Here is a 55363-nt window from a genome sequence, read left to right on the forward strand (position 1 = left end):
TCCGCTGCGGACGACGGGTTCGGGCAGGTCCAGCGCACCCATGGAGCTCTCCTTCGGTCGCCGACGCGGCAACGGCACGGGAGCGCCGGGTACCCAGGCGCGGGAGGGGCATCCGTGCCGCCGGTCACGCCGCTTCGGCGCCGCCGGTGAAGGCGCTTCGACGCCGTCGGCTACGGCGCTTCCGGCTCCTCGGCGAGCTCCGGCAGCAGACCGCACATCGCCGCGTGCTGGTCCGGGCCCATGACGCGGGACAGGGCACCGGTGACCGTCGTGGCGAGCGTGCCGGAGGCCTCCTCCAGGAGGCGGCGGGCCTTCTCGGTGAGCGCGACCTCGATGCCGCGCCGGTCGCCGCAGACCGACTTCCGGGTGACCAGGCCGGCGTGCTGGAGGCAGGCGATCTGATAGGTGAGCCGGGTCTTGGGGCGGCCGAGGAGCTCCGCGACCCGGGTCATGCGCAGCCCGTCCGGCTGCTCGGCGAGCAGGCACAGGATCAGGAACTCGTCGTGCGAGACGTCCAGCCGGTCCTTGACGACGGAGCGCAGCTCCTGCTCCACCGCGCCCATGGCCGCCAGCAGCACCATCCACGCCCGCAGCTCCTTGGGCAGCAGTCCGTCACCCTGCGCGGACGGGCATTCGGGCAGGTCGGTGGGGTGCTCCTCCGGGTCGGCCATGGGGTCGAGTGTAACTGTTGTCCATTTTTGGACCAGATGGTTGTCCAGATTTGGATAACCGGCTAGCGTGTGGTCATCCAAATTTGAACCACCCGCTCGCATCCCTGGAGAAGACCATGACCGTCGCCGTCGAAACCGGTGTGTGGCAGCTCGACACCACCGCCTCCACCGTGTCCCTGCGCCACAGGACGATGTGGGGCCTCGTCACCGTCAAGGGCAGCTTCGGAGCCGTCGGCGGACAGGGCGAGGTCGGGCCCGACGGCACCGCCACCGGCACGCTGACCCTGGACGCCGCCACGCTCGACACGAAAAACAAGAAGCGCGACGACCATTTGCGCTCCGCCGACTTCTTCGACGTCGAGAACCACCCCGAGATCACCTTCGCCGTGCGCAGCGCGAAGGCCGGGGCCGGCGACACCGTCGAGATCTCCGGTCAGCTGACCGTGCGCGGCATCAGCCGCCCGCAGACCCTCACCGCGCGCCTGACCGGCGCCGACGCCGACGCCCTCACCCTGGACACCGAATTCACCGTGGACCGCGCCGACTTCGGTCTCGGATGGAACCAGCTGGGCATGATCCGCGGCCTGACCACGGTCTCTGCCACACTCCGCTTCGTACGCGGGGGCGCGACGACCTGACGGCTTGTCAATCTCCCCCGTGTGTCGGTGAATCGGTCCGGCCCGTCAGTCGCACGTAGGCACTCGACAGCGTCTGCGGCGTGGCGGTGAAGGCCCGCAGGCGTACGCGGGTGCCCGGCCGGGTGGGCAGGGCGTACGTCCCCGAGGCCGGTCTGATCTCCATCCGTACGGTGCGGTGGGCGGGCACCGTGGCCGGCCCCCGCACCAGTGACCAGTACCTGCTGGAGCCCTGGTTCGTGGTGAGCATGAAGTGGGGCGTCAGAGGGGTGCCGTCCACGTTCGTGACCTGCACGGTCAGCCGGGAGACGGCGTCCGCGGACACCCGCCGCACCGCGGCGACGCGCAGCTGCAGCGGCGCCGTGCCGGTGACCGCGAGCGCGGCGCTCACCAGCGCCGGGGCGACCAGCAGCGCGGACGTCACGGCCAGTGCCGTACGGCGGTGCGGGCCGCTCAGTGCGCGCGGGCGCGGCTGCCAGGCGCGGGCGAACTCCGACGGGGGAGCGGTGACCGCCGCCGCCAGCCACAGCGGGGTCATCAACAGGTAGTAGCCGTCCTGGGAGCGGGTCGCCAGATAGAAGGCGCACCAGGGCAGGACCGTCGCCGCCGGTCCCAGGCGCCGCATGAACAGCACCAGCAGCGCGAGCAGGGCCGCCGCCAGCAGCACACTCGCATACGCGTAGCAGTCGAGCCGGTCGCTGCCGTCGGTGAAGTACAGGGAGACGTCCCCGAGCCCCTGCCCGTGCAGGGTGGCCCCCTGGGTCAGCGGCAGAGCGATGCCGGTGACCCAGGTGCCCGGTTCGCTGACGACGAAGTACGTGTTGATCAGCAGCCACACGGTGGCGGCGACACCGGTGATCCGCAGGACGACCGCCGTCGCCGCGCGCCCGCCCAGCTCGCCCCGGCGCACCGCGTAGATCCCGGCCAGCAGGAACGGCGCGAGGAACCACGGCAGTTGCTGCGCGGCGCAGGCGGCGCCCAGGCACATGGCCCGCGCCACTCCGCCCGGACCCAGCCGCCCGCCCCGGCCGATCCGCGGCCAGCGCACCACCACCGGGATCAGCAGGGCCAGCGCCGTGATCGCCGGATAGCCGAGCCGGCCGTACGTCGGGAGAAAACCGAAGCCCAGGCACGCCATGGTGGCTGCGGAACGCCACGAGGTGGGGAGCATCCGCCACAGCACGACCGTGCCGACGAGCAGTGCGCCGGTGCTCACCGCCGTCGCCGGGGCGCCGCCGTGGCCCAGCCACAGCAGCGGGGCGGTCAGGAGCGGGGCCAGGGGCGGATAGCCGTAGGTGAAGTCGTAGCCGCCGCTCACGGTCGGGGTGAGGGCGACGCCGTGCCCGAACAGCCAGGGCCGGGGCTGTCCGTAGACGGGGTGGCCCGCGACGAGCTCCCGGGCCGCCTGGGTGGTCAGGACCGCCTCGTCGGAGCCGCCGTGGTTCATGACCCATGTGCACACCGCCAGCGTCACGGCGGTGATCAGGACACACAGGTCCAGCCGCGCCAGCGACCGGGCTCGGCGCACCGCCAGGGCCAGGACCGCGCACGCCAGGATCGAGACGTAGCAGAGCGAGACCACCGCGGCCACCGGCAGCCGGTGGCTCGCCCCCTGCGTCCACACCGAGCGCGTGCCGATGAAGAGGCTCACGTCCGCCAGAAGCGTCAGAACGCGGTGCCACTGGGCGGGCGGTTCCGGAAGGGCGGACACCGCCGACTGTGTCCGCCGACCGGGTGCCACCAGCTGCGTTTCTGCCAAGTGCACGTCGCGGGAGGCTAGTCGGGCCCGGTGAGCGGGGCGTGGCGCGCGGTGAAGAGTCCGGTGTGAGGCCGGTAAGAAGCCTCGATCGAACAGGAAGCGGCTCATTTCGGACGGGTGTGACGCTGCGGTCCGGCGCTCGCCCGCCGACCGGGACGACTGGGCCGGCCCGGATGGCCGGGTCGACAGGGGCGGCCGGGGCGGTCGCGGAGCGTGTCGCAGTTGGGCCGAACGGGTGACGTGGCGTAAGAATGGCCGATGCAGGCATGAGTGATGCATGCGCGGAGTCACGAGTCAGTTCGGGGGGAGCCGGTGAACAGCCACGACGTCACCGATGAACAGTGGAGGGGCCTGGCCCAGGTCGTACCACTGCGTGGACGCGACGCCTGGCCGTCGGCGGTGGACCACCGCTCGCTCCCGGAGGCCGAGACGGAGCTGCGCCGTCGCTTCGTGGTCCTGCGGGTCAATGTGTTCGCCGACGCGCGCGAGGTCGCCGAGACCCTGATGGCCGGCGTTCCCGTCCTCCTCGACCTCACCGGCGCGGAGAACGAAGTCGCCAAGCGCGTCCTGGACTTCAGCACCGGAGTCGTCTTCGGCCTGGCGAGCGGCATGCACCGCGTCGACCGCAATGTCTTCCTGCTCACCCCGGCCGACACCGAGGTCACCGAGCTCATGGAGAGCGCCGGCCTGTCCGGCGGCTGACCCGGTCCCCCGATCGTAGGAAGCTCCCGAAGCCGTAACGGTTCGCCGCACGGACACGGTCCTACGGTCCGGATATGACCCTGTCACCTGCTGAAGCGCCGTCCGTGGACCGCATCGGGGCGGACCGCCCCCGCTCGGTCCGCCCCTGTCTCACCGAGCTGCGGCTGTCCGCCTTCGCCGGGCACCGGGGAGTGGGGTTCGGGCTGGGGGCGGTGACGTTGTTCACCGGCAGGAGCGGCTGCGGGAAGACGACCGCCCTGCGCGCCTACGAGGCGCTGGCCAGGCTCGGCGCGGGTGCCGAGGCGGGGGAGGTGTTCCCCGACGCGAGCGCCTGTGTGCCGGACCGGGCGCGGCCCGACGCACAGCGCCGGCGCGGGTTCCGCATCGGCTGCACCGCCGACGGACCCGAGGGGCCGGTGCGGCTCGACGTCGCCGTGCAGGCCGAGCCCGAACTGCGCATCGTGGGCGAGCGGTTGACGGCCGGGGGGCTGGTCCTCCTGGAGACCGCCCTGCGCGACCCCTCCCGCCGTACGGTGCAGGCCGTCTGGCACACCGCCGGATCGGCGTCCGTGACCCGCGGCCCGCTGCCCGACGACCGGCTCGGCACCGCGCTGCTGCCCCTGCGCGTGGCCGGCAAGACCGACGGGCAGCGCCGGGTGCTCGCCGCCGCCGAGCAGATGGTCGTCGCCCTGCGGTCCGTCTTCGCCTGCGACCCGCGACCCGGCCGGATGCGCGCACCTGTGCCGATGGGCTCTGGGCGGCTCCTCGGGGGCTGCGACAACCTCGCCGACGTCCTGTGGCGCACCCGGGCCGAGTGCGGGCGGCGGCACGCCCTGCTCGTCGACGCCGTGCGCGCGGGCTGTCCGGGGCCGGTGGCCGACGTGCTCGCCCGCCCGCTGGGCGACGGCACCGTCCAGGCACTGCTGGACCGCGGCGACGGCCACCACACGGCTCTACGGCGCCTGGGCGACGGGGAGTTGCGGTATCTGGCGCTCGCGCTGGTCCTGCTGACCGGGCCGGGTGTCCTGGAGGTGGACCCCGCGGGTGAGGTGCCTGCCGCGATGCAGACGCTCACCGTCCTCGCCGACGGCTTCGACCGCTCCCTCGACCCGCACCAGCGCAGGGAGCTGCTGCGACTGGCGGTGCGGATGGGTGAGCGGGGGCATATTCGGGTGGTGGGGGCGGTGAGTGACGGGTCGTGGATCACGGGAGGGGGCGGGGTGGACGGCTCGGGAGGCTCGGGCGGTGACGGGGTGAAGGTGGGTGAGGGGGTCACGGTGGTACACCTGGAACCGTGACCGATGATCCGCAAGACGGCCCCCCGCACGAGCAGCCTCTGCACGGGCAGCCCCCGCGCGAAGCCCTCGACGTGGCGAGACTGCAGCGCAGGCTCGCCGACTTCGCCGCCGCCCGCAACTGGCAGCCGTACCACACCCCGAAGAACCTCGTCGCCGCGCTCAGCGTGGAGGCGTCCGAACTGGTGGAGATCTTCCAGTGGTTGACGCCGGAGGAGTCGGCCGGGGTCATGGACGATCCGGACACGGCGCACCGGGTGACCGACGAAGTGGCGGACGTCCTCGCCTACTTGCTTCAGCTCTGCGAGGTCCTGGGCATCGATCCGCTCGCGGCGCTGGACGCGAAGATCGACCGCAATGAGGAGAGGTTCCCCGCGCCGTAGGTGGGTGCGGGGGCCGGCGGATGTAGGGACCGCGGATGTGGGGAGCTGTTCAGTCCGCTTTCACTCTCCGCAGTCGAAATCCCGCCTGAAATCGATTTGTTGTCCACAGATTTCGGTCTTCCTCTGGCTTTTCGTCCCACACACCCTCACTCTGGGTAGTGGACAACGGAGTTCGGAGGACGTGTGGGCAGCGCGTCCAGACAGACGGGGGCAGCGTATGGACGCTGTTCGGCTGATCGTGACGAGCAGACGTGCCCTGGCAGGGAGCGGTGGCACGCCGGAAATGCTGACGGAGGTGTGGCAGGCGCAGGCCCTGGCGCAGGCGATAGGCAGCCGCCTCGCGGTCGCCGGCCCACCCGAACTGCGGGGCGAGGCACTGGGGTTGACGGAGCTGGCGGGACGCGGGTGCGGCGTCCTGGACACGCCGCGCCTCGCCACCGAGGATCTGCGCGCGGCCCAGCTCACCGAACTGGGCGACGCACGCCAGGCCCTCGTCTGCCTCGGCGGCCTCCTCGGCGAGGTGGGCATGGCCCTGGTCGGCCTCGCCTGCGCCTCGGACGACGAGAGCACCTACTGGCAGTGCATGGAATCCATCGACGCCGCAGACGAATCCCGCGACCGAGTCCAACAAATGCTCCGCCGCCTCGCGGACCGTGAGGAGGAGTTACCCCGGGAGGGGACGCGGTTGCAGGGGGTGGCTCTGCCGGAGACGGCCCGGAAGGAAGAGGTGCTCCCGGAAGGGGTGCTGCCGGAGGCCGTGCCGGAGAGGGAGGCGGGCTAGCGTTCCGCGATGGTCTGGTGACGCGGTGGTGCGGGGGCCCGGGGCCCGGTAGCCCAGAGGTGCAGTCCCCGGTAGCGCGTGAGCGCGGAGCGCAGGGCCCGCGGGGGTGCCGCGGGGTGTCGGGCGCGCGCGGGGCAGGTCCGTCGCGGACCGCCTTAGTTCGGCTCCCCCTCCTCCGCGCCCCGTCCCGCCGACTGCAAGTCCGCGTCCAGGGCCGACAGGTCGGTGTTAAGTCCCAGGGCGTATTATTTGGTATGGCGACCAAGACCACGAACTCCCCGCTCAGGGCAGTGATTTACACCCGCATCAGCCACGACCCGACCGGCAAAGCCGAAGGGGTCACCCGCCAGGAAGAGGCATGCCGGAAGCTCGCCGCAGATCTCGGCTGGCGCGTCGTTGCGGTCAAGACGGACGACGACCTGACCGCGATCGGCAAGCGAGGCCAGCGGGCCAAGCGCCCCGCGTTCGCGGCGCTGCTCGACATGCTGTCCGCCCGCGAGGCCGACGCCGTCCTCGTCTGGCACACCGACCGCCTGTACCGGCAGGCCCGCGACCTCGAACCGCTCATCGAGATCGTGGACCGCACGCACGCTGTGATCCGGCCGGTCCAGCAAGGCGAACTTGACCTCGCTACGGCCTCCGGCCGGATGATCGCTCGTATCCTCGCCAGTGTGAGCACGCACGAGGTCGAGCACGCGATCGAGCGCATGAAGGCCAAGCACGAGGCGAACCGCCGCGCCGGGATCAACCACGGTGGCGGCCGTCCCTTCGGGTACAAGGCCGTGAAGCCGAAGGCGAAGGGCGAAACCCCCGACGTCCCTCAGGTCGACCCTCGTGAGGCGAAGCTGATCCGCGAGGCGGCGAACGCGGTACTCGCGTACGCCGCCGACCCGAAGACCGGCATGACGCTGACCGGCATCTGCAAGTCGTGGAACGCCCGGGGGATCAAGTCCCCGCGCGGTAAGGAGTGGTCGATCCAGTCGCTGAGGGGAGCGCTGCTGTCGCCCCGGATCGCCGGACGCGTCGCGCACAAGGGCGAAGACGTCGGCCCCGCTCAGTGGGACGCGATCATTGACCTCGACACGTGGCGGTCTGTGAAGCGAGTCCTGACCGACACGTCGCGGCGCTCCGGCAGTGAGGTCAGCCGCGAGCCGAAGTACCTGGGCTCCGGCCTGTACCGCTGCGGCCGTGACGGCTGCGGGGCCGTGGTCCGCCCCGGCGGTGCCCGTGCCGGTCAGCGTCAGCAGTACCGCTGCACGGCCAGCGCACATCTGATCAGGACCGCCGAGCCGATCGACGACGCTGTGGAGATCGCGATCGTCGCCAAGCTGGTGCACGATGCGCCGATCGTCGCACCGAAGCAGGCTCCGGCTGGACTCGACGTGAACGAGCTGAGCACTCAGCGCGCCGCACTCACGATGCAACTGGACTCGCTGGCCGAAGAGTTCGCGGACGCCGACGAGGTGGAGACCGCGCTCTACCGTGCCAGGGCCCGCAAGCTCAGGGAGAAGATCACGGCCGTCGAGCTGGAGATCACCGACGCACAGACCTGGGCTGCTGCTGCCAGCGAGCCGGGCCCGTTCGACGACATAGACCGCACGGCGCTGCTGTGGGCGTACACCGAACACCCGGACGTGGCGCTGACTCTCTGGCGTGAGACGTACTCGCTCGCGCGGCGCCGGAAGATGCTCGATGCACTCGCGGTCGTCACGCTGAAGCCCGGCCGTCGGGGTCGTCCGGCAGGCGTCGCAGCGGGCGGTCTCGACCCTCAGTCGATCGACATTGACTGGAAGGACTGGGTGAAGTGATGGCGCTTCGTCGGTACGTCGTCGTGAACGGCTACGAGACCCGGTGCTCTCGCGAGCACATCGAGAACTGGCTGCACCGGCCCTTCGAGATCGTCAGGTACAGCGGCAAGACGCATCACAGCGAGAGCGACGGCATCCCCGCCCGGGACAGGACGCTTCTGCTCCTCGATCTGCTGCCCTACTGGGTGCAGATCCCGGAGATCACTCAACTCCGGCTGTTCGCGCCTCCGAAGCCGGACGAAGAGGCCATGCTCCGCTGCGCCGACGGCATCGAGCAGTGCTACGCCTGCGCTCGGGGCAGCGAGCAGGCGAAGTACCTGCGGAACCGTGCTGCTCTGCTGGCCGATGGCCCTGCCTGTGTGTACTGCGTGGCTCCGGCCACGACCGCTGATCACGTGATCCCGCAAGCGCGGGGCGGCACACACGACCTGGACAACCTCGTCCCGGCGTGCGGGCCGTGCAACACCGCGAAGAACAACCGCACGCCCGACGAATGGCGAGCAGGCATAGCGACCCGCGCAGTTTCCCGGCGGGCGCGGGCCGCTCGTCTCGACTCGACGGGGGAGGTCGACACGACCATCGCCTGACGACCGCGCACACGACGAAGCCGCCCCGCATCGCTGCGCGCCGAAGGATCGGCAACGGGGCGGCTTCGTGCTGGGGTGGGCGCTATCTGGCAGCCGCCTGCGCGACCCAGATGCGGGTCATGATCCTCAGAAGATCAGGGTCGATCAGCTCGACGTCGTCGGCGTGCTCGCGGTGCGCCCAGACGTCCCAGCCAGGACCGCTGTTGCCCGTCTCGTGCATGACGATCACGCCGTCGGCGGGGTCGGTGATCTCTTCGTCGCAGGCGCGGCAGATCCGAAGGCTGGCCTCCGGCCCGAGGCGAGTCACGACGCACCGCCGGACCAGTGACACCCGCAGCCGCATCGCTTGATCAGGAGCAGGCCATTCGAGTGCGGCAGCGGGACGTCCGTAATCTGCCTGCATTCGCGGTGCAGATCTTCGTACTCCGGCCGCTGAGCGAGGGTGCACTCTGCACTCAGCGTCACCTCGTCGGCGGTGGTCGTGCTCATGAGTCGCACCCCCGCCGGAGGACATCAGCGAGCCTCAGCGCGACGTCGGCGCGCACCCGGCCCAGGTTGATCAGGTTCAAAGCAGGGGAGGCCGTGTCGGCTCCCAGGGACGGCAGGACGATTCCCGCCGCCGTCAGCGCTCCGCGTAGCACTTCGACCGCCTCTGTGGCTTCGGTCGTGCCCGACTTCTGTGCAGTGGTCATGAACTCAGCGTTGGCCTGCGGGAGTTCTGGGCGACAGCAGATATTCGCCGTTATTCTCAGGAGGCAGCGACTTATACCCGAGGATGCTCACGCGGCGGCAGGGAGGCCATAGCCGCGCCGGACACCCCGGCGACAAGATCTGAAGCGCACAGCGATCGAGTGACGGAGCACGGCTCGACACGGGAGGGCACATGACGCGCAACATCCGCTTCAACGGCACCGGCAGCGGGGACACCGGCTGCCCGTCGATCCACGAGGACGTCGACACAGGCCAGGTGATCGTCCACGGCCCGCCGCTGACCGACCCGGCGGACGTCGCTCAGCTCCAGCACCTCGGGCCGGACGAAGTCGCGATCATCGTCCCGCGCGAGCTGATCACCGATTGGGCGCCGAAGGACGCTACCCGGCAGGCGAAGATCATCGACCTCGACGCCTTCAACAGGCTGTTTGAGATCTTCGAGCACACCGCCTGGCGGCTGGAGACCCGGCGCCGGTACGCGTCCGACGAGTCGACCGAGACCTACGCGCAGTTCCTCGCTGAGGGTCGTGTCGACTGGGACATGAGCTCTTGGTACTGCGAGACGATCAGGCGCCAGACCGCCGCCGGGAAGACAGTCGCCCGCGTCCGGCTGGTCGACGACCCGCCGACCGCCGGTCAGCGCTACCTGTTGATCAACGCTGAGCGGAACACCGAGCTCGGGGAAGACATCCGGACCCTGCGCCGCGCGGACGCCGACCGGCTGAAGCTGGGCAACGAAGACTTCTGGATCTTCGACTCGCGTCTGGTCGCCCGGCTCAACTTCACCGACGCCGACGAGCTGACCGACGTGGAGCTGATCACCGAACCGGCCGAGGTGATCAGGTACGCGATGCTCCGTGACGCGGCCTGGCATCACGCCGTGCCGTTCCAGCAACTCGCAGCGGCCACCAGCTAGAAGGGCGGTCCGGGTACCGGTGACGACGGACTACCAGCAGGCACGCGAGGCGCTCGGGGTGCGTCTGCGCGAGCTCCGCATGTCCGCGCCGGAAGGACGTCTCACCGGTACCCGCCTCGCACAGCTCCTCGGCTGGCCACAGCCCAAGATCTCGAAGCTGGAGAACGGGAAGCAGACCGCCACGCCGGACGACTTGCGGGCCTGGGCCGACGCGACCGGCCAGCCCGACGCGTACGGCGAACTCCTGGCCCGGCTCAGGGGGTTCGAGTCCCACATCCGCTCATGGCGGCGACAGCTCGCCGCCGGGCACCAGCCGGTGCAGCAGACGATCGCCGCCGAGTACGAGCGCTCCGCCGTCGTGCACGGCTTCGAGTCCGTCACCGTGCCGGGCATCCTCCAGACCGCCGACTACGCCCGGCACGTCTTCAACCGGTACGCGGAGCTCCAGCGTTCGCCCCGGGACACCGAGGCGGCCGTGCGCGCCCGCCTGAAGCGGCAAGAGTTTCTCTACGAGGCGAACAGGCGCTTCGAGATCCTGATCGGCGAGACCGCCCTTCGGTCGCTGATCTGCCCGCCCTCGGTGCTCGCCGCACAGCTCGACCGCCTCGCCGGGCTGATCGGCCTGGACACGGTCCGGCTCGGGATCATCCCGTTCACGGCCTCGCTGAAGATCCCGCCGACCGGCGGCTTCTGGGTGCATGACGAGCGCCTCGTCATGGTCGAGGTCTGGCACGCAGAGCTCTGGATCGACGACAGCGACTCGATCGCGCTCTACCTGCGGACCTGGCGCACGCTGCGGGAGTCGGCCGTGTTCGGCACCGACGCCCAGAACCTGATCAGCCGCGCCCGCCGGGAGCTCAACGTCACCTAGACCCGAAAGGCTTCGGGTCTGGACGCCTGACGCGTGCACGCTGAGGCGCACCGACTGAGCAGCGAGGGAGCTGAGCCGGCGAATACGTCCGGCCGGATTAAGTAAAGGCCCGGCTGGTGAGCACTGCCGCCAGTCGCACTCGGCCCGCTCCCTGCGTCCCTCGCTGAAGTCGTCCGTCCCGCTGCGAGGTTGGCGCCTGGCGGCACCGCCCCCGCTCCCCGGTACGACGTGTCACCCCGCACTCTGCGGAGCCGCCAGAGCCGCAACCACGGCTTCGGGCTCCGGCCGCCACAGCCCGAGGCGTCCGGTCGCGCTGATCGGCTCCGGCAGGGCGGTGATCCCCTCCAGCACCCAGTGCCAGGCGCCGTGCTCGCCCCACCGGTCGGCACAGCACCCCTCGCCCAGGTGACACGTCACCCTGTCGACGACGGCGACGATCGCCCCGTACCTGATCGGCCAGCCTTCGAGCGCTTCGCGGACGCCGGGCACGGCCCAGCCGTCGCGGTCGTCCTTCGTCCCGGCGTGGATCAGCAGCGGCCCCGCGAAGGCTGCGGGCAGTGCCCATGACCGGTTCTCCACCGGCTTCAGTCCGGCGGCGATCAGCGCCGCCCAGGGCTGCCGGACGGTCAGGGCGCGAGCGAGCACTTCGTGCCTGCGGATCGTCATGCGCTCAGTCTCGCGGAGAGATCTTGGCCCTTCGAGTGCGATCGTGGAGACGGCGTGGGCCAGTTGAAGGGAGCTCACATGTCGACAGTCATCCGGTCCCGGAACAGGCGCACCGCCGCGCCGACCCTGCCCGAGCTCGTGATGCGGCACCTCCGCCAGCGCAAGGGCGCCGGACTGCCCGGCCGGTCGCTGTGGGCGCTGGGCGCCGCCCTGGGCACCGACGGTGAAGCACTGCGCCCGGTGCTCGCCCGGCTCGAAGAGCGCGGCCTGATCGTCCAGGAGAAGGCGGCCCCCTCCCGGGACCGCGAGCGCCCCGCACCGACCTGGCGGGCGCTGTAGCGCCTCAACGCATGCGAGGGGCCGGGAGGTTCGCGCCTCCCGGCCCCTCAGTGGATGCCCGGTACGAGTCACTGCCCGGCGGCTGACGGGCCGCCAGGCGAGCGCTCAGCCGCTCCCGTTCACCCGGTGCAGCCGCACCATGCGCTTGACCGTCTCGGGGTTCGCGTCCGGCCGGTCGGCCCGCACTTCGGCGAGCACGGCCGCCGGGTCGGTGATCCCCTCGTCCATGACGCTCTGCACGAGCTCCTTGATCGATCCGGATCGCGGAACGAAGTGCTCGACAGGTCCGGATCCGATCCGCCGGACCGGATCCGCCCGGGATCCGGATCCGGAGCGATCCGGCTGCTGTGATCCGGATCCGGATTCCGCCCCGTCGTCGATCGCGTCGGCGAGCGTCTCAGCGAGCGCCTTGCGAGTGATCCCCTGCGCGTCCCAGGCGACGGCCGTGAGCGATCCGGATTCCCGGAGCGCTGCGGTCTCCTGCCGGATCCGGATCAGCTCCCTGTCGACGACCGTGAGCGCGAGCTCTTCGCCCGCACGGCTCCGGCGCTGCTGGACGATCTGGTAGCTCTCGTCCGACAGCGGGTGGGCCGTGATCATCATCATGACCGTCCACAGCCCCTTCGCGAGCAGGCTGATCACGGCTCCGATGATCCCGATCCAGAGCCCGGCGTGGAGCCGCCCCTCGGTGGCGATCGCGGTCATCGAGACGGCCAGCGCGATCCACCCGGCGGTGCGGGGGATCTTCGCCCGGTCGTCGTACTGCATGCTCCATTCGGCAGCCATGAGCACCGCCCAGGAGAGATCGAATGCCCCTGCCGCGAGGTACGCGACCCAAACCGGCGCGGCGAGCGCCAGCAGAGCACCGATCGACGTCACGGACCACGCCAGCGCGATGCCGACGACGAGAACGGTCGCGGCCGTGACCGCCCGCCGGACGGCGCGGTGCACGTCGAAGACGGAGATCACCTGACGGTCCACGTGCTTGTTGATCGTGAACGTCTCGCCGTCCCTGGTGACTTCGGTCGGCACCGAAGTGCGGATGTTCTTGATCTTCATCGGTCCTGCCCCTTCGGTGCGTCGGTGATCGGCTCCGCCGCCGACGGGATCGCGTACGTGCCTTCAGCCGTGCGTGTGATCACGCCCTGTTCGGTCATCCGGGTCAGCTTCCGCAGCACGCTCCCGGGGTTGCGATCGAGCGTCCGAGCCAGCGCCCGGGGGCCCGCAGCCCCGCCCAGGAGGGCGCGCTCGATCGCCTCCGCGAAGTCGTCGGTCCGGGGTGTTGCCGTTGCCGTTGCGTGCCTGTTCTCCCTGGTAGAAGACGTGGGTTCGATCCGGGCAACGGCAACGCCCGGCCGCGCGGGGACCTTGGTCAGGCACACGCGCCCCGGCCTGGCAGCGAGCGCCGCCGGGGACAGCCACAGCGCGAACAGGGGCCGTGCCGGGTGCCTGCGCCCCTTCTCGTGCACGAGCACCTGCCCGGCGCGGTCGAGCTTGTGGGCGCTGTACCCGGCGGTGGCGAGCTCCATGAGCGCGACCTGGTTGGCCTCTGCCGTCTGGAGCATGTGCACCAGTCGGCAGGTGAACTGATCACGCACCTCGCTGGGGACGCTCGACGTCTTCGGGTCCTGGAGCCCGGCCCAGACGTGGACGCCGAGTTCGCGCCCCTCCTGGACGACGGTGATCAGGTGCCGCAGGCCGGTCGCCGACAGCTCGTTGAAGATCCGGGACTCGTCGATGATCACGGCCCGGTGAGGGCGGTCGGCCATCTTCGCGCGGGCCGGGAACTCTCTGCCGACGAGGTCGGCGAGGCGCTCTTCGATCTCGGGCAGCGACTCGTACACCCGGGCGTGCGCCAGGTACGGGGCGCCGGTCGCGCCGAACTTGCCGTCCCAGACTTCGATCACCCAGTCGGGGCGTCGCTTCGCCCAGTCGGCGAGCACGCGGATCGTGCTCGACTTCCCGGATCCGGTCATGCCCACGGCGAGGATGTGCTGACCCGGATTGATCCGGACGGAGCGGCCGACGAACAGTCCGCGCCGGGCGATCCGGATCCGGCGTCCGCGACGCTGCGGGCGGTGCCGCATCAGCCGGAGGACGATCCGGTCCGGCAGGTGATCGTGGACGCGCTGCGAGATCGTCCGCGCGTTCTCGGACTTCGTCTTCGCGCGCTCGTGGCCGATCATGGCCCGCCGGGACTGACGCTCCTTGACGAAGATCCGCCACCGCATACGGGCGTAGAGCCATCCGCCGAAGAGGGCGGCCAGCGCGAGCAGAAACGCTATGGTGCCGATCATGGCTGAGGGGTCCTTTCCCTCGGTCTAGGCGGGCCGCCGGGCTGTGATCCCGAGCGGCTCGCCGCTGTTACTGGTGTTTCAGGTGAGAGGCCAGAGCCGGCCGTTTTCATCGCGCCGGATGACGCGCTGGTCGACCAGCGAGACGAGCCCGGCCCGGACGAGGTAGCGGTCCACGACCCTGGCCGCCGTCTCGTGCTCTTCGAGCGTCCAACCGGGGTGCTCGGCAACGAAGTTGGCGAGCCGGTTGCGCTGCCACGTGTTGAGGGTGAGGGAGTGATCAGTCACGACAGCAGTCCCGCCGCGCGCAGCTCGTTCGTGATCTCCCCAGCGACGTCCGGCGGCAGAGTCTTGAGGCGGTGCCCGATCTTGGCCGTCGGGCGCTCGCTGGGGAGCGTCCACGTCTTGAGCCCGTCCACGGCCGCGCGCAGATGCTCGGCACGGCGCAGGATCACCGACAGGTCGTCCACGGTGTGATCGAGAACCGACTTCGTCGGGCTCTGCCCGAGCTGCTCGCCGGTCGCGCGTTCGGCCATCGAGACGAGCTGACCGACGGCAGCGGCGTGCGTCTGCTGAAGGTCCTTGATCGCGAGCTCCAGGGCTTCGGCGACGCGCTCCGGCGGGAGGGTCTCGAAGACGTTCGGGAGGTCCATAGGGCCGTTCATGACTGCCTCCGCTTGTCGCCGACGAGCTTGATCGCGAGACCCGCCCGGACACGCCGTTGGTCGATCTGGCTGAGCTCGCCGTAGTGGACGAGACACGGCCGCACGAGGGCGCTGCCGCTCCATGTGCAGGCGCAAGCGGTATGCGTGTGGCCGTCGTCGCGCTTCGTGCTCATCGCTGCGCGCCCCGTTCGAGGCGCGCAGCGACGGACTCCAGGTGCCGGGCGATGTCCTCGTGGCCCGCCGCGCGCTTGCGGGCGGCCTCCTTCAGGTACCGCGCGCTCTCGGCCGTCCGGTTCGTTCCTGCCGCTGTGATCGCGAGGTCGAGACGCCGCGTCGCCCGGTCGGCGTCGGCGCGGGCCGCCTCGACCTCACGACGGCGGGCCGTCTTGTCGTCGTCGGCCCGGCGCTTCAGGTCGTCCTTCTTCACGTCGGCCCACAGCGCCCGGACCTGATCACGGTTCGCGCCCCACTCAGCGAGGTCACGAGCGCAGGGCTCCCCCAGCAGGACGCGGGTCGCTGCGTTGTCCGACGGGCTGATGCCGCCCCGGACGGCCGCGAGATCACGTGACCAGCACCATGCACAAGCCCCGGCAGTCTTCAGGGACTTGAGGTCGGCCAGCGTGTGGATGACCGCCGGGCCGAAGACGGCGACCGCGTCGTTGTCGAGCCGGTGAAGAGCGTCACGGCCCTTGGGGGTGTTCATGTACCGGTTGACGTCGTCCACGTCGCGGACCTGTTCGCGGCCGTCGGACAGAACGACCTTCGCGGGCTCCGGGGGCCAGATCGTGGCCCTGAGCTGTCGGGCGTAGGCGACGAGGTCGCGGTGTCGGTGGACGGCGTCGACCCTGCGCTTCGTCGCGACGGTCATCACCTCGCTGCGCGAGACGAGCTGACCGCGCGGCCCGGCCGACGCCGTGAGCGCGCCGCTCCTGATCAGCGAGTAGACGGTGGGCTTGCTGACGCCGAGTGCCCAGGCGGCGTGCTCGACGTTTATGAACTCATTCATTTATGCGCCCCGATTAAATCTAATGGCCCGTCAGATGAGCTTTATAAAGAAGCGTACACTGAACTCGTGGTGTGATCGCCATCAAGAAAAGGCCGGGCCTCCTCCCCCGGCCTTTTCGCTTCTTTACTATCTGGAAAATCCAGATAAGGGCTCAAAGTATGTGAGGTCGGCGAGCACTACGTTTTTATATTTAGTTTTGATCTGTAGGAACACACAAGAGATTTCGGGCAATCGGAGATCGATTCGAGGAATCCCGGACCTAGAATTGAACGCAGACGGCATCGGACGCCGGGCTTCGGCATAGGGAGAACGCCCGCCACTGTGCGGGGATCACGAGAGGTTTTCTCCCGTGCCACGTGCATACCGTCTTTCGCCCGAAGGGCGTGAAGTGCTCTCCGCCAACGCGGAGAAGGGCCAGAAGGCCGCCAACTCCGTCGACTCGTACGTCCGGCGCCTTGAGCGTCACGCCGACGAGCTGACGCCCGAACATATCGCCCGCCTCGCCGGGCTCGTCCTGCGCGATCAGCCGAACCGAAAGGCTGAACTTCCGGCGGAGAAGGCCGCAGAGCTGCGACGCCTGATCGGAGGCGGATCGCAGTGAGCACACATGAGAAAAGCCGCCCCCTGGGCAAGGGCGGCTCTCCCGAGAACGACGCATCCAACGTCACTTCCCAGGATACCGCTGTATTCGTCCCTCCGGCAGGAGGAAAAGACTGCTCGACGTACTACGTGCGCCTCTGCGATGGGCTCGCCGAGCGTCTCGAAGACCTCGCCAACCGACGCGGTGTGCTCCTCGAAGATCTCGCCGCCGAACTGATCGAGGACGGCCTGATCCGGGCCTCGCTGACCGAGAGCCTTCTCACGAGCTGGGAGGCCCGGTCATGAGCGACACCGAATTCGTGCAACGGGTCACCTCTTCCCGCAAGCCGGGACCCAAGCGCGACCCGCTGCGCGCAGAGCTGCGCGAGATGTTCCCGGAGTGGTCGGACCGGACCTTTGCCACCTACTGGAAGGGCATGACGGCACACCTTGATCTCGTAGCACGCGGTCTGATCACGGCCGCGTACATGCACGAGCTCCAGGCCACGGCCATCGATCGCGCCACCAAGCCGAACGGCGCCTTCAGCGTCGTCGGCTACGCGAAGGCGTGCGAGAACGGGGCGGCGGACATCCTCGCGAAGTTCGGGGGTGCGTCATGACTGAGACGCATGTGACTGGTGAGCCGGCCAGCATGATCCCTCCGGGCCGGAGGATCGAGAGCGCACTTCACGTCCCTGACGTCTCGGGGCTCGATCTCGTGAGCGCGGCTCTCGCGTACGCGGACGCGGGCTGGTACGTCGTCCCGCTCAGCACAGGCAAGAACGGCAAGCACCCCGGATCGCTCCTCGGCAAGTGCTGGCCGCAGAAGTCTTCCCGTGATCCCGAGCAGCTCCGAGCGTGGTTCGGCATCCACCGGCCGAGCACGCGAGGCATCGGCCTCCACGTCGGCAGGTCCGGCGCGGTCGCCTTCGATGTCGACGACGATTCCGCCGTGCCGGACGCACTGCGCGAGCTCCTCACCGGGGACGTGCCCTTCCAGTCGAGCCGGAGCAACCAGCCGGGGCGTGGCGCGTACGTGTTCGCGCTGCCGGAGGGCGTCATGCCCGGCAACGGACAGGGCGGCTTCAAGGGCGACTGGGGAGACGTCCGGGGCTACAACGGGATCATCGTCGTCGAGCCGTCGGGGCACCCGAAGGAGCACGACGGCGGCCGGTACGCCTGGCGACGTACCGGCGCGCTACCCGTCCTGCCGGACGCGGCCGTGGAGATGCTCAGCAAGGGCGGTGAACGCGGCCAGGCGGCGGCTCACGACGTCGTGGCGGGCTTCCTGAAGGAACACGTCACCGGAGACGGCACAGGGCGTCTGGGGGCTGTTCTGCGGCGTATCGAAGAGGCCGCGCCGGGCACTCGGCACGCCGCTGCGGTGAACGCCGCGTGCCAGCTCGCCCGCGAGGCGGCGGCGGGAGCGTACCCGGCTCAACTCGCGTACGACAACGGCCTGTCGGTGTTCTGCGCGTCGCTCAATGGCGAGGCCGGGCGTGATCCCGAAGGCGAGTGGGACAGCGTCTGGTCCTGGGGCGTCGGACAGATCACCGACGAGCGCGTGGCCGAAGTGCGCGAGCGCCTCGGGCAGTCGGCGACGACAGCGAAGGACCCCTTCGGCGTCGCCGACGACGCCGCGCCGGGCAGTACGCGTCTGCCGGACAGCTTCTGGCTGGCACGCCCCGAACTCACGCACATCAGGGACGCGGCATGGTCGCGCCGTGCAGCACCGGACCCCGTCCTGCACGGGGTGCTTGCCCGGCTGGCCGCATGTCTGAAGGCGGGGCTCCGCGTCGACACAGGGGTGGCTGATCCCGTCGCGCTGAACTACTACGCCGCGCTCGTCTCTGCCCCCGGCAAGGGGAAGTCGTCGTCCGCCGGGGTCGCGCGCAGGGTGCTGCCCACGCCGCCGTGGCTGGATGACGACTTCTTCGATCTCCCGCCGGGGACCGGTGAAGGCTACGGCGAAGCCTTCATGGGCAAGGCCGGGAACGGCGAGACGCACGCGAACGGCAAAGAGGTGATGGAGCGTCAGCAGGTCCGGCACAACGCGCACGCCCTGATCGACGAGGGTCAGCAGTTCGTGATCCTGCTCGCGGACCGGAAGGGGTCGACGCTCGGAGCGACGTGGCGAGCCATGTGGATGGGAGGTCCCTTCGGCAACCAGAACGCGAGCGAGGAGCGCCGCCGGAAGATCAGGAACCACTGCTTCGGGGCGGCGGTCAACCTCCAGTACGCCAACGCCGAGGCGCTGCTCTCCGACGACGAGACCGGCCTCGGGACACCCCAGCGACTCGTGTGGGTGCGTGCCGCGAAGGCGGGACGCCCTCCTGCGACGAAGTGGCCGGGCGCGCTGGACGTCGACTTCACGAACCTGCGTCACGACCCTGCGGAACCGGTCGCGGAGCACACGGACATCGTGACCGTCGAGGAGTCGCTGATCGAGCACATCCAGAACGAGGACGACCGCCGGTCGGATGAGGAAGTGTGGATCAACCCTCTCGATCAGCACGAGCCGATCCACCTGGTCAAGATCGCCGGGCTGCTGGCGGTGCTCTGCGGTGAGCGCGTGATCACCTGGGAGTTCTGGCGGCTGGCGGAAACCGTCTGGGCGACAAGCTGCGCGGTGCGGGCAGTGCTGCTCCGGCACAAGAACCGGACCGAGACCGAGCGTGCGGAGACGCGCACACAGATGCGTGTCGACACGGCGGTGCGGACCGAGATCGCCAAGGCTGAGGCTCTCGAAAGCCGCGACGTGCGGCGCGTCGCCAAACTGATCGCCAAGCACGTGCGCGCCGCCGGAGGGCCGGGCCCGAAGTCCACGGTGCGTACGGCGATTGCGGCACGGGATCGCAAGCATTTCGACGACGCCCTGAAACTCGCGGAGAACCACGGCTGGGTGCAGGTCGACGCCGACAAGCTCTCCCCGGGGGAGGTTCTGCCCGCATGATCGCTGCGCAGCCCTGTACACGCCCTGTACATGTACAGGGCTGCGCGCGAGTGTGCTTTTCCCTATCAAGAAAGTCGAAGATCTATTTCTATTTCTACAGGTCAGGGGCTTGCCGGGGAGAGAGCAAGATCACGCACAAGCGCAAGCGCGCATGTACAGGGATGTACAGGGCGCGAAATGTACAGGGCTAGTTGATCAAGAAGTCCGGTCCGAAATCAAGATCACTAACCCGGCGACCGCCGAACACTGAGAGGCGAACAGATCATGGGCGCACCACCCCAGGCCCGGCCGAACGCGGCGCAGCACGCGGAGCGGGACGCGAAGATCTACCGGCTGCGGATGCACGGCCTCACCGTGCGCGAGATCGCCGCCCAAGTCGATCTCGGCCCGACGCGCGTGCACGAGATCATCACCGAGGAGATCGCGGCGCACATCGGCCCCGTCGCCGAGGAGTACGCCGATCACCGCGAGGCGGAGCTTGCCGACTACCAGCGGCGGGCGAACGCGATCTACACCATGGCGGCCGACGCTGACACGAAGCTGAAGGCGATCGACCGGCTGGTGAAGATCAACGCCGAGCGCCGGAAGCTGCGCGGCGCCGACGCGCCGGAGGCGATGGAGGTCGCTCTGTCCCGGCGGCTCGACGCGGACGCGGAGATCACGGCGCAGGCCATCACAACCGCCCTGGAACGGCTGTCGCTTCCGCCGGACCGGATTGCCTACGCCCTCGAAGTCGCCGGGGCCGTGCTGGAGGGCGGCGAAGTGCCCGCGCCGGTCAGCTCCGGCCTGGGAGCAGCGCCCTACGTCGACAACGGCGCGCAGTACGTGGACGGCCCGCCCGGCTCCGGCCTCCGGTACCGCGTTGTCGCGACCGAGCGCCAGCCCGGCGAGCGCGCCGACGTCCCCGCCCTGATGCCCGCTCGGGCCGCCGACCCCGACGACGCAACCGATCTACTCGACGTGATCGACGCCGAGATAGCCGATCTTGAGGAGGACTGAGCATGGACATCGACGCGATCAAGAAACGGCTTCGCGAGCTCCGTGCCGACCCCCGCCGCCCTGGTGCGCGAGCAGAGGCGCAGCGCCTGCTCGGCGAAGTCACGAGGGCCCGCCAGAAGCAGGACGTCGCCGACATGCAGGGCCCGGCGGACCGCAGGACCGCGCACAGGCAAAACAGCGATCACCCCGTGCCGAAGGATCACGAGACGCGCAGGGATCAGCCTGCGTCCGAGGACCCCGCCGACGGCGAGCGGACGATCAGATGGGGCAATGACCACGTCCCGAAGAGCTGGGATCAGGCCGTAAGGGCGCGGCGCTCGATCTGGAGGCCGTAACGCTCTGAACTGCGGAAATGTAGATCGGACCTAGCCCCCTTGAATCCCCAGGCCGTGAGCGTCGCTGGCCTGGGGATTCAGCTTGTCGCGGGATGCTCGATCCCGGTCGCCTGCATAGTCATGCAGGCGCATCGTCGCAGCTCAGAGCGCTGCCGCGCTCCTGGGAATCCAAGGGTGAAAAACCCGCTTCTTCATGGAGATTGGACAGGTCTGCGTTGAGGGCTGCCATCAGTTCTTCCATCTGCTGGAGCAGCCCCTTGGGGCGGTCGGCGTCCTCGCCCTGTGGTGGGACGGAGTCTTCGGACATGGCGGTCTCCTCGGCCCGGGCCCCTCGGGAGGGCCGCACGGGTGACACCCCGGCGGCGACGGGCCGGGGCGGGCGCCGGGCTGTCCGGCTCCGCTCGGCCAACGATCGCCCCCGTGGCCGGTCACTGGCCCGGGCGTGCGCCGGGCGCGGCGTTGACGGATTTCACCCGACAGGGGACGGCGGGGCCGTAGGGGACCGGTGGGGTCGACCGGACCCCGGGCGTGCAGGATGGACGCATGGATCTTCGCATCTTCACCGAGCCCCAGCAGGGGGCGTCCTACGACACTCTGCTCACCGTGGCGAAGGCCACCGAGGACCTCGGGTTCGACGCCTTCTTCCGCTCCGACCACTATCTCCGCATGGGCTCGGGCGACGGCCTCCCCGGCCCCACCGACGCCTGGGTCACCCTCGCCGGTCTGGCCCGCGAGACCAAGCGCATCCGCCTCGGCACCCTGATGACGGCCGCCACCTTCCGGCTGCCCGGCGTGCTCGCCATCCAGGTCGCCCAGGTCGACCAGATGTCCGGCGGCCGCGTCGAACTCGGCCTCGGCGCGGGCTGGTTCGAGGAGGAGCACAAGGCGTACGGCATCCCCTTCCCGAAGGAGAAGTTCGGCCGCCTGGAGGAGCAGCTCGAGATCGTCACCGGCCTGTGGCGCACCGAGCTCGGCGAGACCTTCGACTTCCACGGCACGTTCTACGACCTCACCGACTCACCCGCGCTGCCCAAGCCCGCCCAGGACCGCATCCCGGTGCTGATCGGCGGCCATGGCGCGACCCGCACCCCGCGTCTCGCGGCCCGGTTCGCCGATGAGTTCAACATGCCGTTCGCCGGCGTCGAGGAGAGCGAGCGGCAGTTCGCCCGCGTCCGCGCCGCCGCCGAGGAGGCCGGCCGGGGCGCGGACGACCTCGTCCTGTCCAACGCCCTCGTCGTCTGCGTCGGCAAGGACGACCAGGAGGTCGCCCGCCGCGCCGCAGCCATCGGCCGCGACGCCGACGAGCTGCGGGCCAACGGTCTGGCCGGCACCCCGTCCGAGGTCGTCGACAAGATCGGCCGCTACGCCGAGATCGGCTCCCGCCGCCTCTACCTCCAGGTCCTCGACCTCTCCGACCTGGACCACCTGGAGCAGATCTCCTCCCAGGTCCAGTCGCAGCTGTCGTAGCGGCCGGCGAGGTGCCGTAGGGCTGCCGTAGGAATGCCGTAGGAATAAACAAAGGCGCCGGTCGGCCGCCGTATGCGAAGGTGGGACGGTCGTCCTGCCGAGCCCCCAGGATCACCCTTCCTGGGGGCTTTCGCGCGCACGGCACCGAAAACCGTCCACCGGCCTGAGAGGCCCTGCCCATGTTCCTGACCCTCACCACCACCGGCACTCCCGAACGCCCCGCCACCGACCTCGGCTATCTGCTGCACAAGCACCCCGACAAGGCGCAGGCGTTCTCCACCTCCTACGGCACCGCGCACGTCCTCTACCCCGAGGCGGACGACCGGCGCTGCACGGCGGCGCTGCTGCTGGAGGTCGACGCGGTGGCGCTGGTGCGGCGGGGGAAGGGCAAGGGGCGCGGCGGTGCCCCGGACGCGGCGCTCGCGCAGTACGTCAACGACCGCCCGTACGCGGCCTCCTCACTGCTCGCCGTGGCGCTGAGCAGCGTGTTCTCCAGCGCGATGAAGGGCACCTGCCACGCCAGGCCCGAGCTGCCGGCCGAGCCGCGCCCGCTGCGCATCGAGGTGCCCGCGCTGCCCGCCCGCGGCGGCCCCGAGCTGGTGCGGCGGTTGTTCGAGCCGTTGGGCTGGGCGGTGGCCGCGCAACCGGTCGCCCTGGACGCCGAGTTCCCGGAGTGGGGCGACTCGCGCTATGTGCGGCTGGTCCTGGAGTCGCAGGCGCTGACCCTCGCCGAGGCGCTGCGCCATCTCTACGTCCTGCTGCCCGTGCTCGACGACGCCAAGCACTACTGGGTCGCCCCCGACGAGGTCGACAAGCTGCTGCGGGCCGGTGAGGGCTGGCTGGCCGAGCACCCGGAGCAGAAGCTGATCACCAGCCGCTATCTCTCCCGCCGCTGGTCGCTGACCCGGCAGGCCATGGAGCGGCTGGAGCTGGTGCGCCTCGCGGAGGCCGACGACAGCGAGGTCGAGGAGATCGACAACGCGGTCGAGGCGGAGACCGAGGAGGAGCAGCGGCCGACCCCGCTCGCCGTGCAGCGACGGGACGCGATCATCGAGGCCCTGCGGGCGTCCGGCGCGAGTCGTGTCGTCGATCTCGGCTGCGGACAGGGCCAGTTGGTGCAGGCGCTGCTCAAGGACTCGCAGTTCACGCAGATCGCCGGTGTCGACGTGTCGATGCGCGCGCTGACCATCGCCTCCCGGCGGCTGAAGCTGGACCGCATGGGGGAGCGGCAGGCATCCCGCGTCACGCTCTTCCAGGGCTCGCTCGCCTACACCGACAAGCGCCTCAAGGGCTACGACGCCGCCGTGCTGAGCGAGGTGATCGAGCACCTCGACCTGCCGCGGCTGCCGGCCCTGGAGTACGCGGTGTTCGGCGCGGCCCGTCCGCGCACGGTCCTCGTGACCACCCCGAACGTGGAGTACAACGTCCGCTGGGAGTCCCTGCCGGCCGGCCATGTCCGGCACGGCGACCACCGCTTCGAGTGGACCCGCGAGGAGTTCCGCTCCTGGGCGCGGGCGGTGGCCGAACGGCACGGCTACGGCGTGCGGTTCGTGCCCGTCGGCCCCGACGACCCCGAGGTCGGGCCACCCACCCAGATGGCCGTGTTCGAGCTCGACCCGGCCGGACCGAAGACCGAGAAGAACGAGAAGAACGAGAAGGAGGCGAAGGCGGCATGACCGAGACACAGAGCAGCACAGAGGCCGAAGGGCGGGTCCTGCCCGTCACCGACCTCTCCCTCGTCGTCCTCGTCGGCGCCTCCGGCTCCGGCAAGTCCACTTTCGCCAGGCGCCACTTCAAGCCGACCGAGGTGATCTCCTCCGACTTCTGCCGCGGCCTGGTCTCCGACGACGAGAACGACCAGAGCGCGACGCGGGACGCCTTCGACGTCCTGCACTACATCGCGGGCAAGAGGCTGGCGGCCGGCCGCCGCACGGTCGTCGACGCGACCAGCGTGCAGCAGGACGCCCGGCGCCAGCTGATCGACCTGGCCCGGCAGTACGACGTGCTGCCCATCGCGATCGTGCTGGACGTCCCGGAGGAGGTCTGCGCCGAGCGCAACGCGGCCCGCACCGACCGGGCCGACATGCCGCGCCGGGTCATCCAGCGCCACATCCGCGAACTGCGCCGTTCCCTGCGGCACTTGGAGCGCGAGGGCTTCCGCAAGGTGCACGTCCTGCGCGGCGTGGAGGACATCGACAGCGCCACCGTCGTCACCGAGAAGCGCTTCAACGACCTCACCCATCTCACCGGCCCGTTCGACATCGTTGGCGACATCCACGGCTGCTCCGCCGAACTGGAGTCGCTGCTCGGCAAGCTGGGCTACACCGACGGTGTGCACCCGGAGGGCCGTACGGCCGTCTTCGTCGGCGACCTCGTCGACCGCGGCCCCGACAGCCCGGGCGTGCTGCGCCGCGTGATGTCGATGGTGAAGTCGGGCAACGCGCTGTGCGTGCCCGGCAACCACGAGAACAAGTTCGGCCGCTACCTCAAGGGCCGCAAGGTCCAGCACACCCACGGACTCGCCGAGACCATCGAGCAGATGGAGGGGGAGAGTGAGGAGTTCACCCGCGAGGTAAGGGAGTTCATCGACGGGCTCGTCAGCCACTACGTCCTCGACGGCGGCCGGCTGGTGGTCTGCCACGCCGGTCTGCCGGAGAAGTACCACGGCCGCACCTCGGGGCGGGTCCGCTCGCACGCCCTGTACGGCGACACCACCGGCGAGACCGACGAGTTCGGGCTGCCGGTGCGCTACCCGTGGGCGGAGGACTACCGCGGCCGGGCGGCGGTCGTCTACGGCCACACGCCCGTCCCGGAAGCGACCTGGCTCAACAACACCATCTGCCTGGACACCGGCGCCGTCTTCGGCGGCAAGCTCACCGCGCTGCGCTGGCCGGAGCGCGAACTGGTCGACGTACCGGCCGAGCAGGTCTGGTACGAGCCGGCGCGGCCGCTGCGCACCGAGGCGCCCGGCGGGCAGGACGGGCGGCCGCTCGACCTGAATGACGTGCACGGCCGCCGGGTCGTGGAGACCCGTCACCAGGGCCGGGTCGCGGTCCGCGAGGAGAACGCGGCGGCGGCGCTCGAGGTCATGAGCCGTTTCGCGGTGGACCCGCGGCTGCTGCCGTACCTCCCGCCGACCATGGCGCCCACGGCCACGTCCAAGGTCGAGGGCTACCTGGAGCACCCGGTCGAGGCGTTCGCGCAGTACGCGGCCGACGGCGTCGCACGGGTCGTGTGCGAGGAGAAGCACATGGGCTCGCGTGCGGTGGCGCTGGTGTGCCGGGACGCGGAGACGGCGCGGCGGCGGTTCGGGGTGGACGGCCCCACCGGGGCCCTCTACACCCGTACCGGCCGGCCGTTCTTCGACGACGAGGCGGTGACCGAGGAGATCCTCGGGCGGGTCCGCACGGCGATCGGCGAGGCCGGTCTGTGGGACGAACTCGCCACGGACTGGCTGCTGTTGGACGCCGAGCTGATGCCGTGGTCGCTGAAGGCCTCCGGCCTGCTGCGCTCGCAGTACGCCGCCGTCGGTGCCGCGTCGGGCGCGGTGTTCCCGGGTGCGCTCGCCGCGCTGGAGGCCGTCGCGGCGCGGGGCGTCGAGGTGAGCGACCTGCTGTCCCGCCAGCGTGAACGCGCCTCGAACGCGGCCGCGTTCACGGATGCGTACCGCCGCTACTGCTGGACGACCGAGGGCCTGGACGGCGTACGCCTCGCGCCGTTCCAGATCCTCGCCGTCCAGGGCCGCAGCCTGGCCGGGCTGCCGCACGACGAGCAACTCGCCCTGCTCGACCGGGTGGTGGAGCACGACGCGAGCGGCCTGCTGCAGACCACGCGACGGCTCTACGTCGACACCGGTGATGCGGAGTCGCTGCGGGCCGGCGTCGACTGGTGGCTGGAGATGACCGGCCGCGGCGGCGAGGGCATGGTCGTCAAGCCCGTCGGCGCGCTGGTGCGCAGCGACGAGGGCCGGCTCGTGCAGCCGGGCATCAAGTGCCGGGGCCGCGAGTACCTGCGGATCATCTACGGTCCGGAGTACACACGCCCCGACAACCTCACCCGGCTGCGCTCCCGCTTCCTCAACCACAAGCGGTCGCTCGCGATCCGCGAGTACGCCCTCGGCCTGGAGGCCCTGGACCGACTGGCGGAGGGCGAGCCGCTGTGGCGGGTGCACGAGGCGGTCTTCGGCGTCCTGGCACTGGAGTCGGAGCCGGTCGACCCGCGCCTGTGACGCCCGGCGTCAGCCGACCAGCCGCAGCCGCCGCCCGCACATCCCGACCGTCAGGGACTGACCCCAGGTCAGGTCGAGGGCGTCGGACTCCATCCCGTCCCCGAAGGCGACGAGCCGTTCGGATTCGACGGTGAGGTGGAGTCGGGAGGAGGCTGCGAGTTCCCCGGCGACCAGGGTGGTCCCGGTGGCGGGGGACGGCCAGGCCTCGCGTACGAACCACAGGAGGCGTTCCTCCGTGGGGGAGGGCAGCGACAGCTGCCCTCCCCTCTCCTGCCACACCGACCGGATCCAGCCGGTCGCCCCCGTGCCCGTGCCGACGATCACCCCGGACGAGGCCTGGGCCTCGACGACACCCCCGTCGTCCTCGAGGCCCAGGCGGTATCGGGCGGTCTGATGACCGGCGGCGCCCAGGTAGATCTCGTTCAGTGCCACGAGCCGCTGGGTGTCGTCGGCCACGGCTTCGACCATGGTGAGTTCGTCGAAGGGGCCCGCTGCGGATTGCGTGGAGCGCAGCAGCGCCCCGGCGTCCCCGGGCCGGTGCCGCACCAGGACGCCGGGGTTGCGCCCGGGATCGGTGTCGATGCCCACCACCGGCTGCCCGGCGAGGTACTTGGCGACGTTCGCCACCAGCCCGTCCTGTCCGACCACGACCACCACGTCCTCCGGCGCGAACAGGAAGCGGTCCAGATCCGCCCGTTCGACCAGCGACTGACGCCAGGTCAGCGGAATCGCGGCCGTCACCACGGCCAGCGCCCGCCGGGCCCGGCGGTGCCGCTCGGCGACCTCCTCGATGTCCCGCCCCCGGGAGGAGAGGAAGAACGCGGCCTGCCCGTGCGTGCCGTGCCGGGCCACCAACTCCTCGTACTCCGTGGTGCGGTGGACGAGCACGGCGCGCGGGGCGAGACTCACGCCGGCTCTCCGTGGCCGAGCCGGGTCAGCAGCCCCGTCAGCACGTCCGGCGAGACGGTCACGCTGTCGATGTGCGGCAGGTTCTCCGCGAGCCGGGTCCCGGTGAGGGCGTTGAGGGTTGCCACGTCCACCTCGGCATGGACCCGCAGCCAGGCCGCCTGCGCCTGCGCCCGCGCCTCACCCGTCTCGCGCGCCCCCTCGGCCTCCGCACGCGCGAGCCGCACCGACCGCGTCGCCTCCGCCTCGGCGAGCTTCACCGTCCGGGCGGCCTCGGCCTCGGCGCGCACCGCGTCCGCCGCGGCGTGCTCCTCGGCCTCGCGCCGGCTGTTCGTACCGCGCTGCTCGACCAACTGCTCCTCACGGCGGGCGAGTTCGATCTGGCTGGCCAGTTCGTTCTCGGCGATGGCCCGCTCGCGCTCGACGGCCACGGCCCGCCGCTCGTAGGTCGCCCGGTCGGCCTCCTGCTGGATCTGCTCGCGGGCCGGTGTGCGCAGGGCCCGCTCCACCTCGGGCTCGGGCCGCAGCGCCATCACGCGTACGGCGACGACCTCGATGCCGGTGGCCGGCAGCCGCGGCTCGCCGCCGAGCCCGGCCGCCACCCGCTCCCGTACCGCCGCCACCCCGTCGACCAGCGCCGACGACAGCGGCGTACGGGCGAGGACGTCCAGGGCGTGCTGCTGCGCCGTCTCCGTCAGCAGCGTGCCGAGCTGCTCCAGGGGCGACCCGCGCCACACGCCGGTGTCGGGGTCGACGGAGAAGTCCAGCCGGGCCGCGGCGAGGGCCGGGTCGCTGATCCGGTACGTCACCGTCGCCTGCACCGTCACGTCCTGGAAGTCCGACGTACGGGCATGGAAGGTCATCGCCAGCTCCCGGTCGTCGACCGGCACCTCGGACAGCGCCGCGGTCAGCGCGCGGAACCAGAAGCTGAGCCCGGGCCCGTCGTGCAGCAGCCTGCCGTCGCGGTGGTGGCGGATGTGCGCGGTCGGCGCCCCGCGCAGATGGCGCCAGCCCAGGCGCCGGGTGATGTCGGCCATCGGACCCCCTTGTTTCTCGTCTGTTCGACGATAAAGAGGGAAAGCGCTTATCGTCAAGGGGACGAAAACAAGACGTCACGGAAACGGGCCATCGGCGGGTCAAGACGCCCGCCGATGGTCAGGATGGAGGCATGGGATTCCATGTCGACTCCGAGGCCGGGCGGCTGCGCCGCGTCATCCTTCACCGGCCGGATCTCGAGCTCAAAAGGCTCACCCCCAGCAACAAGGACGCGCTGCTCTTCGACGACGTGCTCTGGGTGCGCCGGGCGCGCGCCGAGCACGACGGGTTCGCCGACGTCCTGCGCGACCGCGGGGTCGCCGTCCACCTCTTCGGCGACCTGCTCACCGAGGCCCTCCAGGTCCCCGAGGCCCGCACCCTCGTCCTCGACCGGGTCTTCGACGAGAAGGAGTACGGCGTTCTCGCCACCGACCACCTCAGGGCCGCGTTCGAGACGCTTCCCTCGCCGGAGCTGGCCGAGGCCCTGGTCGGCGGCATGACCAAACGCGAGTTCCTGGACGCGCACCCGGAGCCGACCTCGGTGCGCTTCCATGTCATGGACCTCGACGACTTCCTCCTCGCGCCCCTGCCCAACCACCTCTTCACCCGCGACACCTCCGCCTGGATCTACGACGGCGTCTGCGTCAACGCCATGCGCTGGCCCGCCCGGCAGCGCGAGACGGTCCACTTCGAGGCGATCTACCGCCACCACCCGCTCTTCCGTGACGAAACGTTCCGCGTCTGGTCCGAGGGGCAGTCCGACTACCCCTCCACCATCGAGGGCGGGGACGTCCTGGTGATCGGCAACGGCGCCGTCCTGATCGGCATGAGCGAGCGCACCACCCCGCAGGCCGTGGAGATGCTCGCGCACAAGCTCTTCGAGGCGGGCTCGGCCACGACGATCGTGGCCCTCGACATGCCGAAGCGGCGCGCCTTCATGCACCTCGACACCGTGATGACGATGGTCGACGGCGACACCTTCACCCAGTACGCGGGCCTCGGCATGCTGCGCTCGTACACCATCGAACCCGGGGCCGGGGACAAGGAGCTCAAGGTCACCGACCATCCGCCGGAGCACATGCACCGCGCCATCGCCGCGGCCCTCGGGCTCAGCGAGATCCGGGTGCTGACCGCGACCCAGGACGTGCACGCGGCCGAGCGCGAGCAGTGGGACGACGGCTGCAACGTCCTGGCCGTCGAGCCGGGCGTCGTCGTCGCCTACGAGCGCAACTCCACCACCAACACCCATCTGCGCAAGCAGGGCATCGAGGTCATAGAGATCCCCGGCAGCGAGCTGGGCCGGGGCCGGGGCGGGCCGCGCTGCATGAGCTGTCCGGTCGAGCGGGAGGCCGTATGAGAGACCTGACCGAGGGACCCGGCCGTATAGAAATACAAATATTCGTATAGACTTCCAGCGTAGATGTTCCCGCATTCTGGAGTGCCCCCATGGCGTCAGTCCCGACCGCCCTCGCCGGCCGCCACTTCCTCAAGGAGCTCGACTTCACCCAGGAGGAGTTCCTCGCGCTGATCGAGCTGGCCGCCGAACTGAAGGCCGCCAAGAAGGCCGGGGCCGAGACCAGGCATCTGAGCGGGAAGAACATCGCGCTGGTCTTCGAGAAGACCTCGACGCGCACCCGCTGCGCGTTCGAGGTCGCCGCCGCCGACCAGGGTGCCTCGACGACGTACCTCGACCCGTCCGGCTCGCAGATCGGGCACAAGGAGTCCGTGAAGGACACCGCGCGCGTGCTGGGGCGGATGTACGACGGGATCCAGTACCGCGGACACGGTCAGGGTGTCGTCGAGGAACTCGCCGCGTACGCCGGGGTGCCCGTCTACAACGGGCTCACCGACGAGTGGCACCCCACCCAGATGCTGGCCGACGTGCTCACCATGACCGAGCACACCGACAAGCCGCTGACCGCGACGGCCTTCGCCTACCTCGGCGACGCCCGCTACAACATGGGCAACTCCTACCTGGTCACCGGCGCCCTGCTCGGCATGGACGTCCGTATCGTCGCGCCCCGGCTGCTGTGGCCGGACGAGACGATCGTGGAGGTCGCCCAGCAGCTCGCCGCGGCCTCGGGCGCCCGGATCACGCTCACCGACGACGTGAAGGAGGGGGTGCGGGGCGCCGACTTCATCGCCACCGACGTATGGGTGTCGATGGGGGAGCCCAAGGAGGTCTGGGACGAGCGCATAGCGCTGCTCGGCCCCTACGCCGTGACCATGGACGTCCTGCGCGCCACCGGCAACCCCGACGTGCGGTTCCTGCACTGCCTCCCGGCCTTCCACGACCTCGGCACCGACGTCGGCCGCGAGATCCACCAGCGCCACGGCCTCACCGAGCTGGAGGTCACGGACGAGGTGTTCGAGTCCGAGTACTCCGTGGTCTTCGACGAGGCCGAGAACCGGATGCACACCATCAAGGCGGTCCTGGTCGCCACACTGGCCTGACTGGCGCGGGCGGCGCTCAGAGAGGACGCCGCTGCTGCGGCACCGCCGGCAGCCGGAACCACACGGCCTTGCCCGAGATGGTCGGGCGATGCCCGCACGACGAGCTGAGCGCGCGGATCAGCAGCAGCCCGCGCCCGCCCTCGTCCCAGACGTCGGGCTCCTTGTCACTGGGCCAGGTCAGCTCGTACGGCGGCATCGGGTCGGGGTCGTGCACCTCGACCTGGCAGCCGCCCGGCAGCAGCTCCACCACGAGTTCTATGGGCGAGTCCCCGACGGTGTGCTCCACGGCGTTCGCCACCAGCTCCGCCGTGAGCAGTTCCGCGGTGTCGCAGTCGGCCCCGTGGTCCAGCTCGGCCAGCGCCGTGCGCACCAGGGCACGGGCCACGGGCACGGCCGCGACGGAGTGCGGCAGCGCGATGCGCCATGAGGCGGAGGCGGAGGGGCGTTGGTACAAGGCGGGTCCGTTCATAGCAGGCTGTCCTGCTTTCAACCGTATGAATGGTACGGCGCCGTCCGGCAGAGTCCTCCGGAGGGCACCGCGCGGGACCTTCGGCCCCGCTGCCAGGCGGCTTACCCCTCACGACGCCCCGCCTCGCGCGGCTGCTCCGGCCGTAGCCCGGCTGTCGACGATCCGTGACGGATGTGACCCGGCGGGGTCGGTTCCGGACGGTTCCGGACCGGTCTATCGCGCGCTCCTGACGACAGTCACGAATAAGTGATAACTTCGAGGGGCAGAGCTCAGCACGGCAGTGCCCGCCCACGAGGAGGCCGCACGTCATGAGTCCCTTCACCGGATCGGCCGCCCGCACCACACGCTGGGAGCATCTGCGCGTGGAGCTCGCCGACGGGGTCGCCACGGTCACGCTCGCCCGGCCCGACAAGCTCAACGCGCTCACCTTCGGCGCCTACGCCGACCTGCGCGATCTGCTCGCCGAGCTGTCCCGCGAGCGGACCGTACGGGCCCTGGTGCTGGCCGGTGAGGGCCGCGGCTTCTGCTCCGGCGGCGACGTCGACGAGATCATCGGCGCCACCCTCGCCATGGACACCGCCCAGCTCCTCGACTTCAACCGCATGACCGGACAGACCGTGCGGGCGATCCGGGAGTGCCCCTTCCCGGTGATCGCGGCCGTGCACGGGGTGGCGGCGGGCGCCGGAGCGGTCCTGGCGCTCGCGGCGGACTTCCGGGTGGCCGACCCGAGCGCCCGCTTCGCGTTCCTGTTCACCCGGGTCGGACTGTCCGGCGGCGACATGGGCGCGGCCTATCTGCTGCCCCGGGTGGTCGGACTCGGCCACGCCACCCGGCTGCTCATGCTGGGCGAACCGGTCCGCGCCCCCGAGGCCGAGCGCATCGGCCTGATCAGCGAGCTGACCGACGAGGGCCGTGCCGACGAGGCCGCCGGAGCGCTGGCCCGCAGGCTCGCCGAGGGCCCGGCGCTGGCGTACGCGCAGACCAAGGCCCTGCTCACGTCCGAACTGGACATGCCGCTCGCCGCCGCCGTCGAACTGGACGCCGCCACCCAGGCCCTGCTGATGAACGGCGAGGACTACGCCGAGTTCCACGCGGCCTTCACCCAGAAGCGCCCGCCCAAGTGGAGGGGGCGATAGCGATGGAGACCTCGCGCATCGCGATCATCGGCGGCGGCCCCGGCGGGCTCTACGCCGCCGCCCTGCTCAAGCGCCTGGACCCCGCCCGCGAGATCACCGTCTGGGAGCGCAACGCCCCCGACGACACCTTCGGCTTCGGAGTGGTCCTCTCCGACGAGACGCTCGGCGGCATCGAGCACGCCGACCCGCTGGTCTACGAGGCCCTGCAGAAGGACTTCGTCCGGTGGGACGACATCGAAATCGTGCACCGGGGCGTGCAGCACACCTCCGGCGGTCACGGCTTCGCGGCCCTCGGCAGGCGCCGTCTGCTGCAGATCCTGCACGAGCGCTGCCACACCCTCGGCGTGGAACTCCGCTTCCGCTCCGAGGCGCCCCACCCCGACGAGCTGTCCCGCTCGTACGACCTGGTCGTCGCCGCCGACGGCGTGCGCAGCACCGTCCGCGACACCTACGCCGACGACTTCCGTCCCCGGCTGGCCGCCCACCGCTGCCGCTACATCTGGCTCGCCGCCGACTTCGCCTTCGACGCCTTCCGCTTCGAGATCGCCGAGACCGAACACGGCGTGATGCAACTGCACGCCTACCCCTTCGCGGCCGACGCCTCCACGGTGATCGTCGAGATGCGGGAGGAGGTGTGGCGCGCGGCCGGCTTCGCCGATCTCGACGAGGCGGGGTCCGTCGAGCGCTGCGCCAAGATCTTCGCGGAGGCGCTCGGCGGTCGGCCGCTGCGCTCCAACAAGTCGGCGTGGACGACCTTCCGCACGGTGACGAACGAGCACTGGTCGCGCGGCAACGTCGTGCTGCTCGGCGACGCCGCGCACACCGCCCACTTCTCGATCGGCTCCGGCACGAAGCTCGCCGTCGAGGACGCGCTCGCCCTGGCCGCCTGTCTGGAGGAGCAGCCCAGCCTGGACAAGGCGCTCGCGGCCTACGAGGAGGAGCGCAGACCCGTCGTCGCCTCCACCCAGCGCGCCGCCCGCGCCAGCCTGGAGTGGTTCGAGAACCTGGGGCTCTATCTCGACCAGCCGCCCCGCCAGTTCGCCTTCAACCTGCTCACCCGCAGCCGCCGCGTCACCCACGACAACCTCCGGCTGCGCGACGCCCGTTTCACCGGGGCCGTGGAGCGCGAGTTCGGCTGCCCGCCCGGTACGCCGCCGATGTTCACGCCGTTCCGGCTGCGCGGGCTGACCCTGCGCAACCGGGTCGTCGTCTCGCCCATGGACATGTACTCGGCCGTCGACGGCGTGCCGGGCGACTTCCACCTGGTCCACCTCGGCGCACGGGCCCTCGGGGGCGCGGGCCTGGTGATGACCGAGATGGTGTGCGTCAGCGAGGAGGGCCGGATCACCCCCGGCTGCACCGGGCTCTACACCGCCCGGCAGGCCGACTCCTGGAAGCGGATCACCGACTTCGTGCACGCCCAGGCCCCCGGCACCGCGATCGGTGTCCAGCTCGGCCACTCCGGGCGCAAGGGCTCGACCAAGCTGATGTGGGAGGGCATGGACGAACCCCTGGACGAGGGCAACTGGCCGCTCGCCGCCGCCTCCGCACTGCCGTACAAACCGGGCAGCCAGATCCCCCGCGAACTCAGCCGCGCCCAGCTCACGGACATCCGCGAGCAGTTCGTGGCCGCCGCCCGGCGGGCCGCCCGCGCCGGCTTCGACCTGCTCGAACTCCACTGCGCCCACGGCTACTTGCTCTCCGGCTTCCTCTCCCCGCTGACCAACCGGCGTACCGACGCCTACGGCGGCTCGCTGGAGAAACGTCTCCGCTTCCCGCTGGAGGTCTTCGACGCCGTACGCGCGGTGTGGCCGGGGGAGAGGCCCATGACGGTCCGCATCTCCGCCACCGACTGGGCCGAGGGCGGCACGACGGCCGAGGACGCCGTCGACATCGCCCGCGCCTTCGTCGCACACGGGGTCGACGCGATCGACGTGTCGACGGGCCAGGTCGTCGCCGACGAGCACCCGGAGTTCGGGCGCTCCTACCAGACCCCGTTCGCCGACCGCATCCGCCACGGCACGGACGTCCCGGTCATCGCGGTCGGCGCCATCTCCTCCTGGGACGACGTCAACTCCCTGATCCTGGCGGGCCGTACGGACCTGTGCGCCCTGGCCCGCCCCCACCTCTACGACCCCCACTGGACCCTCCACGCGGCAGCCGAACAGAACTACACCGGCCCGGGCATCACCTGGCCGGCGCCGTACCGAGCGGGCAGCCGCCGCCCGCAGACGGGACGCACGGACGGGCCCAAGCCTCGGCTCACTCTGGGGAGTTGAGGGTTCGCCGGGGGCGGCGCCCACCTCGCGGGCAGCACCCCGGATCAGCCGCACGACACCCCCGGCCCCGGCTCACCCCGCGGAGTCGACCACCGCCATCCCCGCCGTGAGCGTGGCGCCGTCCGCGGGGTCGATCAGGATGAAGGCGCCGGTGCGGCGGCAGGTGGTGTAGTCGTCGAGCGTCAGTGGGTCAGCGGTGTGGAGGGTGATGCGGGCGAGGTCGTTCGTGGTCAACTCGGCTGCTCCTGCAAGGTCCTTGACGATCGCTCGCACGGTGCGGGTGGTGTGGCGGACCAGGACGCGGTCGCCGATCCGGAGCGGTCGGTCGGCCAGGTGGCAGGCGTTCGCGGTGATGGTGCGCGTGAGTGTGGGAGATGCCCCTGCCGTGATCATGTCGCCGCGTGAGACGTCCCGTTCGTCCGCCAGCCGTACGCTGATCGACTGCGGGGCGTACGCGACCTGCTGGGCGGTGCCGAGTACGTCGATCCCGGTGATCTCGGTGGTCTCGCCGGACGGGTGCACGGTGACCCGGTCGCCGACCCGCAGTGAGCCGGACGCCAACTGGCCCGCGTAGTACCGGACTTCGCCGTCCCGGATGACGTACTGCACGGGGAAGCGGGCGGGCGCGTCGGCGGCCTCGGTGCCGACGGGGACGGTCTCCAGGAACTCCAGGAGTGCCGGTCCCTCGTACCAGTCCATGTGCGCGGAGCGCTCCACCACGTTGTCGCCGACGAGCGCCGACACCGGCACCGGCGTGAATCCCGGCAGGCCGAGCTCCGCCGCGTGTCCCGCGAAGTCCTCGACGATCTCCTCGAACCGCTGCTGCTCGTAGTCGACCAGGTCCATCTTGTTCACGGCCAGGACGACCCACGGGACCTGGAGCAGCGCGGCCACCGCCGCGTGCCGGCGGGTCTGTTCGACGACGCCGTTGCGGGCGTCGACGAGGATGATGGTGAGTTCGGCGGTGGAGGCGCCGGTGACCATGTTGCGGGTGTACTGCACATGGCCGGGGGTGTCGGCGAGGATGAATCGCCTGCGGGGGGTGGCGAAGTAGCGGTAGGCCACGTCGATCGTGATGCCCTGTTCGCGCTCGGCACGCAGGCCGTCCGTGAGGAGGGCGAGGTCGGGGGCGTCCTGGCCGCGGTTGCGGGAGGCGTGTTCGACGGCTTCCAGCTGGTCGGTGAGGACCGACTTGGAGTCGTGCAGCAGCCGGCCCACCAGGGTCGACTTGCCGTCGTCCACCGAGCCCGCGGTGGCGAAGCGCAGCGTGTCCACAGTCATGTCTAGAAGTACCCCTCGCGCTTGCGGTCTTCCATCGCGGCCTCGGAGAGCCTGTCGTCGGCGCGCGTCGCGCCCCGCTCGGTCAGCCGGGACGCGGCGATCTCCGCGATCACCTTGTCGATGGTGTCGGCGTCGGAGTCGACGGCGCCGGTGCAGGACATGTCGCCGACCGTGCGGTAGCGCACCTGCCGCTTCTCCACGGCCTCGCCGTCCCTGGGCCCGCCCCACTCACCGGCCGTCAGCCACATCCCGCCGCGCCGGAAGACCTCGCGGTGATGGGCGTAGTAGATCTGCGGCAGTTCGATCCGCTCGCGGGCGATGTACTGCCAGACGTCCAGCTCGGTCCAGTTGGACAGCGGGAAGACCCGGACGTGCTCGCCGGGGGCGTGCCGGCCGTTGTACAGGTTCCACAGCTCGGGCCGCTGACGGCGCGGGTCCCACTGCGAGAACTCGTCCCGCAGGGAGAACACCCGTTCCTTGGCCCGTGCCTTCTCCTCGTCGCGCCGTCCGCCGCCGAAGACCGCGTCGAACCGCTCCGCCTGGATCTTCTCCGTCAGCGGCAGCGTCTGCAGCGGGTTGCGCGTCCCGTCCGGACGTTCGCGCAGCACACCCCGGTCGATGTAGTCCTGCACCGAGGCCACATGGAGCCGCAGCCCATGTGCGGCCACCACACGATCGCGGTACTCCAGCACCTCCGGAAAGTTGTGCCCGGTGTCCACGTGCAGCAGCGAGAAGGGGATCGCCGCCGGGGCGAACGCCTTCAGCGCCAGGTGCAGCATGAGGATGGAGTCCTTGCCGCCGGAGAAGAGGATCACCGGCCGTTCGAACTCGCCCGCCACCTCGCGGAAGATGTGCACCGCCTCGGACTCCAGCGCGTCCAGATGCGAGAGCACGAAGCCCCCGGACGCCCCCTCGGCCGCCGCACTCACAGCAGCCCCCGCTCCACCAGCAGCGCATGCACCGCGTCCGCCGACTCCCTGGGCGTCTGGTGCTGCGTCGCCAGCACCAGATCCGGGTCCACGGGCGGCTCGTACGGATCGTCGACCCCGGTCAGCCCCACCAGCTGCCCCGCGGCCTGCCGGGCGTAGAGCCCCTTCACGTCCCGCTCGCTGCACACCTGGACCGGAGTGGCCACATGCACCTCGATGTACGGCGTCGCGCTGGCCTCGTGCCGTTTGCGCACCGCCTCGCGGCTGTCCGCGTACGGCGCGATGACGGGGACGACCGAGAGCACGCCGTTGCGCGCGAGGACCTCGGAGACCAGGCCGATGCGCTGCACGTTCGTGTTGCGGTCCGCGCGGGAGAAGCCGAGGCCCGCGGAGAGGAAGCGGCGTATCTCGTCGCCGTCCAGGACCTCCACACGATGTCCCTCGGCCCTGAGGCGTTCGCCGAGCAGACGGGCGACGGTCGTCTTGCCCGCGCTCGGCAGTCCGGTGAGCCAAACAGTGGCTCCCTGAGCCCTTGCCGTGGTGGTCATGCGCAACGGTCCTCTTTTCTTACCTGGCGACAGCCCGAGCACCCTAGGTAAGAAACTTGAGAAGAGGGAGAGAAAAACCTGAGCGTTGCGTGAGGGACCGCAGGTGTGCCGGGGATCACACCCCCACGAACTCGGCTCCCGTGTCCCTCAGCCGCGCGTGCAGCCCCCGGAAGACGGCGGCCGAGCGGACGCCGGGCCAGTCGTCGGGCAGGAGGCGGGCGGGCAGGCCCGGGTCGGCGTAGGGCAGGTGCCGCCAGGAGTCCAGGGCGAGGAGGTAGTCGCGGTAGGCCTCCTCGGGCGGGGTGTGCGACCGCTGCTCCCATCCGCGCAGCACGGGCCCGTGACGGTCGAGGAAGGCCTCGTGCTCCTTGGCGATCGCGGCCAGGTCCCACCAGCGGGCGACCGCCTCCCGGGTCGCCGCGAACCCGAGGTGCTCGCCCCGGAACAGATCGACGTACGGGTCGAGGTGCAGCCGCTGCAGGGTGTGCCGGGTCTCCTCGTACAGCCGGGCGGGAGCGATCCACACCCCGGGCGTCGCGGTGCCGAAGCCCAGCCCGGCCAGCCGGGAGCGCAGCACATGCCGCTTCTGCCGCTCCGACTCCGGCACGGAGAACACCGCGAGCACCCAGCCCTCGTCGTCGGGCGGCGCCGAGGCGTAGATGCGCCGGTCGCCGTCGTCGAGCAACTGCCGGGCGTCCGGCGACAGTTCGTACCCGGCCGCGCCCTGCGCCGTACGGGCCGGCAGCAGCAGCCCGCGGCGTTTGAGACGGGACACCGACGACCGTACGGAGGGCGCGTCCACGCCCACCGCGGCGAGCAGCCGGATCAGTTCGGCGACGGGCACGGGACCCTCGGCGAAGCGTCCGTAGGCGCCGTAGAGCGTGACGATGAGAGACCGTGGTGCATGCTGGTCGGACACGTTGATCATCTTAGGTCGTCGGCATCAGTGCTGGTCACCTTCGGTGTCACGTTCGACCGCGGCTTCGGCGCCGGTCGCGTCCCGCAGCCGGAAGCGCTGCAGCTTGCCGGTCGCGGTGCGCGGCAGGGCGTCGAGGAAGACGATCTCGCGGGGGCATTTGTACGGCGCCAGCTCGGACTTGACGAAGGCGCGCAGTGCTTCGACGTCCCGTACGGCGCCCTCCTTGAGGACGGCGTACGCCACGACCACCTGGCCGCGCGCCTCGTCGGGGCGCCCCACGACGGCCGCCTCCACCACGTCCGGGTGGCGCAGCAGGGCGTCCTCGACCTCGGGTCCCGCGATGTTGTACCCGGCCGAGATGATCATGTCGTCGGCGCGGGCGACATAGCGGAAGTAGCCGTCGCCGTCGCGGACATAGGTGTCGCCGGTGATGTTCCAGCCGTCGCGCACATAGACGCGCTGGCGCGGGTCGGAGAGGTAGCGGCAGCCGACGGGGCCGCGTACCGCGAGCAGTCCCGGCTCGCCGTCGGGCAGCGGCTCGCCGTTCGCGTCCTGCACCCGTGCCTGCCAGCCCGGTACGGGAGTTCCGGTCGTGCCGGGACGGATGTGCTCGTCGGCGGCGGAGATGAAGATGTGCAACAGCTCGGTGGCGCCTATGCCGTTGATGATGCGCAGCCCCGTGCGCTCGTACCAGTTCTGCCAGGTGGCGGCGGGCAGGTTCTCGCCGGCCGACACACAGCGGCGCAGCGACGCGACGTCGTAAGCGTCGAGTTCGTCGAGCATCGCGCGGTAGGCCGTGGGCGCGGTGAACACCACGGACACCCGGTGCTCGGCGACGGCCGCCAACAGCTGCTTGGGATGGGCCTGTTCGAGCAGGAGGGCGCTGGCGCCGGCCCGCATCGGGAAGACGACCAGACCGCCGAGCCCGAAGGTGAAGCCGAGCGGCGGACTGCCCGCGAAGACGTCGTCCGCGCGGGGCCGCAGCACATGCGCCGAGAAGGTGTCCGCTATCGCCAGCACATCGCGGTGGAAGTGCATGCACCCCTTGGGGCGGCCGGTGGTGCCCGAGGTGAACGCGATCAGCGCGACGTCGTCGGCCGCGGTGTCGACGGGCTCGTACGGGGTGTCGGGCGCGGGCCTGCGCAGCAGGTCGTCGGGGGCGTCGCCGCCGTACGTCGTGATCCTGAGGCCCGGTATCTCGGCCTTGGCGAGGTCGTCGACGGACCGTATGTCGCACAGCGCGTGCCGCACCTCGGCGATGGCGCAGATCGTGCTCAGCTCGTGCGGGCGCTGCTGGGCCAGCACGGTCACCGCGACCGCGCCCGCCTTCAGCACGGCCAGCCAGCAGGCCGCGAGCCAGGGCGTGGTCGGGCCGCGCAGCAGCACGCGGTTGCCCGGGACGACGCCGAGGTCCCGGGTGAGGACGTGCGCGATGCGGTCGACGCGGGCGCGGAGTTCGCCGTACGTCCAGGACGGGCCGACGGGGGTGTGGAACACCGGGCGGCCGGGGTCGGCGTGGTCCAGGAGCTCGGCGGCACAGTTCAGCCGATCGGGGTAACGCAGCTCCGGCAGATCGAAGTGGAGTTCGGGCCACTCCGCGGGCGGCGGCAGGTGGTCGCGCGCGAAGGTGTCGACATGGGCCGAGACGTTCATGGCGGTGCGCCCCCTTGCCGTTGTGGGCGTCGTGGTGGGCCTGGGGTCCGTCCAGTACGTGGAGCGTATCGTGTTGGTGACGACAGTCAACGGTGCGCGATAACCTCGTGGGAGGTACGGAGCAGAGGGGACCGGCAATGCCCGCATTCTCACTCGAACCGGAACAGATCGCCTGGTGTGGCGAGCTGCGCACCCTGGCCGCCGAGCAACTGCGCCCGCTCGCCGAGAAGGGCGAACCGGGGCACGTCAACCGCGCGCTCGTCGCGGAACTGGGCCGGCTCGGACTTTTGGGCCGCCTGTTCACCTCGGGCGCCCTGGACCTCTGCCTGATGCGCGAGTCCCTCGCCCACGCCTGCACGGAGGCCGAGACGGCGCTGGCCCTGCAGGGGCTCGGCGCCCACCCGGTGCACGCCCACGGCACCCCGGCCCAGCGCGACCGCTGGCTGCCGCGGGTCGCCGACGGCACGGCGGTCGCCGCGTTCGCACTGAGCGAGCCGGGAGCGGGCTCGGACGCGGCGGCACTCGCGCTGCGGGCGGACCCGGACACGAAGGCGGGCCCTGACTCGGGCACGGAGGCGGCCCGGCCGGACGACGAGCCTGTAGCTGGGCCGATCGCCGAGCCCGACGGCCCCTCCCGCTGGCGGCTCACCGGCGAGAAGTGCTGGATCTCCAATGCGCCGGAGGCCGACTTCTACACCGTCTTCGCCCGGACCACCCCCGGCGCGGGCGCCCGCGGGGTGACTGCCTTCCTGGTGCCGGCCGACCGCCCCGGGCTCACCGGCACGCCCCTCGACATGCTGTCCCCGCACCCCATCGGCGCCCTCGACTTCGACGCCGTACCCGTCACCGCGGACGATGTGCTCGGCGAGGTGGACCGCGGCTTCCGGGTCGCCATGGGCACCCTCAACCAGTTCCGCCCCAGCGTCGGCGCGTTCGCGGTCGGCATGGCGCAGGCGGCGCTGGACGCGACCCTCGCGCACACGTCCCGACGGGACGCGTTCGGCGGGAAGTTGAGCGATCTGCAGAGCGTCGCCCACCAGGTCGCCGAGATGGCGCTGCGCATCGAGGCGGCCCGTCTCATGGTGTACGCGGCGGCGACGGCGTACGACGAGGGCGCCCCCGGAGTCCCCAAGCGCGCGGCGATGGCGAAGCTGCTCGCGACCGAGACGGCGCAGTATGTCGTCGACAGGGCCGTCCAGTTGCACGGAGCCCGGGCCCTGCGCCGCGGGCATCTCCTAGAACACCTCTACCGCGAGGTGCGCGCCCCGCGCATCTACGAGGGTGCGAGCGAGGTCCAACGCGGCATCATCGCCAAGGAGTTGTACGCCGCACTGGCGGCAGGGGAGGAATCGCAGTGAGCACCGAGCGCGTCAATCCGCCCGAACTCTCCCCGCCGACCGGCTTCTCCCACGCGGTCGTCGCCACCGGGTCCCGCGTGGTCTTCCTGGCCGGCCAGACCGCTCTGGACGCCGACGGAAAGATCGTCGGCGACACCCTCCCCGAGCAGTTCGAGCGGGCCCTGGCCAATCTGCTCTCGGCTCTGCGCGCGGCGGGCGGCACCCCGGCCGACCTCGCCCGCGTCACCGTCTACGCCACCGATGTCGCCGCGTATCGCGTCCATGCGCGTGAACTGGGCGGACTCTGGCGCGAGTTGGCGGGCCGCGACTATCCGGCGATGGCCGTCGTCGAGGTCGTACGCCTGTGGGACGAGCGGGCGATGGTGGAGCTCGACGGGTTCGCCGTGCTGCCGTAGGCAGCCGTGCCCGACCGCAGTGGGCTCGGGCCGTGGTCGGCTCAGGCCGCGACGGCCAGTCGCTCGACGGGCAGCCGGTGCGGTGCGACCGCGCGGCCGTCGGGCGTCAGCTCGCCGGTGTCGTCGAAGACGATCGCGCCGTCGCACAGAAGGCTCCAGCCCTGCTCGGGGTGGGCGGCGACGACGTGCACGGCGGCGGTGTCGAAGGAAGGGCACGAGGGCTGGTGGGAACACATGGCGCACCTCCACGTCGGTCGGGACCGTCCGTCCGGTCCCTATGAACAGACCATGCTCCCGTCGTGAACTCATCGGAACGGCCCGCCGTGAAGCGTGACAACACGCGGACAACCCCCGGACCGTTCCACGACGGTCGCAGCGGACTCGCCACCGAAGGGGTGACGGTCACGGCCGTCGACGCACTTGCCGGGTACCAGTGGAAACCCCACCTACAGGAGGTTTCCCATGACGAAGCGCCCCGCCCTCGCCCTCACGGCAAGTGCCGCGCTCTTCCTGCTCGCCGCTCCGGCCGCCACCGCGACCGCGGCCCCGCACCGGGCCGCGGACGTGAAGGAGACGGTGACCGTCGACCCGACGGGCCGTATCGCCGAGGACGGCACCGTCACGCTGTCGGGCACCTATCGCTGCGTCGGCAGTACCGGTCCCGCCTTCGTCAGCTCCAACATCCGTACCACCACCACGAACTCGGCCACGAGCCCGAGCAGCACGACCGTGATCCAGGGCATCGGCGGCACCATGGCCGTCTGCGACGGTGCCACGCACCGCTGGGAGAACAGCAGCAAGCCGGCGCCGGAGGTGAAGTCGGGCAAGGTCAGCGTCGAGGCCACGGTCACGGAGCTGGAGTTCCACGGCATCCTGCCCCTGCCCCGCTTCCACGCCATGCAGCGGCACGACGTCACCCTGGCCCGGGACTGACCGCCGCAAGTCGCCCCGTCGCGCCGCCGAACCGTACGGTCGGCGGCGCGCGGCATGCCAGGAGCCGGGTCGGGTCCGCCTCCGGACCAGACGCTCTACTTATCGCTCGCGCGACGACAAGATATTGTGTAGGTACGGCGACGGGCAGCCGGCGGCGAGGAACGTGACGAGGGGTGTGACGGGCATGGCGAAGGACGCGTCCGCACGGCCGGTGGTCAGCCGTCGCCGGGAGGTCGGCGACACGAGCGCCCGTTCGCTGCTGATGACCATCCTCGGCGAGTACGTCCTGCCCCGCGGCCGACCGGTGTGGACCTCGGCCCTCGTGGAGGCGCTCGCACTGTTCGGCGTCGAGGAGAAGTCGGCCCGCCAGGCGCTGGCCCGGACCGCCGCCGAGGGCTGGCTGGCCTCCGAGCGGGTGGGCCGGCGCACGCGCTGGGCCCTCACCCCGCCCGGCCGCCGTCTGCTGACCGAAGGCGCGCAGCGCATCTACGACTTCGGCAGCGAGGAGCGCACCTGGGACGGCACCTGGCTGATGGTCCTGGTCTCGGTGCCGGAGTCCAAGCGGGACCTGCGGCACCGGGTCCGCACCCGGCTCAGCTGGGCCGGCTTCGGCTCCCCGGAACCCGGCGTATGGATCACTCCCCGCACCGACCGGGAGCCGGAGGCGCTCGGCGTGCTGAAGGAACTGGGCCTCGCCGACGACGCGATGTCCTTCACCGCCGCCTACGGCGCCGTCGGCAGCGAGCCGGCCATGGTCGCCCGTGCCTGGGACCTCAGCGAGGTGGAGGACCGCTACGAGGCGTTCATCGACGAGTTCACGGGCCTGCACCCCGCGGACGGCGACGCCGTGCTGCACGCCCTGACCGGCCTGGTCCACGCATGGCGCCGCTTCCCCTTCCTCGACCCCCGCCTGCCCTCGAAGCTGCTCCCGGCGGGCTGGAGCGGCGCCAGGGCGGCGGCCCTGTTCCACGCCAAGCACGCCGAATGGAGCGCGGGGGCGCAGCAGCGGTGGGAGGAACTGGCGGGCCGGGACGCGCCCTAGACCGCAAGTCGCCCTAGACCGCGAGTCGCCCTAGACCGCGAGCCCCGGGAACACCTTCGCCGCGTTCTGGGACAGCACGCCCCGCAGGGTCTCCTCCGGCAGGTCCAGTTTGCGCAGGGCGGTGACGTTGGCGGCGGTGCCCGGTACTCCCGGCCAGTCCGTGCCGAAGATCCAGCGGCCCGCCAGCCGGGACAGGTCGAAGCGGGCGTAGTACTCGGGGAGCCTGCGCGGGGGCAGCCCGGCCAGGTCCAGCCAGACGTTCGGGCGGGCCAGCGCGAGGAACGCGGCCGTGTCGTACCACCAGCCGCGCCCGCCGTGGGCGAAGACGAACTGCACGCCGGGGAAGTCCTCCACGGCGTCGAGCATCAGCTGCGGGTCACCGAACCGGGCCCGCGCGCCCGGGAAGGTGGACGTGCCCGAGTGCACGATCACCGGGACACCGCGCTCGGCGCACAGCGCGTAGAGCGGGTACAGCTCCTTGTCGGCCGGGTCGAAACCGGCGTGCACGGGATGCAGCTTGACCGCGACCGCGCCGAGCTCCAGCTGGCGCTCGGCCTCCGCCACCAGCGGGTGGTGCAGATGCGGGTTGACGTTCGCGACCAGCCGGAAGCGCACCGGGTTGCACGCGACGATCGGCAGCAGGTCCTCGATCGGCTGGATGCCCGTGGCTCGCGGGCTGTACTCGCAGAACAGCAGCGCGCGGTCGACACCCTCGGACTCCAGCAGGGCGTCCAGCCGTTCGGGCACCGGATCGCCCCGCTCGTCGTAGGCGTCGCGCCAGGGGTGCCCGGCGGAGAACGTCTGCGCCCACTCGAACCAGGACGGCTTGAGCGTGGACAGCCGCGGCACATGGACGTGCGCGTCCACCACCGGCTCGCCGTCGATCACGGTGCCTCCTCGGAGCGGACCATCTCCCGCAGCACATTGCGCCGGATCTTCCCCGTGGGCGTGCGCGGCAGTTCGGCCAGCGCGACGACCGCGCGCGGACGCTTGAACGCGGCCAGCCCCTCCCGGCACCAGGCCACCAGCGCCTCCGCGTCGACCTCGCGTCCCGCCCTGGGCACCACGCACGCGACCGGCTTGTCCAGCCCGTCCGCGTCCCGCGCGCCCACCACGGCGACCTCGGCCACGTCCGGATGGGCCAGCAGCCGCTCCTCGACCTCGGCGGGCGCGACCCAGATGCCGCCCGCCTTGAGCAGGTCGTTGGTGCGGCCCATGCAGGTGTACGTGCCGTCGCCGTTGCGGACGTAGGTGTCACCGGTCCGCACCCAGTCGCCGAGGAAGACCTGACGGGTGGTGTCGGCGCGGCACCAGTAGCCGGTGGCGGCCGACGCCCCGCGGACGTACAGCTCGCCGGGCACGCCCTCGCCCGCCACCACCCGGCCCTCCCCGTCCCGCAGCTCCACGGCGTACCCCGGAACAGGCTCGCCGGAGGAGCCCGGATGGACCCGCCCCTGCCGATTGGAGATGAAGATGTGCAGCATCTCGGTCGACCCGATCCCGTCGAGGACCTCGACGCCGAACCGCTCCCGCATCCCCCGGTAGATACGCGCCGGCAGCGCCTCACCGGCCGAGACACCCGCGCGTACGGTCGCGAAGGCGTCGTCGGGGATGTCGAGGCCCGCGAGCAGCGCCCCGAGGAAGCCGGGCACGCCGAACAGAAGGGTGGCCCGGTCGGCCGCCGCCCGTTTGGCGAACAGCGCGGGCGAGGGCCGCGCCGGTTCCAGCAGGGCCGTCGCGCCCACCGACAGCGGGAAGAACATCGAGTTGCCGAGGCCGTACGCGAAGAACAGCTTCGCCACCGACAGACAGCGGTCCTCGGGGCCGATGCCGAGCACCTGTCGCCCGTAGGTCTCCGCCACCAGCCTGATGTCCTCGTGCCGGTGCATGGCCGCCTTGGGTGTGCCCGTGGTGCCGGACGTGTAGAGCCACAGGGCGGGGGAGTCCGGCCAGGAGGGGTACGGCTCCTCGTGCGCGCCCGGGGCGGCGGCCCGCAGCCGCTGCCACTCGTCGCCGATCACGACGTGCTGGACCTCCGGAGCCTCCTGCACGGCCGCCCGCACCAGCTCGGCGAACTCGGCCGACCCCAGCACCACGCGGGTACGGCAGTCCGCGACCAGTCGGCCCAGCTCCGCGCCGGTCAGCATGGTCGAGGCGGGCACGGCCACCGCGCCGATGCGGAAGGCGGCGAGGATGCCGGTGAACAGTTCGACGTCGTCCGCCATGCAGAACAGGACGCGTTCCTCGGGCCGCACCCCGAGGGCCCGCAGCCCGGCGGCCACCCGGCGGACCTCGCCGGACAGCTCCTCGTAGGTCAGGGACCGGGTGGGCGTCACGACGGCCGTGCGGCCGCCGTTCCCCTCCGCCGTGTGCCGGTCGACCAGCCACTGTGCCGCGTTGAACAGCTCGGGCATGACGGCCGCCTCACACCAGTCGGACGTACTCGTAGTCGAACGGCTTGCCGTTGATGCCGCTCGTCGGCGGCGCCACCCAGCTCGCGATCTTCCCGCGCTCGTACACCGGCTGCATCAACGACCGTACGAACGCCAGGTCTTCGGCCGTCGGCAGCCACTTCCCGCGGCTCGCCTCCCAGGTCTCCTCGTCGACGATCGTGCCGTCGGGCGTGATGTGATGACCCGAGGCGAGGCCGACACCGCGGTTGAAGCCGGGGTGCGGGAGCGTCAGCCGGACGTCGATGCCGTGCTCCTGAAGGATGCGGTTCCAGCGCTTGACGCCCGTCCGGCAGTCGGCGATGTACTCGTCGCGCAGATCCAGATTGAGGGCGAGCAGCGCGGGCACCTCGTCGACCGCCCAGGTGCCGTCCGGGGCCGGCTTGTCCAACCGCACGCCGTCCTCGGTGAGTCGATGGTCGTCGCCGCGCCGCTCTTCCTGCCAGCGGCCCTTGAGACCGGCCGTGTAGTAGTTGGCCGCGTTGGTGGAGGTCTCGCTGCCGAACAGGTCCAGCGAGACCGTGTAGTGGAAGTTGATGTACTTCTGGATGATGTCGAGCGGGATGCCGCCGCAGGCCGCGATGTCCAACGTGTCGTGCTCTCGCACCAGTTGGGCGCTGCGGGTGACCACCCGGTCGACCCCGGTGGTGCCCACCATCATGTGGTGCGCCTCCTCCTTCAGCATGAAGACGCAGGTCCGCGACAGCGGATCGAAGGCGCTCTCCTTGAGTGAGCCCAGCTGGTACTTGCCGTCCCGGTCGGTGAAGTACGTGAACATGTAGAAGGCCAGCCAGTCGGCGGTCTCCTCGTTGAACGCGCCCAGGATGCGCGGCGAGTCGGGGCTGCCGGAGTTGCGGTACAGCAGCGCCTCCGCCTCCTCGCGCCCCTCGCGGCCGAAGTAGGCGTGCAGCAGATACACCATCGCCCACAGATGCCGCCCCTCCTCCACATTGACCTGGAAGAGGTTGCGCAGGTCGTACAGGCTCGGCGCGCTCAGCCCCAGCAGGCGCTGCTGCTCCACCGAGGCGGGCTCGGTGTCGCCCTGGACGACGATCAGCCGCTGCAGATCGGCGCGGTACTCGCCGGGCACCTGCTGCCAGACCGGCTCGCCCTTGTGCTCGCCGAAGGCGACCCGGCGGTCCGGGGTGGGCTCGGCGAGGAAGATGCCCCAGCGGTAGTCGGGCACGTTGACGTGATCGAAGTGCGCCCAGCCGTCGCGGCCCACCGACACGGCCGTCCGCAGATAGACGCCGTGGTTCTCCAGCGACGGGCCCATCTCGCCCCACCAGCCGAGGAACTTGGGCTGCCAGCCCTCCAGCGCGCGCTGCAGCCGGCGGTCGTCGGCCAGGCCGACATTGTTGGGGATCTTGGAGTCGTAGTCGATGGCGGTGGGCATCGGGTCACACTCGCTTCCGGTCGTAGACCGCCCGCTGCCCGGTGCCGTAGCGGCGCAACGCGCCGTCGGGACCCGAGGCATTGGGGCGTACGAAGATCCAGTTCTGCCACGCGCTGAGCCGCCCGAAGATCTTGGTCTCCATGGTCTCCGGGCCGGTGAACCGGTGGTTCGCCTCCATCCCGGTGAGCGCGTCCGGGCTCAGCGCCGCCCGGTTCTCCAGGACGATGCGGATCGCGTCCTCCCAGTCGAGGTCGTCGGGAGCGTCGGTGACGAGACCCAGATCGCGGGCCCGGGCGGCGGACAGCGGGTGCCCCGCCTCCCGCCGCAGCCAGTCGAGGTGATCCTCGTGGCCGTAGAAACGGGACTGGAGGCGCGACAGTCCGTTGCCCATGGGGAAGGTGCCGAAGTTGGCCTCGGACAGGGCGAGTTCGGCGCGCTCCTCGCTGTCCGGGTCCTCGATCGGTGGCCCGTCCAGCATGTACTGGACGTCGCAGGCGAGGGCGAGCTCCAGCAGTAGCCCGGCGAAGCAGCTGCCGGGCTCGATCAGGGCGACGAGGCTGCGGCTGGTGACGTCGAGGCGCTTCAGGGTGCGCTTGTAGTAGTGCAGGATCTCGTTCGCCAGCCAGTCGTCCTTCGCGCTCGACAACCGCTGTTCCTCGGCGAGTACGCGCTCGCGGTCGCCCTCGGTGCGCAGCACCCAGGTGCCCAGCTCGGGCTCGTTCGCCCGCAGCCGCAGGATCAGGTCGTCGAGCTCACGGGTGAGGTCGAGCAGCCAGCCGCCCTGGTCGCCGGGCCCGCGGACGGTGATCCGGACCAGCCCTCGCGGACGATCGAACTCGCCCCGCACATACCGGTAGAAGATCCCCTTGTCGCTGATCTCCCGCTCCAGCGGGGCGAGTTGCATGCCCCGCACGTCCGCCGGCCGGGGATGGCGCGCCGCGGCCTCCCGCGCCCGCTGCTCGACGACCGCACGGAAGTCCCGGCGCGGCACCACCTCGTCCACCAGCCGCCAGTCGACGGCCGTCTTGCCGCGTACGCCGTCGCTGCGGGTGGCGAAGACATCGGCGAGGTCCTTGCGCACATGGCGCTTGTCCGTCAGCCGGGTCAGCCCGCCGGTGCCGGGCAGCACGCCCAGCAGCGGCACCTCGGGCAGCGCGACCGTGGAGGAGTTGTCGTCGATCAGCAGGATCCGGTCGCAGGCGAGCGCGAGCTCGTAACCGCCGCCCGCGCAGGAGCCGTTGACCGCGGCGATGAAGGTGAGGCCCGAGTGCTCGGAGGCGTCCTCCATGGCGCCCCGGGTCTCGTTGGTGAACTTGCAGAAGTTCACCTTCCACTCGTGCGGGGAGCCCGCGAGCATCCGGATGTTCGCCCCCGCGCAGAACACCTTCTCCTTGGCGCTGGTCACCACCACCGCCCGCACCTCGGGATGCTCGAACCGCAGCCGCTGCACGGCGTCGTACAGCTCGATGTCCACGCCGAGGTCGTAGGAGTTGAGCTTCAGCTCGTACCCCGGCACCAGTCCGCCCTGCTCGTCGACGTCCAGCTCCAGCCAGGCCACCGGCCCGTCCGTACGCAGCCTCCAGTGCCGGTACGTCTCCGGGCTCCGGTCGAAGGACACCTCCACCATGCCGAGCGCCTCCTCGCGCCGGTGCGGGTACCGATGTCCTCGATGGTCTACAGAAGAGCGTCATGGCGTCAAGGTTCTGTAGAACAAAAAGAGGGCGGAACGCACCGCGGCGCCGGGCCCGCGGTACGGGGCCCGGCGCCACAGGGGGTCAGGGGACTCGGGGGCTCAGATGTCCCGGAAGATCTCGATCTGCGCCCCCACCGAGTTCAGCCGCTCGGCGAGATCCTCGTAGCCGCGGTTGATGACGTACACATTCCGCAGCACGGACGTCCCCTCGGCCGCCATCATCGCCAGCAGGACGACCACGGCGGGGCGCAGGGCCGGTGGGCACATCATCTCGGCGGCGCGCCAGCGGGTCGGGCCCTCTACCAACACCCGGTGAGGGTCGAGGAGTTGGAGGCGGCCGCCGAGGCGGTTGAGGTCCGTGAGGTAGATCGCGCGGTTGTCGTAGACCCAGTCGTGGATCAGCGTCTTGCCCTGCGCGACGGCCGCGATCGCCGCGAAGAAGGGGACGTTGTCGATGTTCAGGCCCGGGAAGGGCATGGGGTGGATCTTGTCGATCGGCGCCTCCAGCTTGGAGGGGCGGACGGTCAGGTCCACCAGGCGCGTACGGCCGTTGTCCGCGAAGTACTCCGCGGTGCGGTCGTGGTCGAGCCCCATCTCCTCCAGGACCGCCAGCTCGATCTCCAGGAACTCGATCGGCACCCGGCGCACGGTCAGCTCCGACTCCGTGACCACCGCGGCCGCCAGCAGGCTCATCGCCTCGACCGGGTCCTCCGAGGGGGAGTAGTCCACGTCGACGTCGATGTCCGGCACACCGTGCACGGTGAGCGTCGTGGTGCCGATGCCCTCGACCCGGACGCCGAGCGCCTCCAGGAAGAAGCACAGGTCCTGGACCATGTAGTTGGAGGACGCGTTGCGGATGACGGTGACCTGGTCGGCCCGGGCGGCGGCCAGCAGCGCGTTCTCGGTGACGGTGTCCCCACGCTCGGTCAGCACGATCGGCCGGTCGGGCCGCACCGCCCGGTCCACCAGGGCGTGGTACTGCCCCTCGGTGGCCGTGATGTCCAGCCCGAACCGGCGCAGCGCGATCATGTGCGGTTCGATCGTCCGCGTGCCGAGGTCGCAGCCGCCCGCGTACGGCAGCTTGAAGCGGTCCATGCGGTGCAGCAGCGGTCCGAAGAACATGATGATGGACCGCGTCCGTACGGCCGCCTCCGCGTCGATCGCCGCCATGTTCAGCTCGGCGGGCGGCACGATCTCCAGGTCGACCCCGTCGTTGACCCAACGGGTCCGCACCCCGATGGAGTTGAGCACTTCCAGGAGCCGGTAGACCTCCTCGATCCGCGCCACCCGGCGCAGTACGGTGCGCCCCTTGTTGAGCAGGGACGCGCACAGCAGCGCGACACACGCGTTCTTGCTCGTCTTGACGTCGATGGCGCCGGAGAGCCGGCGGCCACCGACGACGCGCAGATGCATCGGACCCGAGTAGCCCAGCGAGACGATTTCGCTGTCCAGGGCCTCACCGATACGGGCAATCATCTCAAGGCTGATGTTCTGATTCCCGCGCTCGATGCGGTTGACAGCGCTCTGACTTGTGCCGAGCGCCTCCGCCAGCTGCGCCTGAGTCCAGCCACGGTGCTGCCGGGCGTCGCGGATGAGCCTGCCGATGCGTACGAGGTAGTCGTCTGCCATGGGGTTGAGGTTATCTCAGATATGAGATGCGGCCCGTTGGGGGGTCCGTTCGGGTGACGCGCCGTCAACGCCGCCTAGCCGCACGGGTACGCCGCCACCCGAAAGATCCGGGCAAATCCATCGATGTCGTACGACGTCCCGTACTGCTGTGGGTGCGCCGGGGACCGTGACCGCCACCGGTGGTGATGGACCAGGAGTGCCGGTTGATGTTCAGGCGGACACCGGGAAGGATCCGGAAACTCTTGCGGAACGTGAGGGGCATCGTGCCTCCTTCCGAGGGTTCGGACTTTCGCCTCGGTTACCCCGGTTGGGGGCGGTGATGAGTGTGCACGGCGGAGAGTGGCACTCGGTGTGCAGTGGCGCACGCCGCAGTGGGGCCGGGCATGACCATCCCGCCCCCATGTACTAGAGTTATCTCGACATCGAGATATCTGCCGAGGAGCACCGCAGCCGCCACAGCAGTAAGGCTTACCTAACTTAGCCTTACCTTAGCGGATCGGTCCAGACGCCGTGGCGGCGCCACGCGGCGGTAGCCGCAACGTGTTGCCGTGTGGTGGGTACGCGCACATCAATGAAGGAGACTGTCGTGTCGGCGAACAGCTTCGACGCCCGCAGCACGCTGCAGGTGGGCGACGAGTCGTACGAGATCTTCCGGCTGGACAAGGTGGAGGGCTCGGCCCGGCTGCCGTACAGCCTCAAGGTCCTGCTGGAGAACCTGCTCCGCACCGAGGACGGCGCGAACATCACCGCCGACCACATCCGCGCGCTCGGCGGCTGGGACTCCCAGGCGCAGCCGTCCCAGGAGATCCAGTTCACGCCGGCCCGCGTGATCATGCAGGACTTCACCGGCGTGCCCTGTGTCGTGGACCTCGCCACCATGCGTGAGGCCGTCAAGGAGCTCGGCGGCGACCCGGCGAAGATCAACCCGCTCGCCCCGGCCGAGCTGGTCATCGACCACTCCGTCATCGCCGACAAGTTCGGCACCAACGACGCCTTCCAGCAGAACGTCGAGCTGGAGTACGGCCGCAACAAGGAGCGCTACCAGTTCCTGCGCTGGGGCCAGACCGCCTTCGACGAGTTCAAGGTCGTCCCGCCCGGCACCGGCATCGTCCACCAGGTCAACATCGAGAAGCTGGCCCGCGTCGTGATGGTCCGCGACGGCAAGGCCTACCCCGACACCCTGGTCGGCACCGACTCGCACACCACGATGGTCAACGGCCTGGGCGTCCTCGGCTGGGGCGTCGGCGGCATCGAGGCCGAGGCCGCGATGCTCGGCCAGCCGGTCTCCATGCTCATCCCGCGCGTTGTCGGCTTCAAGCTGACGGGCGAGCTCAAGCCCGGCACCACCGCCACCGACCTGGTGCTCACCATCACCGAGATGCTGCGCAAGCACGGCGTCGTCGGCAAGTTCGTCGAGTTCTACGGCGAGGGTGTGGCGGCCACGAGCCTCGCCAACCGCGCCACCATCGGCAACATGTCGCCGGAGTTCGGCTCCACGGCCGCGATCTTCCCCGTGGACGACGAGACGCTGAACTACATGCGTCTGACCGGCCGCACCGACCAGCAGGTCGCGCTCGTCGAGGCGTACGCCAAGGAGCAGGGCCTCTGGCTGGACCCGAAGGCCGAGCCCGACTTCTCCGAGAAGCTGGAGCTGGACCTCTCCACGGTCGTCCCCTCCATTGCCGGCCCGAAGCGCCCGCAGGACCGCATCGTCCTCGCGAACGCCGCCGAGCAGTTCAAGCAGGACGTCCGCAACTACGTCGACATGGTGGACGAGGCGGGCCAGGAGTCCTTCCCGGCCTCCGACGCCCCGGCCGTCGCCCCGAACGGCGCCCCGTCCAACCCGGTCACCGTGACCGCCCCCGACGGCTCGACGTACGAGATCGACCACGGTGCGGTGACGGTCGCGGCCATTACCTCCTGCACCAACACCTCCAACCCGTACGTCATGGTCGCCGCCGCCCTCGTGGCGAAGAAGGCCGTCGAGAAGGGCCTGACCCGCAAGCCGTGGGTCAAGACCACCCTCGCCCCGGGCTCCAAGGTCGTCACCGACTACTTCGACAAGGCGGGCCTGACCCCGTACCTCGACAAGGTCGGCTTCAACCTCGTCGGCTACGGCTGCACCACCTGCATCGGCAACTCCGGCCCGCTGCCGGAGGAGGTCTCCAAGGCGGTCAACGACCACGACCTCGCGGTGACTTCGGTCCTGTCCGGCAACCGCAACTTCGAGGGCCGGATCAACCCCGACGTCAAGATGAACTACCTGGCCTCCCCGCCGCTGGTCGTCGCGTACGCCATCGCGGGCTCCATGAAGGTGGACATCACCCGTGACGCCCTGGGCACCGACCAGGACGGCAACCCGGTCTTCCTGAAGGACATCTGGCCCTCCGAGGCCGAGGTCAACGACGTCGTGGCGAACGCCATCGGCGAGGACATGTTCAACAAGTCCTACTCCGACGTCTTCGCGGGCGACGCCCAGTGGCAGGCGCTGCCGATCCCGACCGGCAACACCTTCGAGTGGGACGCCGAGTCGACCTACGTCCGCAAGCCCCCGTACTTCGAGGGCATGCAGCACGAGCCGGCCCCGGTCTCCGACATCTCCGGCGCCCGCGTCCTCGCCAAGCTCGGCGACTCGGTCACCACCGACCACATCTCGCCCGCCGGCGCCATCAAGGCCGACACCCCGGCCGGCCAGTACCTCACGGAGCACGGCGTGCAGCGCCGCGACTTCAACAGTTACGGCTCGCGCCGCGGCAACCACGAGGTCATGATCCGCGGCACGTTCGCCAACATCCGCCTGCGCAACCAGATCGCGCCGGGCACCGAGGGCGGCTACACCCGCGACTTCACCCAGGCCGACGCGCCGGTGTCGTTCATCTACGACGCCTCGCGCAACTACATCGAGCAGGGCATCCCGCTGGTCGTCCTGGCCGGCAAGGAGTACGGCTCCGGCTCGTCCCGTGACTGGGCCGCCAAGGGCACCGCGCTCCTCGGCGTCAAGGCCGTCATCGCCGAGTCCTACGAGCGCATCCACCGCTCGAACCTCATCGGCATGGGCGTGCTCCCGCTGCAGTTCCCGGAGGGTGCCACCGCCGAGTCCCTCGGCCTGACCGGCGAGGAGACCTTCTCCTTCACCGGCGTCGAGGAGCTCAACAACGGCACCACGCCGCGCACGGTCAAGGTCACCACCGACACGGGCGTCGAGTTCGACGCGGTCGTCCGCATCGACACCCCCGGTGAGGCCGACTACTACCGCAACGGCGGCATCATGCAGTACGTGCTGCGCTCGCTGATCCGCAAGTAAGCGGCACCGCAGGGCAGTTGAGGGCCGCGTTCTCCGGTTCGCCGGGGAACGCGGCCCTCGTCGTACCCACTCCGGGTCCGCGTTCTCCCGAGCCCCCGCGCCGATTGGCCGCAGTCGTGCCGGGTAGGTGCCGTTCGTGTGCGTGTGACGCGTCAGGCGCGTGGGAGCCGACGAGATGCGGGGGCGGCAGTGGCGTACGGGACCGGGCGGGCGGTGCAGGAGGCCGAGCAGAGGGTGGCGGAGTTCCGCTCACTGGCCAGAACGGATCCCGGCACGTACGAGCCCGAACTCGCCCTGGCGCTCTACGCCCTGTGCCAGGAGCTGAGGGACACTCAAGCGTTTGTCACCGCCGCGTTCTTGGAGCGCTGCGACGAGGCCATCGCCCTGCACCGGCGGCTGCTCGGCACGAACCCGGCCTCCTATCCGCAGCTCGGCATCCTGCTCGGCTGGCGGGGCTTCGCCGAGTACCGGCGCGGCGGACACCAGCAGGCCGTGGCCTTCCTGGAGGAGAGCGTCAGCCTGCTGAGGGTGGTGGTCCGGCGGATCCCCGGCGGAAAGTTCGACCGCCAACTGCCCAGGGCCCTCGCCCTCTTGGCCTACGCGCTGCAGGAGGTCCAGGACCATGCGGCCGCGCTCAGCGCGGCCAGGGAATGCGTCTCCATGTGGCGTGAGCTCGACAGCGAGCCGCCGTACGACGTCGACGGCGGACTCGTGGGCGCACTCCACACCCTGTGCCAGGCCCTCCAGGGAGCCGGACGTCAGCGGGAAACGCTGGGGCCCGCCGAGGAGTCCGTGGCCATCAGCCGGGTTCGCCTCGCGGCGAACCCGGGCCTGGACGAGGAGCGGCTGCTCGCCAACGGGCTGGACCTCCAGGTCGCGGCGCTCGTCGCACACGAGCGGTGGG

General features: G+C 70.7%; 57 protein-coding genes and 1 pseudogene (2 of these 58 only partly in view). 29 read left to right on the plus strand and 29 right to left on the minus strand.

Annotation, left to right across the window (positions count from 1 at the left end; genetic code table 11):
• Nucleotides 1-42, minus strand: the start of a protein-coding gene (locus MQN93_RS00480; RefSeq protein WP_242707808.1) for an FAD-binding and (Fe-S)-binding domain-containing protein. Its footprint begins 3078 nt before the window's first position; 42 of the gene's 3120 nt are visible here — the first part of the coding sequence; it begins with the start codon at nucleotides 40-42; its stop codon lies off the left edge, out of view.
• 128 nt (nucleotides 43-170) lie between these two features.
• Nucleotides 171-671, minus strand: a complete 501-nt coding sequence (locus MQN93_RS00485; protein WP_242707809.1) for a MarR family winged helix-turn-helix transcriptional regulator — start codon at nucleotides 669-671, stop codon at nucleotides 171-173.
• A 116-nt stretch (nucleotides 672-787) separates the two neighbouring features.
• Between MQN93_RS00485 and MQN93_RS00490 the strand changes: the two genes are divergently transcribed.
• A complete protein-coding gene (locus MQN93_RS00490; RefSeq protein ID WP_242707810.1) occupies nucleotides 788-1309 on the plus strand; it encodes a YceI family protein in 522 nt (173 codons plus the stop codon).
• A gap of 7 nt (nucleotides 1310-1316) precedes the next feature.
• Here the strand turns inward: MQN93_RS00490 and MQN93_RS00495 are convergent, their stop codons facing one another.
• On the minus strand, nucleotides 1317-3017 hold the full coding sequence (locus tag MQN93_RS00495) for a hypothetical protein (RefSeq protein WP_242707811.1): 1701 nt from the start codon (nucleotides 3015-3017) through the stop codon (nucleotides 1317-1319).
• A gap of 321 nt (nucleotides 3018-3338) precedes the next feature.
• Between MQN93_RS00495 and MQN93_RS00500 the strand changes: the two genes are divergently transcribed.
• From MQN93_RS00500 to MQN93_RS00525, 6 genes and pseudogenes are all read left to right on the plus strand, one after another.
• Nucleotides 3339-3767, plus strand: a complete 429-nt coding sequence (locus MQN93_RS00500; RefSeq protein WP_242707812.1) for a cell division protein SepF — start codon at nucleotides 3339-3341, stop codon at nucleotides 3765-3767.
• A gap of 74 nt (nucleotides 3768-3841) precedes the next feature.
• The gene (locus MQN93_RS00505) at nucleotides 3842-5065 is read left to right on the plus strand and encodes an AAA family ATPase (protein WP_242707813.1); all 1224 of its coding nucleotides are present in this window, start codon (nucleotides 3842-3844) and stop codon (nucleotides 5063-5065) included.
• A 38-nt stretch (nucleotides 5066-5103) separates the two neighbouring features.
• Nucleotides 5104-5445, plus strand: coding sequence for a nucleotide pyrophosphohydrolase (locus tag MQN93_RS00510; protein ID WP_242708493.1), 342 nt, complete (start codon nucleotides 5104-5106; stop codon nucleotides 5443-5445).
• Nucleotides 5446-5662: 217 nt separating this feature from the next.
• A pseudogene (locus tag MQN93_RS00515) lies at nucleotides 5663-6115 on the plus strand (DUF6099 family protein); the annotation flags it as partial.
• Nucleotides 6116-6342: 227 nt separating this feature from the next.
• The gene (locus MQN93_RS00520; protein WP_242707814.1) at nucleotides 6343-8034 is read left to right on the plus strand and encodes a recombinase family protein; all 1692 of its coding nucleotides are present in this window, start codon (nucleotides 6343-6345) and stop codon (nucleotides 8032-8034) included.
• Nucleotides 8034-8621 carry an HNH endonuclease gene (locus MQN93_RS00525; protein ID WP_242707815.1) on the plus strand — a complete coding sequence of 196 codons (588 nt, stop codon included), beginning with the start codon at nucleotides 8034-8036 and terminating at the stop codon, nucleotides 8619-8621. Before MQN93_RS00520 ends, MQN93_RS00525 begins: the two co-directional genes overlap by 1 nt.
• An 82-nt stretch (nucleotides 8622-8703) precedes the next feature.
• On the opposite strand, the gene MQN93_RS00530 is transcribed toward MQN93_RS00525, so the two are convergent.
• The 3 genes from MQN93_RS00530 to MQN93_RS00540 are packed head-to-tail and all read right to left on the minus strand — an operon-like array spanning nucleotide 8704 to nucleotide 9313.
• Nucleotides 8704-8928, minus strand: a complete 225-nt coding sequence (locus MQN93_RS00530; protein WP_242707816.1) for a hypothetical protein — start codon at nucleotides 8926-8928, stop codon at nucleotides 8704-8706.
• The gene (locus tag MQN93_RS00535) at nucleotides 8925-9110 is read right to left on the minus strand and encodes a hypothetical protein (protein ID WP_016432135.1); all 186 of its coding nucleotides are present in this window, start codon (nucleotides 9108-9110) and stop codon (nucleotides 8925-8927) included. Before MQN93_RS00535 ends, MQN93_RS00530 begins: the two co-directional genes overlap by 4 nt.
• Entirely contained in the window at nucleotides 9107-9313 is a 207-nt protein-coding gene (locus tag MQN93_RS00540; RefSeq protein WP_242707817.1) for a hypothetical protein, read from the minus strand. The genes MQN93_RS00535 and MQN93_RS00540 overlap by 4 nt, the downstream gene beginning before the upstream one ends.
• Nucleotides 9314-9504: 191 nt before the next feature.
• On the opposite strand from MQN93_RS00540, the gene MQN93_RS00545 reads away from it, so the two are divergent.
• Entirely contained in the window at nucleotides 9505-10248 is a 744-nt protein-coding gene (locus MQN93_RS00545; RefSeq protein ID WP_242707818.1) for a DUF6879 family protein, read from the plus strand.
• Between the two features lie 19 nt (nucleotides 10249-10267).
• On the plus strand, nucleotides 10268-11119 hold the full coding sequence (locus tag MQN93_RS00550; RefSeq protein WP_242707819.1) for a helix-turn-helix domain-containing protein: 852 nt from the start codon (nucleotides 10268-10270) through the stop codon (nucleotides 11117-11119).
• Nucleotides 11120-11350: 231 nt separating this feature from the next.
• Here MQN93_RS00550 and MQN93_RS00555 read toward each other — a convergent pair whose 3' ends face one another.
• A complete protein-coding gene (locus MQN93_RS00555; RefSeq protein WP_242707820.1) occupies nucleotides 11351-11785 on the minus strand; it encodes an ASCH domain-containing protein in 435 nt (144 codons plus the stop codon).
• A gap of 78 nt (nucleotides 11786-11863) precedes the next feature.
• Here MQN93_RS00555 and MQN93_RS00560 point away from each other — a divergent pair, with 78 nt between their 5' ends.
• Entirely contained in the window at nucleotides 11864-12124 is a 261-nt protein-coding gene (locus tag MQN93_RS00560) for a hypothetical protein (protein WP_242707821.1), read from the plus strand.
• 105 nt (nucleotides 12125-12229) lie between these two features.
• Here the strand turns inward: MQN93_RS00560 and MQN93_RS00565 are convergent, their stop codons facing one another.
• The 6 genes from MQN93_RS00565 to MQN93_RS00590 form a co-directional block, all read right to left on the minus strand.
• Nucleotides 12230-13183 carry a hypothetical protein gene (locus tag MQN93_RS00565; RefSeq protein ID WP_242707822.1) on the minus strand — a complete coding sequence of 318 codons (954 nt, stop codon included), beginning with the start codon at nucleotides 13181-13183 and terminating at the stop codon, nucleotides 12230-12232.
• A complete protein-coding gene (locus tag MQN93_RS00570) occupies nucleotides 13180-14421 on the minus strand; it encodes a hypothetical protein (RefSeq protein WP_242707823.1) in 1242 nt (413 codons plus the stop codon). The genes MQN93_RS00565 and MQN93_RS00570 overlap by 4 nt, the downstream gene beginning before the upstream one ends.
• Nucleotides 14422-14499: 78 nt before the next feature.
• Nucleotides 14500-14706: a hypothetical protein gene (locus MQN93_RS00575; protein ID WP_242707824.1), complete on the minus strand. Its 207-nt coding sequence runs from the start codon at nucleotides 14704-14706 to the stop codon at nucleotides 14500-14502.
• On the minus strand, nucleotides 14703-15083 hold the full coding sequence (locus MQN93_RS00580) for a hypothetical protein (RefSeq protein WP_242707825.1): 381 nt from the start codon (nucleotides 15081-15083) through the stop codon (nucleotides 14703-14705). Before MQN93_RS00580 ends, MQN93_RS00575 begins: the two co-directional genes overlap by 4 nt.
• Nucleotides 15080-15256 carry a hypothetical protein gene (locus tag MQN93_RS00585; protein ID WP_242707826.1) on the minus strand — a complete coding sequence of 59 codons (177 nt, stop codon included), beginning with the start codon at nucleotides 15254-15256 and terminating at the stop codon, nucleotides 15080-15082. The genes MQN93_RS00580 and MQN93_RS00585 overlap by 4 nt, the downstream gene beginning before the upstream one ends.
• On the minus strand, nucleotides 15253-16089 hold the full coding sequence (locus tag MQN93_RS00590; protein ID WP_242707827.1) for a helix-turn-helix domain-containing protein: 837 nt from the start codon (nucleotides 16087-16089) through the stop codon (nucleotides 15253-15255). The genes MQN93_RS00585 and MQN93_RS00590 overlap by 4 nt, the downstream gene beginning before the upstream one ends.
• Before the next feature lie 388 nt (nucleotides 16090-16477).
• Between MQN93_RS00590 and MQN93_RS00595 the strand changes: the two genes are divergently transcribed.
• The 6 genes from MQN93_RS00595 (at nucleotide 16478) to MQN93_RS00620 (ending at nucleotide 20955) form a co-directional block, all read left to right on the plus strand.
• Complete coding sequence (locus tag MQN93_RS00595) at nucleotides 16478-16690, plus strand: hypothetical protein (RefSeq protein ID WP_242707828.1); 213 nt, start codon at nucleotides 16478-16480, stop codon at nucleotides 16688-16690.
• The gene (locus MQN93_RS00600; RefSeq protein WP_242707829.1) at nucleotides 16687-16974 is read left to right on the plus strand and encodes a hypothetical protein; all 288 of its coding nucleotides are present in this window, start codon (nucleotides 16687-16689) and stop codon (nucleotides 16972-16974) included. Before MQN93_RS00595 ends, MQN93_RS00600 begins: the two co-directional genes overlap by 4 nt.
• Nucleotides 16971-17288: a hypothetical protein gene (locus MQN93_RS00605; protein WP_242707830.1), complete on the plus strand. Its 318-nt coding sequence runs from the start codon at nucleotides 16971-16973 to the stop codon at nucleotides 17286-17288. The genes MQN93_RS00600 and MQN93_RS00605 overlap by 4 nt, the downstream gene beginning before the upstream one ends.
• A 98-nt stretch (nucleotides 17289-17386) precedes the next feature.
• Nucleotides 17387-19621 (plus strand): bifunctional DNA primase/polymerase, encoded by a 2235-nt coding sequence (locus MQN93_RS00610; RefSeq protein WP_242707831.1) that lies wholly within the window; start codon nucleotides 17387-17389, stop codon nucleotides 19619-19621.
• A gap of 264 nt (nucleotides 19622-19885) precedes the next feature.
• Nucleotides 19886-20620 carry a hypothetical protein gene (locus MQN93_RS00615; RefSeq protein ID WP_242707832.1) on the plus strand — a complete coding sequence of 245 codons (735 nt, stop codon included), beginning with the start codon at nucleotides 19886-19888 and terminating at the stop codon, nucleotides 20618-20620.
• A 2-nt stretch (nucleotides 20621-20622) separates the two neighbouring features.
• Nucleotides 20623-20955 (plus strand): hypothetical protein, encoded by a 333-nt coding sequence (locus MQN93_RS00620; RefSeq protein WP_242707833.1) that lies wholly within the window; start codon nucleotides 20623-20625, stop codon nucleotides 20953-20955.
• Between the two features lie 118 nt (nucleotides 20956-21073).
• Here the strand turns inward: MQN93_RS00620 and MQN93_RS00625 are convergent, their stop codons facing one another.
• Nucleotides 21074-21262 carry a hypothetical protein gene (locus tag MQN93_RS00625; protein WP_242707834.1) on the minus strand — a complete coding sequence of 63 codons (189 nt, stop codon included), beginning with the start codon at nucleotides 21260-21262 and terminating at the stop codon, nucleotides 21074-21076.
• 236 nt (nucleotides 21263-21498) lie between these two features.
• Between MQN93_RS00625 and MQN93_RS00630 the strand changes: the two genes are divergently transcribed.
• The 3 genes from MQN93_RS00630 (at nucleotide 21499) to MQN93_RS00640 (ending at nucleotide 26650) form a co-directional block, all read left to right on the plus strand.
• Nucleotides 21499-22422, plus strand: a complete 924-nt coding sequence (locus MQN93_RS00630) for an LLM class F420-dependent oxidoreductase (protein WP_242707835.1) — start codon at nucleotides 21499-21501, stop codon at nucleotides 22420-22422.
• 179 nt (nucleotides 22423-22601) lie between these two features.
• Nucleotides 22602-24098: a 3' terminal RNA ribose 2'-O-methyltransferase Hen1 gene (locus tag MQN93_RS00635; RefSeq protein ID WP_242707836.1), complete on the plus strand. Its 1497-nt coding sequence runs from the start codon at nucleotides 22602-22604 to the stop codon at nucleotides 24096-24098.
• Complete coding sequence (locus MQN93_RS00640) at nucleotides 24095-26650, plus strand: polynucleotide kinase-phosphatase (protein WP_242707837.1); 2556 nt, start codon at nucleotides 24095-24097, stop codon at nucleotides 26648-26650. The genes MQN93_RS00635 and MQN93_RS00640 overlap by 4 nt, the downstream gene beginning before the upstream one ends.
• Nucleotides 26651-26659: 9 nt before the next feature.
• Here MQN93_RS00640 and MQN93_RS00645 read toward each other — a convergent pair whose 3' ends face one another.
• Nucleotides 26660-27559 carry an NAD(+)/NADH kinase gene (locus tag MQN93_RS00645; protein WP_242707838.1) on the minus strand — a complete coding sequence of 300 codons (900 nt, stop codon included), beginning with the start codon at nucleotides 27557-27559 and terminating at the stop codon, nucleotides 26660-26662.
• On the minus strand, nucleotides 27556-28593 hold the full coding sequence (locus tag MQN93_RS00650) for an SPFH domain-containing protein (protein WP_242707839.1): 1038 nt from the start codon (nucleotides 28591-28593) through the stop codon (nucleotides 27556-27558). Before MQN93_RS00650 ends, MQN93_RS00645 begins: the two co-directional genes overlap by 4 nt.
• Before the next feature lie 131 nt (nucleotides 28594-28724).
• Between MQN93_RS00650 and MQN93_RS00655 the strand changes: the two genes are divergently transcribed.
• Together MQN93_RS00655 and argF are read left to right on the plus strand one after the other, a co-directional pair.
• A complete protein-coding gene (locus MQN93_RS00655; RefSeq protein ID WP_242707840.1) occupies nucleotides 28725-29948 on the plus strand; it encodes an arginine deiminase in 1224 nt (407 codons plus the stop codon).
• Nucleotides 29949-30037: 89 nt separating this feature from the next.
• A complete protein-coding gene (gene argF / locus MQN93_RS00660; protein ID WP_016432121.1) occupies nucleotides 30038-31045 on the plus strand; it encodes an ornithine carbamoyltransferase in 1008 nt (335 codons plus the stop codon).
• 16 nt (nucleotides 31046-31061) lie between these two features.
• Here argF and MQN93_RS00665 read toward each other — a convergent pair whose 3' ends face one another.
• The gene (locus MQN93_RS00665; protein WP_242707841.1) at nucleotides 31062-31514 is read right to left on the minus strand and encodes an ATP-binding protein; all 453 of its coding nucleotides are present in this window, start codon (nucleotides 31512-31514) and stop codon (nucleotides 31062-31064) included.
• Nucleotides 31515-31822: 308 nt separating this feature from the next.
• Here MQN93_RS00665 and MQN93_RS00670 point away from each other — a divergent pair, with 308 nt between their 5' ends.
• Nucleotides 31823-32650, plus strand: coding sequence for an enoyl-CoA hydratase family protein (locus tag MQN93_RS00670; protein ID WP_016432119.1), 828 nt, complete (start codon nucleotides 31823-31825; stop codon nucleotides 32648-32650).
• Between the two features lie 2 nt (nucleotides 32651-32652).
• On the plus strand, nucleotides 32653-34929 hold the full coding sequence (locus MQN93_RS00675; protein WP_242707842.1) for a bifunctional salicylyl-CoA 5-hydroxylase/oxidoreductase: 2277 nt from the start codon (nucleotides 32653-32655) through the stop codon (nucleotides 34927-34929).
• 72 nt (nucleotides 34930-35001) lie between these two features.
• On the opposite strand, the gene MQN93_RS00680 is transcribed toward MQN93_RS00675, so the two are convergent.
• The 5 genes from MQN93_RS00680 to MQN93_RS00700 all read right to left on the minus strand — a co-directional run bounded on the left by MQN93_RS00680 (nucleotide 35002) and on the right by MQN93_RS00700 (nucleotide 40259).
• Complete coding sequence (locus MQN93_RS00680; protein ID WP_242707843.1) at nucleotides 35002-36210, minus strand: sulfate adenylyltransferase subunit 1; 1209 nt, start codon at nucleotides 36208-36210, stop codon at nucleotides 35002-35004.
• Nucleotides 36211-36212: 2 nt separating this feature from the next.
• Nucleotides 36213-37139, minus strand: coding sequence for a sulfate adenylyltransferase subunit CysD (gene cysD / locus MQN93_RS00685; RefSeq protein ID WP_242707844.1), 927 nt, complete (start codon nucleotides 37137-37139; stop codon nucleotides 36213-36215).
• Nucleotides 37136-37687, minus strand: coding sequence for an adenylyl-sulfate kinase (gene cysC / locus MQN93_RS00690; protein ID WP_242707845.1), 552 nt, complete (start codon nucleotides 37685-37687; stop codon nucleotides 37136-37138). Before cysC ends, cysD begins: the two co-directional genes overlap by 4 nt.
• Nucleotides 37688-37802: 115 nt before the next feature.
• Nucleotides 37803-38615 (minus strand): PaaX family transcriptional regulator, encoded by an 813-nt coding sequence (locus tag MQN93_RS00695; protein WP_242707846.1) that lies wholly within the window; start codon nucleotides 38613-38615, stop codon nucleotides 37803-37805.
• A gap of 15 nt (nucleotides 38616-38630) precedes the next feature.
• A complete protein-coding gene (locus MQN93_RS00700) occupies nucleotides 38631-40259 on the minus strand; it encodes an AMP-binding protein (protein WP_242707847.1) in 1629 nt (542 codons plus the stop codon).
• 137 nt (nucleotides 40260-40396) lie between these two features.
• Between MQN93_RS00700 and MQN93_RS00705 the strand changes: the two genes are divergently transcribed.
• The gene (locus MQN93_RS00705; protein ID WP_242707848.1) at nucleotides 40397-41617 is read left to right on the plus strand and encodes an acyl-CoA dehydrogenase family protein; all 1221 of its coding nucleotides are present in this window, start codon (nucleotides 40397-40399) and stop codon (nucleotides 41615-41617) included.
• On the plus strand, nucleotides 41614-42012 hold the full coding sequence (locus MQN93_RS00710) for a RidA family protein (RefSeq protein ID WP_242707849.1): 399 nt from the start codon (nucleotides 41614-41616) through the stop codon (nucleotides 42010-42012). Before MQN93_RS00705 ends, MQN93_RS00710 begins: the two co-directional genes overlap by 4 nt.
• Before the next feature lie 41 nt (nucleotides 42013-42053).
• Here the strand turns inward: MQN93_RS00710 and MQN93_RS00715 are convergent, their stop codons facing one another.
• The gene (locus MQN93_RS00715; protein ID WP_242707850.1) at nucleotides 42054-42248 is read right to left on the minus strand and encodes a DUF5999 family protein; all 195 of its coding nucleotides are present in this window, start codon (nucleotides 42246-42248) and stop codon (nucleotides 42054-42056) included.
• 226 nt (nucleotides 42249-42474) lie between these two features.
• On the opposite strand from MQN93_RS00715, the gene MQN93_RS00720 reads away from it, so the two are divergent.
• Both MQN93_RS00720 and MQN93_RS00725 read left to right on the plus strand, forming a co-directional pair.
• Complete coding sequence (locus MQN93_RS00720; RefSeq protein WP_016432108.1) at nucleotides 42475-42945, plus strand: DUF6299 family protein; 471 nt, start codon at nucleotides 42475-42477, stop codon at nucleotides 42943-42945.
• A gap of 184 nt (nucleotides 42946-43129) precedes the next feature.
• A complete protein-coding gene (locus tag MQN93_RS00725) occupies nucleotides 43130-43987 on the plus strand; it encodes a PaaX family transcriptional regulator (protein ID WP_242707851.1) in 858 nt (285 codons plus the stop codon).
• A 30-nt stretch (nucleotides 43988-44017) separates the two neighbouring features.
• Here the strand turns inward: MQN93_RS00725 and MQN93_RS00730 are convergent, their stop codons facing one another.
• The 6 genes from MQN93_RS00730 to MQN93_RS00755 form a co-directional block, all read right to left on the minus strand.
• On the minus strand, nucleotides 44018-44875 hold the full coding sequence (locus MQN93_RS00730; RefSeq protein ID WP_242707852.1) for an amidohydrolase family protein: 858 nt from the start codon (nucleotides 44873-44875) through the stop codon (nucleotides 44018-44020).
• Nucleotides 44872-46401, minus strand: a complete 1530-nt coding sequence (locus MQN93_RS00735) for a benzoate-CoA ligase family protein (protein ID WP_242707853.1) — start codon at nucleotides 46399-46401, stop codon at nucleotides 44872-44874. The genes MQN93_RS00730 and MQN93_RS00735 overlap by 4 nt, the downstream gene beginning before the upstream one ends.
• Before the next feature lie 10 nt (nucleotides 46402-46411).
• The gene (boxB, locus tag MQN93_RS00740) at nucleotides 46412-47833 is read right to left on the minus strand and encodes a benzoyl-CoA 2,3-epoxidase subunit BoxB (protein ID WP_242707854.1); all 1422 of its coding nucleotides are present in this window, start codon (nucleotides 47831-47833) and stop codon (nucleotides 46412-46414) included.
• 4 nt (nucleotides 47834-47837) lie between these two features.
• The gene (gene boxC, locus MQN93_RS00745; RefSeq protein WP_242707855.1) at nucleotides 47838-49460 is read right to left on the minus strand and encodes a 2,3-epoxybenzoyl-CoA dihydrolase; all 1623 of its coding nucleotides are present in this window, start codon (nucleotides 49458-49460) and stop codon (nucleotides 47838-47840) included.
• A gap of 165 nt (nucleotides 49461-49625) precedes the next feature.
• Nucleotides 49626-51155, minus strand: a complete 1530-nt coding sequence (locus tag MQN93_RS00750; RefSeq protein WP_242707856.1) for a helix-turn-helix domain-containing protein — start codon at nucleotides 51153-51155, stop codon at nucleotides 49626-49628.
• 64 nt (nucleotides 51156-51219) lie between these two features.
• Nucleotides 51220-51417, minus strand: coding sequence for a DUF4236 domain-containing protein (locus MQN93_RS00755; protein ID WP_242707857.1), 198 nt, complete (start codon nucleotides 51415-51417; stop codon nucleotides 51220-51222).
• A gap of 324 nt (nucleotides 51418-51741) precedes the next feature.
• Between MQN93_RS00755 and acnA the strand changes: the two genes are divergently transcribed.
• Nucleotides 51742-54459, plus strand: a complete 2718-nt coding sequence (gene acnA, locus MQN93_RS00760) for an aconitate hydratase AcnA (RefSeq protein WP_308404221.1) — start codon at nucleotides 51742-51744, stop codon at nucleotides 54457-54459.
• A 189-nt stretch (nucleotides 54460-54648) separates the two neighbouring features.
• Nucleotides 54649-55363 carry the 5' portion of a hypothetical protein gene (locus MQN93_RS00765; RefSeq protein WP_242707859.1) on the plus strand. It continues 362 nt past the right edge of the window, so the window shows 715 of its 1077 coding nt (coding positions 1-715); it begins with the start codon at nucleotides 54649-54651; its stop codon lies beyond the right edge, outside the window.

This window comes from Streptomyces spinosisporus (assembly GCF_022698145.1).
Classification (GTDB): domain Bacteria; phylum Actinomycetota; class Actinomycetes; order Streptomycetales; family Streptomycetaceae; genus Streptomyces; species Streptomyces spinosisporus.

Coding starts and splice junctions, on each gene's coding strand:
- MQN93_RS00485 (WP_242707809.1), bottom strand. CDS start 671: ATGGCCGACCCGGAGGAGCACCCCACCGACCTGCCCGAATGCCCGTCC.
- MQN93_RS00490 (WP_242707810.1), top strand. CDS start 788: ATGACCGTCGCCGTCGAAACCGGTGTGTGGCAGCTCGACACCACCGCC.
- MQN93_RS00500 (WP_242707812.1), top strand. CDS start 3,339: ATGCATGCGCGGAGTCACGAGTCAGTTCGGGGGGAGCCGGTGAACAGC.
- MQN93_RS00505 (WP_242707813.1), top strand. CDS start 3,842: ATGACCCTGTCACCTGCTGAAGCGCCGTCCGTGGACCGCATCGGGGCG.
- MQN93_RS00525 (WP_242707815.1), top strand. CDS start 8,034: ATGGCGCTTCGTCGGTACGTCGTCGTGAACGGCTACGAGACCCGGTGC.
- MQN93_RS00535 (WP_016432135.1), bottom strand. CDS start 9,110: ATGAGCACGACCACCGCCGACGAGGTGACGCTGAGTGCAGAGTGCACC.
- MQN93_RS00540 (WP_242707817.1), bottom strand. CDS start 9,313: ATGACCACTGCACAGAAGTCGGGCACGACCGAAGCCACAGAGGCGGTC.
- MQN93_RS00545 (WP_242707818.1), top strand. CDS start 9,505: ATGACGCGCAACATCCGCTTCAACGGCACCGGCAGCGGGGACACCGGC.
- MQN93_RS00555 (WP_242707820.1), bottom strand. CDS start 11,785: ATGACGATCCGCAGGCACGAAGTGCTCGCTCGCGCCCTGACCGTCCGG.
- MQN93_RS00560 (WP_242707821.1), top strand. CDS start 11,864: ATGTCGACAGTCATCCGGTCCCGGAACAGGCGCACCGCCGCGCCGACC.
- MQN93_RS00565 (WP_242707822.1), bottom strand. CDS start 13,183: ATGAAGATCAAGAACATCCGCACTTCGGTGCCGACCGAAGTCACCAGG.
- MQN93_RS00570 (WP_242707823.1), bottom strand. CDS start 14,421: ATGATCGGCACCATAGCGTTTCTGCTCGCGCTGGCCGCCCTCTTCGGC.
- MQN93_RS00580 (WP_242707825.1), bottom strand. CDS start 15,083: ATGAACGGCCCTATGGACCTCCCGAACGTCTTCGAGACCCTCCCGCCG.
- MQN93_RS00585 (WP_242707826.1), bottom strand. CDS start 15,256: ATGAGCACGAAGCGCGACGACGGCCACACGCATACCGCTTGCGCCTGC.
- MQN93_RS00590 (WP_242707827.1), bottom strand. CDS start 16,089: ATGAATGAGTTCATAAACGTCGAGCACGCCGCCTGGGCACTCGGCGTC.
- MQN93_RS00605 (WP_242707830.1), top strand. CDS start 16,971: ATGAGCGACACCGAATTCGTGCAACGGGTCACCTCTTCCCGCAAGCCG.
- MQN93_RS00615 (WP_242707832.1), top strand. CDS start 19,886: ATGGGCGCACCACCCCAGGCCCGGCCGAACGCGGCGCAGCACGCGGAG.
- MQN93_RS00620 (WP_242707833.1), top strand. CDS start 20,623: ATGGACATCGACGCGATCAAGAAACGGCTTCGCGAGCTCCGTGCCGAC.
- MQN93_RS00625 (WP_242707834.1), bottom strand. CDS start 21,262: ATGTCCGAAGACTCCGTCCCACCACAGGGCGAGGACGCCGACCGCCCC.
- MQN93_RS00630 (WP_242707835.1), top strand. CDS start 21,499: ATGGATCTTCGCATCTTCACCGAGCCCCAGCAGGGGGCGTCCTACGAC.
- MQN93_RS00635 (WP_242707836.1), top strand. CDS start 22,602: ATGTTCCTGACCCTCACCACCACCGGCACTCCCGAACGCCCCGCCACC.
- MQN93_RS00640 (WP_242707837.1), top strand. CDS start 24,095: ATGACCGAGACACAGAGCAGCACAGAGGCCGAAGGGCGGGTCCTGCCC.
- MQN93_RS00650 (WP_242707839.1), bottom strand. CDS start 28,593: ATGGCCGACATCACCCGGCGCCTGGGCTGGCGCCATCTGCGCGGGGCG.
- MQN93_RS00655 (WP_242707840.1), top strand. CDS start 28,725: ATGGGATTCCATGTCGACTCCGAGGCCGGGCGGCTGCGCCGCGTCATC.
- argF (WP_016432121.1), top strand. CDS start 30,038: ATGGCGTCAGTCCCGACCGCCCTCGCCGGCCGCCACTTCCTCAAGGAG.
- MQN93_RS00665 (WP_242707841.1), bottom strand. CDS start 31,514: ATGAACGGACCCGCCTTGTACCAACGCCCCTCCGCCTCCGCCTCATGG.
- MQN93_RS00670 (WP_016432119.1), top strand. CDS start 31,823: ATGAGTCCCTTCACCGGATCGGCCGCCCGCACCACACGCTGGGAGCAT.
- MQN93_RS00675 (WP_242707842.1), top strand. CDS start 32,653: ATGGAGACCTCGCGCATCGCGATCATCGGCGGCGGCCCCGGCGGGCTC.
- MQN93_RS00680 (WP_242707843.1), bottom strand. CDS start 36,210: ATGACTGTGGACACGCTGCGCTTCGCCACCGCGGGCTCGGTGGACGAC.
- cysC (WP_242707845.1), bottom strand. CDS start 37,687: ATGACCACCACGGCAAGGGCTCAGGGAGCCACTGTTTGGCTCACCGGA.
- MQN93_RS00695 (WP_242707846.1), bottom strand. CDS start 38,615: ATGATCAACGTGTCCGACCAGCATGCACCACGGTCTCTCATCGTCACG.
- MQN93_RS00700 (WP_242707847.1), bottom strand. CDS start 40,259: ATGAACGTCTCGGCCCATGTCGACACCTTCGCGCGCGACCACCTGCCG.
- MQN93_RS00705 (WP_242707848.1), top strand. CDS start 40,397: ATGCCCGCATTCTCACTCGAACCGGAACAGATCGCCTGGTGTGGCGAG.
- MQN93_RS00715 (WP_242707850.1), bottom strand. CDS start 42,248: ATGTGTTCCCACCAGCCCTCGTGCCCTTCCTTCGACACCGCCGCCGTG.
- MQN93_RS00720 (WP_016432108.1), top strand. CDS start 42,475: ATGACGAAGCGCCCCGCCCTCGCCCTCACGGCAAGTGCCGCGCTCTTC.
- MQN93_RS00725 (WP_242707851.1), top strand. CDS start 43,130: ATGGCGAAGGACGCGTCCGCACGGCCGGTGGTCAGCCGTCGCCGGGAG.
- MQN93_RS00735 (WP_242707853.1), bottom strand. CDS start 46,401: ATGCCCGAGCTGTTCAACGCGGCACAGTGGCTGGTCGACCGGCACACG.
- boxB (WP_242707854.1), bottom strand. CDS start 47,833: ATGCCCACCGCCATCGACTACGACTCCAAGATCCCCAACAATGTCGGC.
- boxC (WP_242707855.1), bottom strand. CDS start 49,460: ATGGTGGAGGTGTCCTTCGACCGGAGCCCGGAGACGTACCGGCACTGG.
- MQN93_RS00750 (WP_242707856.1), bottom strand. CDS start 51,155: ATGGCAGACGACTACCTCGTACGCATCGGCAGGCTCATCCGCGACGCC.
- MQN93_RS00755 (WP_242707857.1), bottom strand. CDS start 51,417: ATGCCCCTCACGTTCCGCAAGAGTTTCCGGATCCTTCCCGGTGTCCGC.